49 protein-coding genes and 5 pseudogenes (1 of these 54 running past the window's edge) are annotated in these 57,671 nt (G+C 58.1%); 35 read left to right on the forward strand and 19 right to left on the reverse strand.

What is annotated here, in order from left to right:
• Positions 1–387 precede the first annotated feature (387 nt).
• A complete protein-coding gene (locus tag NO876_RS11050; protein ID WP_256421740.1) occupies positions 388–2,193 on the forward strand; it encodes a PAS domain-containing protein in 1,806 nt (601 codons plus the stop codon).
• 85 nt (positions 2,194–2,278) lie between these two features.
• A complete protein-coding gene (locus NO876_RS11055; protein WP_256421741.1) occupies positions 2,279–3,826 on the forward strand; it encodes a sensor histidine kinase in 1,548 nt (515 codons plus the stop codon).
• 744 nt (positions 3,827–4,570) lie between these two features.
• On the opposite strand, the gene NO876_RS11065 is transcribed toward NO876_RS11055, so the two are convergent.
• Positions 4,571–6,028, reverse strand: a complete 1,458-nt coding sequence (locus NO876_RS11065; RefSeq protein WP_256421742.1) for an aldehyde dehydrogenase family protein — start codon at positions 6,026–6,028, stop codon at positions 4,571–4,573.
• 146 nt (positions 6,029–6,174) lie between these two features.
• Positions 6,175–6,582 carry a universal stress protein gene (locus NO876_RS11070; protein ID WP_256421743.1) on the reverse strand — a complete coding sequence of 136 codons (408 nt, stop codon included), beginning with the start codon at positions 6,580–6,582 and terminating at the stop codon, positions 6,175–6,177.
• Between the two features lie 328 nt (positions 6,583–6,910).
• Between NO876_RS11070 and NO876_RS18120 the strand changes: the two are divergent.
• From NO876_RS18120 to NO876_RS11150, 17 genes and pseudogenes are all read left to right on the forward strand, one after another.
• A pseudogene (locus NO876_RS18120) lies at positions 6,911–7,134 on the forward strand (hypothetical protein).
• Positions 7,131–7,502 carry a hypothetical protein gene (locus NO876_RS18125; RefSeq protein WP_390277915.1) on the forward strand — a complete coding sequence of 124 codons (372 nt, stop codon included), beginning with the start codon at positions 7,131–7,133 and terminating at the stop codon, positions 7,500–7,502. The pseudogene NO876_RS18120 and the gene NO876_RS18125 overlap by 4 nt, the downstream one beginning before the upstream one ends.
• Positions 7,503–7,575: 73 nt before the next feature.
• Positions 7,576–7,992 (forward strand): VOC family protein, encoded by a 417-nt coding sequence (locus NO876_RS11080; protein ID WP_256421744.1) that lies wholly within the window; start codon positions 7,576–7,578, stop codon positions 7,990–7,992.
• Between the two features lie 136 nt (positions 7,993–8,128).
• Positions 8,129–9,046 carry a branched-chain amino acid ABC transporter permease gene (locus NO876_RS11085; protein ID WP_256421745.1) on the forward strand — a complete coding sequence of 306 codons (918 nt, stop codon included), beginning with the start codon at positions 8,129–8,131 and terminating at the stop codon, positions 9,044–9,046.
• Position 9,047: 1 nt separating this feature from the next.
• On the forward strand, positions 9,048–10,073 hold the full coding sequence (locus NO876_RS11090) for a branched-chain amino acid ABC transporter permease (protein ID WP_256421746.1): 1,026 nt from the start codon (positions 9,048–9,050) through the stop codon (positions 10,071–10,073).
• A 1-nt stretch (position 10,074) separates the two neighbouring features.
• Complete coding sequence (locus NO876_RS11095; protein WP_256421747.1) at positions 10,075–10,779, forward strand: ABC transporter ATP-binding protein; 705 nt, start codon at positions 10,075–10,077, stop codon at positions 10,777–10,779.
• 4 nt (positions 10,780–10,783) lie between these two features.
• Positions 10,784–11,506 (forward strand): ABC transporter ATP-binding protein, encoded by a 723-nt coding sequence (locus tag NO876_RS11100; protein WP_256421748.1) that lies wholly within the window; start codon positions 10,784–10,786, stop codon positions 11,504–11,506.
• A gap of 104 nt (positions 11,507–11,610) precedes the next feature.
• Positions 11,611–12,609, forward strand: a complete 999-nt coding sequence (locus tag NO876_RS11105; protein ID WP_256421749.1) for an ornithine cyclodeaminase family protein — start codon at positions 11,611–11,613, stop codon at positions 12,607–12,609.
• 54 nt (positions 12,610–12,663) lie between these two features.
• A complete protein-coding gene (locus NO876_RS11110) occupies positions 12,664–13,626 on the forward strand; it encodes an NAD-dependent epimerase/dehydratase family protein (protein WP_256421750.1) in 963 nt (320 codons plus the stop codon).
• 5 nt (positions 13,627–13,631) lie between these two features.
• The gene (locus NO876_RS11115; protein ID WP_256421751.1) at positions 13,632–14,669 is read left to right on the forward strand and encodes a zinc-dependent alcohol dehydrogenase; all 1,038 of its coding nucleotides are present in this window, start codon (positions 13,632–13,634) and stop codon (positions 14,667–14,669) included.
• 183 nt (positions 14,670–14,852) lie between these two features.
• Entirely contained in the window at positions 14,853–16,298 is a 1,446-nt protein-coding gene (locus tag NO876_RS11120) for an ABC transporter substrate-binding protein (RefSeq protein WP_256421752.1), read from the forward strand.
• A gap of 292 nt (positions 16,299–16,590) precedes the next feature.
• Positions 16,591–17,727: a zinc-dependent alcohol dehydrogenase gene (locus NO876_RS11125; protein ID WP_256421753.1), complete on the forward strand. Its 1,137-nt coding sequence runs from the start codon at positions 16,591–16,593 to the stop codon at positions 17,725–17,727.
• Positions 17,724–18,800, forward strand: coding sequence for a glycerol dehydrogenase (locus NO876_RS11130; RefSeq protein WP_256421754.1), 1,077 nt, complete (start codon positions 17,724–17,726; stop codon positions 18,798–18,800). Before NO876_RS11125 ends, NO876_RS11130 begins: the two co-directional genes overlap by 4 nt.
• A gap of 143 nt (positions 18,801–18,943) precedes the next feature.
• The gene (locus NO876_RS11135) at positions 18,944–19,924 is read left to right on the forward strand and encodes a thiamine pyrophosphate-dependent dehydrogenase E1 component subunit alpha (protein WP_256421755.1); all 981 of its coding nucleotides are present in this window, start codon (positions 18,944–18,946) and stop codon (positions 19,922–19,924) included.
• Positions 19,924–20,898 (forward strand): alpha-ketoacid dehydrogenase subunit beta, encoded by a 975-nt coding sequence (locus NO876_RS11140; RefSeq protein WP_256421756.1) that lies wholly within the window; start codon positions 19,924–19,926, stop codon positions 20,896–20,898. The genes NO876_RS11135 and NO876_RS11140 overlap by 1 nt, the downstream gene beginning before the upstream one ends.
• Positions 20,899–20,904: 6 nt before the next feature.
• Positions 20,905–22,278: a dihydrolipoamide acetyltransferase family protein gene (locus NO876_RS11145; RefSeq protein WP_256421757.1), complete on the forward strand. Its 1,374-nt coding sequence runs from the start codon at positions 20,905–20,907 to the stop codon at positions 22,276–22,278.
• A gap of 588 nt (positions 22,279–22,866) precedes the next feature.
• A complete protein-coding gene (locus tag NO876_RS11150) occupies positions 22,867–23,658 on the forward strand; it encodes an IclR family transcriptional regulator (protein ID WP_256421758.1) in 792 nt (263 codons plus the stop codon).
• Between the two features lie 820 nt (positions 23,659–24,478).
• On the opposite strand, the gene lhgO is transcribed toward NO876_RS11150, so the two are convergent.
• Complete coding sequence (gene lhgO / locus NO876_RS11155) at positions 24,479–25,687, reverse strand: L-2-hydroxyglutarate oxidase (protein ID WP_256421759.1); 1,209 nt, start codon at positions 25,685–25,687, stop codon at positions 24,479–24,481.
• 466 nt (positions 25,688–26,153) lie between these two features.
• Between lhgO and NO876_RS11160 the strand changes: the two genes are divergently transcribed.
• Complete coding sequence (locus NO876_RS11160; RefSeq protein WP_256421760.1) at positions 26,154–26,426, forward strand: hypothetical protein; 273 nt, start codon at positions 26,154–26,156, stop codon at positions 26,424–26,426.
• Positions 26,427–26,461: 35 nt separating this feature from the next.
• On the opposite strand, the gene NO876_RS11165 is transcribed toward NO876_RS11160, so the two are convergent.
• Entirely contained in the window at positions 26,462–27,052 is a 591-nt protein-coding gene (locus NO876_RS11165) for a DUF8121 family protein (RefSeq protein ID WP_256421761.1), read from the reverse strand.
• 380 nt (positions 27,053–27,432) lie between these two features.
• A complete protein-coding gene (locus NO876_RS11170; protein WP_256421762.1) occupies positions 27,433–27,765 on the reverse strand; it encodes a cation transporter in 333 nt (110 codons plus the stop codon).
• A 296-nt stretch (positions 27,766–28,061) separates the two neighbouring features.
• On the opposite strand from NO876_RS11170, the gene NO876_RS11175 reads away from it, so the two are divergent.
• From NO876_RS11175 to NO876_RS11190, 4 genes are read left to right on the forward strand one after another with little or no spacing between them, the layout of a single operon-like run.
• The gene (locus NO876_RS11175) at positions 28,062–28,703 is read left to right on the forward strand and encodes a nitrous oxide reductase accessory protein NosL (protein ID WP_256421763.1); all 642 of its coding nucleotides are present in this window, start codon (positions 28,062–28,064) and stop codon (positions 28,701–28,703) included.
• 4 nt (positions 28,704–28,707) lie between these two features.
• The gene (locus NO876_RS11180; protein WP_256421764.1) at positions 28,708–30,639 is read left to right on the forward strand and encodes a NosD domain-containing protein; all 1,932 of its coding nucleotides are present in this window, start codon (positions 28,708–28,710) and stop codon (positions 30,637–30,639) included.
• Entirely contained in the window at positions 30,636–31,382 is a 747-nt protein-coding gene (locus tag NO876_RS11185; RefSeq protein ID WP_256421765.1) for an ABC transporter ATP-binding protein, read from the forward strand. Before NO876_RS11180 ends, NO876_RS11185 begins: the two co-directional genes overlap by 4 nt.
• Positions 31,379–32,218 carry an ABC transporter permease gene (locus tag NO876_RS11190; protein WP_256421766.1) on the forward strand — a complete coding sequence of 280 codons (840 nt, stop codon included), beginning with the start codon at positions 31,379–31,381 and terminating at the stop codon, positions 32,216–32,218. The genes NO876_RS11185 and NO876_RS11190 overlap by 4 nt, the downstream gene beginning before the upstream one ends.
• An 87-nt stretch (positions 32,219–32,305) precedes the next feature.
• On the opposite strand, the gene NO876_RS11195 is transcribed toward NO876_RS11190, so the two are convergent.
• The 6 genes from NO876_RS11195 to tnpA all read right to left on the reverse strand — a co-directional run bounded on the left by NO876_RS11195 (position 32,306) and on the right by tnpA (position 37,271).
• Complete coding sequence (locus NO876_RS11195; protein WP_256421767.1) at positions 32,306–32,515, reverse strand: hypothetical protein; 210 nt, start codon at positions 32,513–32,515, stop codon at positions 32,306–32,308.
• Between the two features lie 253 nt (positions 32,516–32,768).
• On the reverse strand, positions 32,769–33,908 hold the full coding sequence (locus NO876_RS11200; RefSeq protein ID WP_256421768.1) for a PAS domain-containing response regulator: 1,140 nt from the start codon (positions 33,906–33,908) through the stop codon (positions 32,769–32,771).
• 59 nt (positions 33,909–33,967) lie between these two features.
• The gene (locus NO876_RS11205; RefSeq protein WP_256421769.1) at positions 33,968–34,420 is read right to left on the reverse strand and encodes a chemotaxis protein CheW; all 453 of its coding nucleotides are present in this window, start codon (positions 34,418–34,420) and stop codon (positions 33,968–33,970) included.
• Positions 34,417–35,373 carry a methyl-accepting chemotaxis protein gene (locus tag NO876_RS11210; RefSeq protein WP_256421770.1) on the reverse strand — a complete coding sequence of 319 codons (957 nt, stop codon included), beginning with the start codon at positions 35,371–35,373 and terminating at the stop codon, positions 34,417–34,419. Before NO876_RS11210 ends, NO876_RS11205 begins: the two co-directional genes overlap by 4 nt.
• A 249-nt stretch (positions 35,374–35,622) precedes the next feature.
• Positions 35,623–36,864, reverse strand: coding sequence for an RNA-guided endonuclease InsQ/TnpB family protein (locus NO876_RS11215; protein WP_256421771.1), 1,242 nt, complete (start codon positions 36,862–36,864; stop codon positions 35,623–35,625).
• On the reverse strand, positions 36,864–37,271 hold the full coding sequence (tnpA, locus tag NO876_RS11220; protein ID WP_256421938.1) for an IS200/IS605 family transposase: 408 nt from the start codon (positions 37,269–37,271) through the stop codon (positions 36,864–36,866). The genes NO876_RS11215 and tnpA overlap by 1 nt, the downstream gene beginning before the upstream one ends.
• Before the next feature lie 458 nt (positions 37,272–37,729).
• On the opposite strand from tnpA, the gene NO876_RS11225 reads away from it, so the two are divergent.
• Positions 37,730–38,410 (forward strand): SCO family protein, encoded by a 681-nt coding sequence (locus tag NO876_RS11225; RefSeq protein WP_256421773.1) that lies wholly within the window; start codon positions 37,730–37,732, stop codon positions 38,408–38,410.
• Positions 38,377–39,267, forward strand: a complete 891-nt coding sequence (locus tag NO876_RS11230) for a sulfite exporter TauE/SafE family protein (RefSeq protein WP_256421774.1) — start codon at positions 38,377–38,379, stop codon at positions 39,265–39,267. Before NO876_RS11225 ends, NO876_RS11230 begins: the two co-directional genes overlap by 34 nt.
• Positions 39,268–39,309: 42 nt before the next feature.
• On the opposite strand, the gene NO876_RS11235 is transcribed toward NO876_RS11230, so the two are convergent.
• Positions 39,310–39,822, reverse strand: coding sequence for a winged helix-turn-helix transcriptional regulator (locus NO876_RS11235; RefSeq protein WP_256421775.1), 513 nt, complete (start codon positions 39,820–39,822; stop codon positions 39,310–39,312).
• A 117-nt stretch (positions 39,823–39,939) separates the two neighbouring features.
• Positions 39,940–40,278, reverse strand: a complete 339-nt coding sequence (locus NO876_RS11240; RefSeq protein WP_256421776.1) for a DUF7471 family protein — start codon at positions 40,276–40,278, stop codon at positions 39,940–39,942.
• Between the two features lie 575 nt (positions 40,279–40,853).
• Between NO876_RS11240 and NO876_RS18040 the strand changes: the two are divergent.
• Together NO876_RS18040 and NO876_RS11245 are read left to right on the forward strand one after the other, a co-directional pair.
• Positions 40,854–40,925 (forward strand): annotated as a pseudogene (locus NO876_RS18040) (cell division control protein 6); the annotation flags it as partial.
• A gap of 125 nt (positions 40,926–41,050) precedes the next feature.
• Positions 41,051–41,428: a YccF domain-containing protein gene (locus NO876_RS11245; RefSeq protein ID WP_256421777.1), complete on the forward strand. Its 378-nt coding sequence runs from the start codon at positions 41,051–41,053 to the stop codon at positions 41,426–41,428.
• A gap of 31 nt (positions 41,429–41,459) precedes the next feature.
• On the opposite strand, the pseudogene NO876_RS11250 reads toward NO876_RS11245, so the two are convergent.
• Both NO876_RS11250 and NO876_RS11255 read right to left on the reverse strand, forming a co-directional pair.
• A pseudogene (locus NO876_RS11250) lies at positions 41,460–41,612 on the reverse strand (transcription initiation factor IIB family protein); the annotation flags it as partial.
• 128 nt (positions 41,613–41,740) lie between these two features.
• Positions 41,741–43,636 carry a bacterio-opsin activator domain-containing protein gene (locus NO876_RS11255; protein WP_256421778.1) on the reverse strand — a complete coding sequence of 632 codons (1,896 nt, stop codon included), beginning with the start codon at positions 43,634–43,636 and terminating at the stop codon, positions 41,741–41,743.
• A gap of 288 nt (positions 43,637–43,924) precedes the next feature.
• Here NO876_RS11255 and NO876_RS11260 point away from each other — a divergent pair, with 288 nt between their 5' ends.
• Genes NO876_RS11260 through NO876_RS11280 form a run of 5 tightly spaced genes read left to right on the forward strand, consistent with a single transcriptional unit; the run spans position 43,925 to position 51,305 of the window.
• Positions 43,925–44,956 carry a 4Fe-4S dicluster domain-containing protein gene (locus NO876_RS11260; RefSeq protein WP_256421779.1) on the forward strand — a complete coding sequence of 344 codons (1,032 nt, stop codon included), beginning with the start codon at positions 43,925–43,927 and terminating at the stop codon, positions 44,954–44,956.
• Positions 44,957–44,960: 4 nt separating this feature from the next.
• Positions 44,961–46,229 carry an NrfD/PsrC family molybdoenzyme membrane anchor subunit gene (gene nrfD / locus NO876_RS11265; protein WP_256421780.1) on the forward strand — a complete coding sequence of 423 codons (1,269 nt, stop codon included), beginning with the start codon at positions 44,961–44,963 and terminating at the stop codon, positions 46,227–46,229.
• The gene (locus NO876_RS11270; RefSeq protein WP_256421781.1) at positions 46,229–49,486 is read left to right on the forward strand and encodes a molybdopterin-dependent oxidoreductase; all 3,258 of its coding nucleotides are present in this window, start codon (positions 46,229–46,231) and stop codon (positions 49,484–49,486) included. The genes nrfD and NO876_RS11270 overlap by 1 nt, the downstream gene beginning before the upstream one ends.
• A 5-nt stretch (positions 49,487–49,491) precedes the next feature.
• Positions 49,492–50,229, forward strand: coding sequence for a TorD/DmsD family molecular chaperone (locus NO876_RS11275; RefSeq protein ID WP_256421782.1), 738 nt, complete (start codon positions 49,492–49,494; stop codon positions 50,227–50,229).
• A complete protein-coding gene (locus tag NO876_RS11280; protein WP_256421783.1) occupies positions 50,226–51,305 on the forward strand; it encodes a P-loop NTPase in 1,080 nt (359 codons plus the stop codon). Before NO876_RS11275 ends, NO876_RS11280 begins: the two co-directional genes overlap by 4 nt.
• Positions 51,306–51,516: 211 nt before the next feature.
• Here the strand turns inward: NO876_RS11280 and NO876_RS18130 are convergent.
• From NO876_RS18130 to NO876_RS11295, 4 genes and pseudogenes are all read right to left on the reverse strand, one after another.
• Positions 51,517–51,694 (reverse strand): annotated as a pseudogene (locus NO876_RS18130) (DUF7567 family protein); the annotation flags it as partial.
• A 72-nt stretch (positions 51,695–51,766) separates the two neighbouring features.
• Positions 51,767–51,998 (reverse strand): annotated as a pseudogene (locus NO876_RS11285) (DUF7568 family protein); the annotation flags it as partial.
• Positions 51,999–52,298: 300 nt separating this feature from the next.
• Positions 52,299–53,852, reverse strand: a complete 1,554-nt coding sequence (locus tag NO876_RS11290; protein ID WP_256421784.1) for an amidase — start codon at positions 53,850–53,852, stop codon at positions 52,299–52,301.
• The gene (locus NO876_RS11295) at positions 53,852–55,018 is read right to left on the reverse strand and encodes an amino acid ABC transporter substrate-binding protein (protein ID WP_256421785.1); all 1,167 of its coding nucleotides are present in this window, start codon (positions 55,016–55,018) and stop codon (positions 53,852–53,854) included. Before NO876_RS11295 ends, NO876_RS11290 begins: the two co-directional genes overlap by 1 nt.
• 448 nt (positions 55,019–55,466) lie before the next feature.
• Between NO876_RS11295 and NO876_RS11300 the strand changes: the two genes are divergently transcribed.
• Complete coding sequence (locus tag NO876_RS11300; RefSeq protein WP_256421786.1) at positions 55,467–56,327, forward strand: hypothetical protein; 861 nt, start codon at positions 55,467–55,469, stop codon at positions 56,325–56,327.
• A 400-nt stretch (positions 56,328–56,727) separates the two neighbouring features.
• On the forward strand, positions 56,728–57,671 hold the 5' portion of the coding sequence (locus NO876_RS11305) for a PKD domain-containing protein (protein ID WP_256421787.1). Its footprint extends 3,124 nt past the window's final position; 944 of the gene's 4,068 nt are visible here — the first part of the coding sequence; its start codon is at positions 56,728–56,730; its stop codon lies off the right edge, out of view.

The following is a 57,671-nucleotide window of genomic DNA, read 5'->3' on the forward strand; positions in this document are numbered from 1 at the left end:
TTGGGAGTCGATCGGTTGGAGTGTGTCGGTTGTGTCGTACCATGTCGGTTTCCTCTCCGGCCTACTCGCTCTCTTCGGTCGCTCCTTGAGGCCGGAGGCTCCACCTTGAATTACGCTGAATACGACTGCAGGAACCGCACCGACTGGAACGGAAGCATCCGGACTGGCCGGTCGCGAGCGAACCGAGGCACGACCGCAGGGAGCGGCTCGACAGCGAACGGTGACTAACGGGAGCCGTGAGCGAGCGGAGGGCGAAGTGCGGTGAGCGGGACGAAGCCGTTACGTACATACGGAATGCGCTGTGTCTCAGTATGCCGATGTACTCGACCCGCTAATACGATGATCAGAAAGATTGATTAACTCTTAGTAGACGTACTTCTTGAAAAGATGGGGCTGTCAGAAGCATCGGATTCAATTTCCTACGAAATCCTCCCAACGCCGTACCATGCAACTGATCTGACTAAGTCTATCGTCGCTGTAAATGATTTATGGTTACAGACGTTGGGCTACGACCGCTCCGACGTCATCGGCGAACAGTTTGATGATTTTGTACTCGATGATGGGTCTCGCCTCGAATCAATTGTCGCTGAAGTGCGTGAAGACTGTCGAATCTCCAACATTGAACTGCCGATACAGCACGCGGATGGAGACTGCCTTTTTGCATCGTTTGCCGTACAGATCGGATCGGCAGAGCAACCGCAGCTCCACTGGCAGTTTCACGACACTACTCGTCGAAAAAGTGATGGATTAGGTGCACGCGAGTTCCGAGAAGCGGTTGAGCACGCCGGTCACGCGATTTATATTACCGACCGTGACGGAACGATACGATATGTGAATCCGAGATTCGAAGAACTGACTGGATACTCTTCTGAGGAAGCACTCGGGACGACGCCGAACATTTTGCGTTCGGAGGAATATTGTGACGAGTTTTACCAAGAATTGTGGGATACGATTTTAGCCGGTGAAACGTGGCATTACGAAATGGTAGACCAGACCAAAACTGGAGAGCGGATCGTACTTGATCAAACGATTCGTCCGATTAACACAGCGACGGGTGAGATCGAAGGGTTTGTCGCTGTCAATAGAGACATCACGGAGACAAAAGAGCGTGAGAAGGAATTAGCGTGGACGAACACGGTACTCTCATCGCTATTAGAGTACCTTCCGATGGGCGTACTCGTAGAAGATTCCAACCGTGATATTCTAACGGTTAACGAAGCGTTTTGCGATATTTTCAACATCGATGTCGAACCGTCGGGGCTCGTCGGCTCTGACTGTGTAGACGCGGCAGAAAACGCAAAAGAGATGTTCGCCGAACCCGACCGCTTCACCCAGCGGAATTGTGAATTAATCGATCGCAGAGAAGTCGTCCTTGATGAGGAATTTCAGACGGTTGATGGTCGAACCTTATCTCGCTCGTACGTTCCGTATCCGCTTCCGGACGGGGAGGGGAATATGTGGATTTACTCTGATACTACTAAGAAGAGAGCATATCAAAGACGTATTAAACGGCAGCGTGATGATCTTGAAATGTTGAATCAGGTACTCCGTCACGACATTCGGAACGATTTACAGTTGGTGACGGGGTATCTTGATTTACTAATCGAGAAAGTTGAGACGGATAATGAGTCCCAAGAATATCTGGATAGAATTGTGCGGTCATCATCACATGCAGTTGAATTGACTGAAATGGCACGGAACGTGGCAGAGGTGATGCTTCGTCAAGCGGGCGATGAGAGGCTAATCTCCGTAGCCGATGTGATCTCCGACGAAGTATCAGCCGTTCAATCAGCATATCCTGAGGCAAACATATCATATAAAGAGACACAAACGGAGACCGCTGTGCTCGCTGATGATATGTTAAATTCCGTCTTCAGAAATCTACTGAAAAACGCTGTCGAGCATAACGATAAGGATGTGCCGACGGTTACTGTTTCCGTTCAAAATAGTTCAGAGGATGTATTTGTCCGTGTTTCTGATAACGGACCGGGAATACCTGACGATCGGAAGACCCTGATCTTTGGTAAGGGCGAAAAAGGCTTAGAAAGTCCGGGGACAGGATACGGTCTCTACATCGTACAACGATTGGTTGATTCCTATGGAGGAGATGTGTGGATAGAAGATAACACCCCGTCCGGTTCGGTTTTCGTTGTCGAACTTCCGAAGACGAGCAGTTTGAACAACTTATGTTGATTTCACTGCGTGGATCTATTACCGGATGGAACTGCGAGATAGACTCTCACGAAAAGTATATTCTCTACCCCTTAGGCAATTGACTATGGATCCTGCCACGTATCGAGCCCAGATCTATGATATTTTCACACCTCCCACCGAGGATATCGAGGCTCAAATCGACCGGGCACTTGATCTCGGTGCTGAGTATCTTGATCTCTCGATCGGCTTTCTCACACGAATTACTGCTGGCAGGCAGGAGATTCTCCAGGCAGTTGGGGACCATCCGTTGATCCAATCAGGAGAAAGCTGCCCACTTGATGAGGCCTACTGCCGGCGCACCGTCGAACTCGAGAGTCCACTCGCCATTCAAGACGCAAATATATCATCCGCAATCTCCGAAAGCGCTGTTCAGACGTTCGATCTAGGTTCGTATATTGGGGCGAGGGTCATCGTAGATGGTGAAACCTACGGGACGGCCTGTTTTGCTGATGACGAACCGCGGAGTGAATCCTTTACTGAGGCCGAACAATTCTTCGTCGAACTGGTTGCTAGACTCACCGGTCAGGCGCTCGAACGACAAAACTACGCGCAACGACTCGCCCAGCGTGAGGAACGAGTAAACGAACAGGAAGAGGTCTATCGTGCGGTCATCGATTCGAGCTTTGATTCCGTGTTTCGATTCGATACTGACGGCACGTTTATATATTCCTCAGAGAGCGTACGAGATCTCTTGGGCTACGCACCTGAAGAGCTTGAGGGGAAATCGATTACAACCGCTCATCCCGATGGACAGGTGACCGATTGGGCGTGGGAGAAAATCACCCAAATATTGGACGGCGAGACGGCTGAAGCACGAGATTTCCCGTTAGAAACTAAATCAGGGAACATCGTGTATACCGACATTCGGGGTGCTCCTATCTACGACGGGAGTGTTTCGGACCCAGATCGAACTTCCGAAGATATTGTCGGGATACAGGTAATGGTTCGTGACGCGAGTGACCGCCGCCAACGGGAAGGGCTGATCAGCGTCATCAACCGCGTCCTTCGGCACAACGTCCGAAACGAGATGACTGTTATTAACGGGTATGCGGAGATGATTGCTGATGAACCTGACGTGGACGGAGCTGAACGGGCGAAACTGATCAGTGCTGCTGCGACTCGGTTGCTCACTCTGACGGAATCAGCCCAACAGATAGAAGAGAATCGTGATCTCTCGGGTGAATTAGAGCCATTGGATATCGTTCCACTCGTCGAACGGGTTACATCGGAGTGCGAGATGCGGTATTCGGACGGATCAATAAGCGTTAAGCTGCCGGAGACAGCCATTGCAGAGACGCTTCCACGCGTTGAAACCGCGATATTTGAGCTTATAGACAACGCTGCAAAACATAGCGGCGACCCTACGTCTATTGAGGTTGATGTGAGAGTTACTGATATTCGGGTTGTCGTTCGTGTGAGTGATAACGGACCTGGCCTTCCCGATCCGGAACGGACTGTGCTGGAGACAGGCGAAGAGACACCTCTAATCCACGGGAGAGGGCTCGGACTGTGGTTGAGCTACTGGATCGTTACAACGTTAGATGGTGAGATCGAAGTCTCGGAATTTGAGCAGGGGACCACGATCGAGATTCGGTTGCCGAGACCATCCTGAATAACACTCGGCGTAGCTGTCCGAAAAGTGAGCGATCAGCGGATCAACATTTACTCTGGATACCCAAAGCGTCCACTCACTGGTGACACGATGACACCACAACAGTCTCTTGCGAGCCTGTGCGCTATGCGTCGGGGCGGCCGATTCACCCTCAACAGGGTCCCGCTGGTGGTCGCTCCACTGAAACCGCACGGTCCGTGCCATCCGTATGACGTCGGTTTTCGTTGTCTGTTCGACAGCGTCCGTGACGCGACGGAGCGGCGTCCCTAGCCGCACGGACAGGTCAGCGTCTCGCGATGGCGGCGAACCCGTTCACGCTCGCCACACAAGGGGCACATCTGGGGGGATCCACGCCCCGGCGATATCGACTCAACATATCTGAACGGAGTCACGCTATCGCTTGCTCAAATAAACGGTAGCTACGGCAACGACGTGAGACACGACGGTTCGGTTCCTGTACGTCCTGACGAGTCTACCCTTGCAGATCGTCTGGCGGTATCTGTACTACGAGCTTCGGCAGGGCAGAAGAGTGCACTCAGGGCAACCTAGTTGGTCACTTTGTAGGTACTGATACTAAACATCCCAGTGACGGAATAGATATTGATACCATCTGATGAGTCAAGGGTTCTTTATTCAAGAACGTGAAAATCCGACAGGTCTCAAGTGCGGATTGTCACGGTGTCAACCCCCCCGGCAGACCTCTACTGTTTCTACCTGTCTGGGAGCGTATCCAGCCGCGACAAGTCAGCCCTCACGATGCGTAACGTAGACCGCTTTTTCGTGGGAATAAAAGTCCAATGCCTGGCGCCCTTGTTCCTTGAATGTCTCACTACTCGACTTTTTCCGGCCACCAAAGGGCATCTGCATCCCGACGCCGGTCGACGTTTGGTTCACCTTCACGACACCCGTCTCGATATCTCGGGTGAATCGTTGGGTACGGCTAAGGTCGTTTGTACAGAGCGATGCGGTGAGGCCATAATCAACTCCGTTAGCCACCGAGACCGCTTCGTCAAACCCAGAAACCGACAGCACAGCGAGAACTGGCCCGAAGATTTCCTCTTGTGCGATTCGCATATCCGGTTCGACATCTGTAAACACTGTCGGCTCAACAAAGAACCCGTTCTCATATTCCCCGTCAGTGAGTTGATCCCCTCCAACAGCCAGATTAGCGCCCTCGTTCTCACCAATCTCGATATATTCGATGTCACTGTCGAGTTCCGATTGACTCACTTTCGGTCCTAGATCGGCCTCTGACTTCGTAGGATCGGCAACAGTGAGGTTCTCTACACTCTCGAGCAGCTGTTCCAGATACTCTTCGTAGATCTCATCGAACACGATAGCGCGGCTCGTCGCCGTACACGCCTGCCCTGCAATTCCATTGAAGGCGCCATCAATAGTGAGCTGTACGGCGTGGTCGATGTCCGCCGTTTCGTCGACGATGATGGGGTTTTTGCCACCCATCTCCGTCTGGATACGCTTTCCATCGGAGGTCGCAGATTGGTAGACGTGCTCTCCGACTTCGGAGCTACCAGTGAAGGAAACAACATCCACCGAATCCGAGGTGACGATTTCGTCACCAACCTCACTGCCACTTCCCGGAACGAAATTGAGAACGCCCGCTGGAAGGTCAGCTTGGTCGAACGCCCGAACGAGCGCGGCCCCAGTACCAGGAGTCAGAGAGGCAGGCTTGAAGACGACAGTATTTCCAGCAACCAGAGCAGGAGCGATTTTCCACGTCGGGATTGCAATCGGGAAGTTCCACGGAGTAATTACCGCTGCCGTCCCCCAGGGCTCCCGCTTTGTGTACGTAAGCGTTTGCTCACTCGCGCTGGGAGGTGCAATGCCACCTTTGTCCCGAGCCACCTCGGCGTAATAATTTAACAGATCAACAGTCCGCTGTACCTCTCCACGAGCGGACCCTTCTGTTTTACCGAGTTCGCGGACCACGAGATCCGTGATCTCGTCAAACCGGTCCTCGACCACTTCGGCTGCGTCCCGAAGGTAGGAACCACGTTCTGGCTGTGTCAGACTTTCCCACTCGTCTTGTGCCTCGACGCTAGCGTCGATCGCCTGCTGAGCAGTTTCCCGGTTCGCTTTGGAGACCCGAGCAACAACTTCCTGGGTATTCGCAGGATTCTGGCTGGCGATTTCGTCACTCGTCTCGATCCACTCACCGTTGATGTATATGTTCTCAGTTAACATTTTACCAGCCGCTGTATTCGGATGCTATAACGGATCCCTAATACAATTTTCGAAAGTTGTTTTACTGGTCTTCTGAGGAAGTCAAATTCCTCGTAACCACGGTTCAACGTTTTTGATTCGCGTAGTTGTAGAATGTCTCGACTTTATTAGGTGGAAATAACGGTTACTGGGATCTCCGCTTCCAAAACGACGGACTGAGTAACACTTCCCAGTATGGCTTTTTGTGTCGGACTGCGCTTTTTCCCCGATATAACGATCTCGTCAAAATCACCCTCCTTAGCTAGTAACACGATTCCTTCAGCGGGTGGAGAACTTACGCCTTGGGTGTTCACGTCAATGCCAGCATCTTCTAGCACCCGTTTCGCTGCTCTGACTGCTTCTGACCGATCTGGCTGCTGCATGTGTGCAGAGACATCCTTCTCAGACCCGGTTAAAGCGTGAACGAGAGTCACGCTGATTTCCTCTGCAGAACTGGGAAGTCGAGTGACGTACTCGGCTTGCTTTTCAGCCCGTTCGTTCTCCCCTCCAACGGGAACCAAGATTCGATATGCCATCACACACCCGTTCTATTTGCCATTATATAAACTACCGGGGGAAACCCCCCATTTGTAGACTCAGTACCTCACAAAGCAGGGTAGTTGAGACATCTGATTGCTGAGGATGTGCACTCCAACCAAGAAGCGGACATCGAAATCCACGAAGAAAAGCTGCGTAACGTCCTCGTCGATCGGCCTGACGAGAAAGTTCCTCTCTCCTTTGCTAACAACGCTCAAAGGTGATGCTGGGGATACATACGAAGACCCCCTATCGGCGCTACGGCCGACGGGCTCTCGCACCGAAGCCGGTGGCGACGTTATTGCGCCTTCAAGTATGGCCGATGGAATGGTCGGGGCTATCCGAGCGCGCTTAGACCACGCTGGATTCGGGGACGTCCCGATTCTGAGCTACGTGGTGAAGTACGAGAGCTCTTTCTCGGCCCCTTTCGAGACGCCGTCGGGGGCACCCCGGCCTTTGGGGACCGCCGACACTACCAGATGGATCCCGGAAATCGTCGCGTGCCCATCCGAGAGGTTGATCAAAACGTGAACCGCCTCGGAGTCAAGTGATTCGAGAATCTTCGATTCTCGTCATCACGGAAATCGAAGGTTTCCGTACGACCCCGAGGCACTCGCCGTGCTTATCTGTAAAACAGGGCGCCGATTTCCTCACCGCCAAGCCGGCTCTCCCATACCTCGACATCGTGCGGGACGTCCGGGAGTACTCGTCTTCGCCCGTCGTCGCTTACACGTTGGCGGAGAGGACGCTGTACTCCAAGCCGCCGCTGGGAAGGCTGGCTCGAATTAGAAGCCGCGGCAATGGAGTCACTTCTTCTATCGAACGCGCCGGCGCGGACGGCATTGTGACACTACGTTGCCGAGCAGGTCGCCGAGCCACTGGACTTCCACCCGCGTCACAAGCTTTTCGCGGCCGATGACCAAGCTGTTTGGACAGTTGGAGCCATTCGCAGAACACAATACACTCATAGGAGGTTCGTCATACGTTCCGTCATGGAATCACCAACTGCTCACCACATTGGGATAGCTGTCGAAGACTTAGAGACAATGGTTACGTTCTACAGAGAGACACTCGACTTCGAGGTGACTCAGGAGTTCACTCTCACCGGTGAAGCGTTTTCGAAGGGTCTCGGCGTCGAAGACACCAAAGGCGAGTTCGCCCGCCTCTCAATGGGGGGCGTCCTCCTCGAACTGGTCGAATACACGCCCGCACACGAGCCGACACCGGTGAGCGGTGTCGCTGACCCTGGGTCAGTTCACATTGCCGTCTCATATGATGATGTGAGTGCGTTTTACGAAGGGCTCAGTAACGTCGATACCGTCAGTGAACCCGTCACGACTCCTAGCGGCACTACAATCGTGTTTCTTCGTGACCCAGAAAATAACCTCGTCGAGATCGTATCCAATTAGAGAATTTTCCGCGTACGCACTTTCTAGATCGGCTAGCATCGGAACGGTTCTTGACTGAAGAGACCGCCTCGCTACCCCCACTCCTATTGGGAATCATATAGAATGATATTTAAGGTAGTTCTAGATATTCCATCTCATGGTACAGGCAGACATCCTGTCACAGATAATACTGTATGGAGTCCTCACGGGTGGGGTCTACGCGCTCGTCGCGATGGGGCTCTCACTGATATTCGGCGTGATGGACGTAGTGAACTTCGCTCATGGGGCGTACCTCATGCTTGCAATGTACAGTTCGTACTTCGCCTGGCAGATACTTGGGCTAGACCCGTTCTTGTCCATTCTGTTGGTCGCACCAGCGTTCTTCGTCTTCGGCGTGATCAGTGAGCGGCTCATCATTCACCCGATCATTGACGAACCTGACTTCGCACAGATTTTCGCGACGGTCGGGCTCATTTGGGTGTTCGAGAACTTCGCCCACTACTTCATCGGTACCGATCCCAAAGGCATCGAAGCAGGCTATGGCGGTATGTCGCTGCTAGGCGTTCCCGTCCAGGAGGTGCGCGTCTATGGGTTCGTCATCGCGCTGCTGACTGCGCTTGGAATGTACCTGTTATTGGAAAAGACAAAAATTGGCCTCGCCATTCGGGCGACGGCACAGGATAAGGAGGCTGCGGAGCTCATGGGTATGAGCAGTGAGGTCGTCTATATGGTGACCTTCGGACTCGGGATCGCGTTGGTCGGTGTCGCTGGCCCGGTTATGGCATCGATCTACTCGACCACGCCGACGGTCGGGGCTAATTACGTATTGATCGCGTTCGTTGTCGTCGTTCTCGGCGGGTTAGGCGACGTCTTCGGTGTCCTCTGGGCCGGTATGCTCATTGGGATTGTCGACGCTGCCGTGGCCTTCTTTTACGAGCCGACATTGAGTGCGCCGGTTTACTACACGATATTCATCGCCGTCCTCGTGCTTCGCGCTACCGGTCACCTTGGCGGCTCTGATGAAGGCCTCCTGAGCCGGATCGCTAATATCGCGTCCTCAAACGAAAGCTCCTGAGATGAGTCAAAAACAACAAACATCGACAGATAGCATCGCCGGGAAGATCACCAAGGCCGTAGGGAAACCCTCCGGGTACCTTTCCCTACTTGTGTTCTTAGTCGCGCTTGCACTCCCATTGTTCGCAACGAACTATATCCTCCACATCCTAATCCTGGTGTTTATCACCGGGATCGGTGCAATTGCCTGGAACATCATCGGAGGATACGGCGGCCAGTTCGCACTGGGGAACGCGGTATTCTACGGATTCGGTGCCTACTCTGTGGCACTGCTGGTTAATAACTATGGACAGAGCTTCTTCGTCGCACTCGCCGTGGGAATCATCCTTTCAGTGCTCTTAGCAGTTCTGGTGGGGTATCCAACTTTCACCCTGTCGGGCCACTATTTCGCGCTGGCAACCATTGCAGTCGTCGAAGGAATGCTATATCTAGTCTTATTCTTCGGCGACTTCACCGGTGGTGCGATCGGGCAGTCCGTCACCCCTGCCAGCTGGCTCGCGGATCTCGTCGGGAACCGAGTGATCGCCTTCTACATTTTCTTCGCCATCTTCGGCCTCTGCATATTGATCTCCACGTGGGTCCGATACTCGAAGCTGGGGTACTACCTCCTCGCAATTCGAGAGGACCAGGATGCGGCGGCGGCACTCGGAGTTAACACGACGCGTTACAAGATCTACGGGTTCGCTCTTAGTGCAGCTATGACAGCACTCGCCGGAGGGATGTACGCTGTCTACGGAACGTACGTGTCTCCGTCGGGTGCCTTCTCACTCGACCTTTCGATTCAGTACGCCCTGATCACACTAATCGGTGGAATGGGGACCATCATCGGTCCGATAGTCGGTACGCTGTTTATGGTACCCATTCAGCAATACGTAACGACGGTTCTCGGCGGAAATCTCGGTTCGCTCGCGTACATCGGCTACGGCGTGATATTGATCGTCGTCATTATCTACGCGCCAGAGGGTCTCGTGACTCGGCTCTCGTTCGTTCGCGAATGGATTGACAATACTCTCCCGGAGGTGAAGTAAGATGCTGAAGACTGAAAATCTCACAAAGCGGTTCGGAAGTGTCGTGGCAGTGGACGATGTCTCGATCGAGATCCCAGAAGGTGAAATCACCGGATTGATTGGTCCGAACGGAGCGGGCAAGACGACCCTGTTCAACCTAATCACTGGCTTCTACACGCCAAGCAATGGGACGGTTACCTACAAAGGCGAAGATATCACCAACCTCGCGCCCCACGAGATCTCGAAGAAGGGTGTATCCAGGACCTTCCAGGTTCCAAAACCCCTGAATCAGCTCTCTGTGACGGAGAACGTAGTTGTCGGGGCACTCGGCGAAGGTAAAGGTCGGCAGGCCGCTATGGAAAAGGCCAACGACACTCTCGACAGAGTGAACTTTCAGGGCGACTACTCGATGACCGCCAACAGCCTCAACGTCGGCCAACTGAAACGGCTCGAGATCGCGAAAGCTGTTGCCACAGATCCCGACCTTCTTATGCTCGACGAGGCCGTTGCCGGTCTCAACCCAGACGAACGGGGTAAGTTGGTCAACGTCATTGAAAAGCTCAATGACCAGGGCATCACCATCCTGATGGTCGAACACGTGATGGAGGTTGTGATGGGTCTCTCGAACAGAGTAATCGTCTTGGACGAAGGAAAAGTACTCACTGAAGGGACACCGAAGGAAGTGCAGAACGACGATGAGGTTATCGAAGTCTATCTAGGAACGTGAAAACATGAGTAATAAAGAAACGCTACTATCGGTCGACGACATCGAAGTGTTCTATGGCGAGACGCAGGCCCTCTTCGGGGTATCCCTCGAGGTATACGAGGGTGAACTCGTCACGATGATTGGCGGAAACGGTGCAGGGAAAACGACGACGCTGAGAACGATCTCGGGACTCCTCTCACCAAGGGTCGGATCGATCACGTTCAAAGGGGACGAAATCGCAGGCAAGGGGCCCGACGAAATCGTTAAATTGGGGATATCGCAGGCCCCAGAAGGTCGTATGCTCTTCTCTGGGCTAACTGTCGAGGAGAATCTCTACGCTGGCGCGTACCACCGGAGTGACGACGCAGCTGTCGAGGAGGACCTCGAGATGGTGTACGATTACTTCCCACAGCTACCGGATCTCTTGGAGCATAACGCTGAGGACCTCTCTGGAGGCCAACAGCAGATGCTGACCATCGGACGTGCGCTAATGTCTGATCCCGATCTTCTCCTTATGGACGAGCCATCGCTTGGGTTAGCACCCCAGCTTGTCCAGACGATTGGTGGTATCGTAGAGGATCTCCGGGACGATGGTCAAACGATCCTGCTCGTAGAACAGAATGCCGAGTTAGCACTTGACATCTCTGACCGCGGCTACGTGGTGCAGACGGGAGAAGTAGTTGCCTCGGGCCCGACCGAGGAACTGCGTGATACGGACGCGGTTCGGTCCGCGTACTTCGGTCAGTAACTCTCTCAGCTAACGAGCAGGTTTTCTCGTTCGTCGAAATCGTTTCCACCCAGATTCCTTCCGGAAGCACAATATCTTTTAGTGGCGTTTGTGTGTCTCCCTCTATGTCGGATATTACCTATCTCGACGGGATGGACGTCGCCGATCTCGCAGAGCCCGCAGAATACGTCGATGCAGTTCGTGAAGCCTACGCAGAGCGTGGGGCAGGGGCCGATGCCCGACCGCGCACAAAACTGACTCGCGACGACACTCCCGGTATGATGACGGGATATCTGGCAATTCTGCCCGAGAAGGGGTATATGGGTGGATATATGTACGCGGCTGGCTTCGGTGCGAGCGATGCGTGGTTCGTGACGCCGCTGTTCGATGCCGATGAGGGTGAACTGCAGGCAATCGTCGACGGCGCGAGTATGAACCCGTTCAAAACGGGGGCAACCGGAGCTGTCGCAGTTGATGAACTCGCCAGGAACGACGCGAGAGAATTGGCCATCATCGGGACTGGATCGCAAGCCCGAGGCCAACTCATTACGACGGCAACCGTGCGTGATCTCGAAACTGTCCGCGTTTTTTCACCGACGCGAGAGAACAGGGAGTCGTTTGCAGCCGATTTCGACGAGGAACTTGATGCCACCGTCGAGGCTGTTCCAGATAGCACCACTGCTGTCGGAGATGCTGACATCATCATCACGGCGACAACCGCCTCTGAACCGGTCATCGCCAACGAGGACATCGAGGACGGCACCCATATCACGGCGATGGGACAGTACGATCCAGAAAAGCGCGAATTAGATGCTGATACGATTTCCCGGGCGACGTACGTCCCAGACCTACGTGAACGGATACAGCAGGATGCGGGATCCTTTATTCAGGCACGTCAGGAAGGGGCCATCGACGACGATCACGTCCACGGTGAACTTGGCGAGGTCGTCGTCGGTGACGTCCCGGGCCGAACGTCTGCAGATGAGGTGACTGTCTTCGACAGCGGTGGCACCGGCATCGAGACGATCGGCGCTGCGAGTATGCTCTACGAGAAAGCACTCGCGGAGGGACTCGGAACTACCCTGCGGTCCTACCCGGCCAGCGAAGCGATGATCGGAAACTAACACCGCCCGGCGGCTACCATCTAAATTTATAACGGTGGTGGCTGAGGTCTAATTATGAGTGACCGCACGATACTCATTACCGGAGGTACTGGGTTTATCGGTGCATATACTGCTGCAGAGGCCGTCTCGAACGGTGATTCGGTCGTTGCATTCGATATTAACGCCGATAGCCGAATTCTGGAGAAACTCGGTATTGCGGACCAAGTAGAGGTTATTGAGGGTGACATTACCGAGACGACGAGTGTCTTCGAGGCTGTTACGGAAACGGGTGCTACCCACATCATCCACTTGGCAGCGTTCCTGACGAACCTCTCGAATCAGTACCCCCGGAAATCAATCGACATTAACATCAAGGGGACGAACACGGTTTTCGAGGCCGCACGCGTCTTCGATGATCAAATTGAACGAGTTGTATGGGCCTCGAGCTCTGCTGTGTACGCGCCGCAGCACAAGTACGATGATCCAGATGTCGATGAGGACGACTTGGTTTATCCCGCGACACTGTACGGAGCCGCGAAGGAGTATAACGAACACCAAGCCGATCTTTATCGAGAAAATTATGATCTCTCACTAATCGGACTGCGGCCGACGCTCGTTTACGGGCCGTACCGGGAATCGGGTAGTGCCTCGGCATATGCGCAGGTCATTGAGGGGCCAGCACGTGAACACGCCGTGACGGTGGGACCGAGCGACTTCGTTTTCGATTGGCAATATGCTACCGATGCGGGGGCTGCCTTCTATGGGGCGACGTTAGCCCCCGAATCTGAGCTATCTTATAGCGTGTACAACGTCTGTGGTGAGCGGGCGACTCTCACCGAAGTTGCGGACATCGTCCGTGAGTATCTGCCAGACGCGGACATTACGCTCACAGACGAGGGGACCGCAGTATGGAACCACCACATGGAGATGAATGCAGCAAAGGAAGAAATCGGATATGACCCAGAGTATGATCTCGAACGCGGCGTGAAATCCTACATCGACGTAGTCAGAGAGAATGCGGGGCTTGACCCGGTGTAACGTCGATGGAGACAATCATCTTCGCCGACGACGGAGAACGGTCACTCGAACGTAGCACGGCCCCAATACCAGACCCTGGACCTCGAGAGGTCCAGCTGGAAATCAAGGCTACGGGTATCTGTGGTAGCGATGTCGGCGCTTGGCACCGTAAGTCGGCATACGACTTCGTCGAAACCCCTCGCGTGCCGGGCCACGAGTACGTCGGCGTCATCAGTGATCTCGGTGAAGACATCGAATACTTTGACGTGGGTGACAGAGTCGTTGAGCGGCCACTCCGCTCGTGTGGAGTCTGCAACGCGTGCCGAAATGGCGCTTCTCACGTATGCGAGAACCTCGAGATTACCGGCTTCCATTTTGATGGTGGGTTCGCACCCTACAGTGTCGTCTCAGTTCATTCACTCCACCGCGTCCCCGACAGCCTTACTCATCGGCAAGCAGCTATGGCTGAACCGATGGCAGTTGCTGCGCGTGCAACGTTACATCGAACTAATCTAACGACTGGTGACGACGTACTGGTACTGGGCGCAGGTCCGATGGGTGCATTTAGTGCCCTAATCGGGGACACTCTGGCTGCGAACGTCACCGTTGGTGGACTGTCGAGGGACAAACCTCGGTTTGCGGTGCTAGAAGATCTCGGGATCAGGACCGTTAACCTCGAGACTACGTCGACATCCGAGTGTGCAAATGAATATGCGGATGGTGGCTTCGATGTTGTTGTAGATGCGACCGGGTCCACGAGTGCATTGACGGACGGAATTGCTGCCGCACGTCCGAATGGCGAGGCAGTGGTTATCGGGATCCCCTCGGGAAGTCTCGATATACCAACCCCCGACTTCGTGCGTCAGGAACAGCGTGTGAGTGGATCCTATGGTGCAACACCCGCTGACTTCGAACGCGCCTTAGAAATTATGGAGGGCGTTCCCGACGAACTCGATGCTATGTCGCAGTCTTACGAACCGGACGATGTCGAGAGGGCCTTCCGATCATTCGCGGATGGAGAGGTCATTAAACCGATTCTCGAGACTTCGCTCCTCGATTACTAGTTTCGTTCGACTCCGTGGAAACCCTTCAAAAAGGGAAATAGAAAGAGCCATCGTCTCGACTGTTTTTCGTGGGTCCAGCCGATAACTGGCCTCGAAGAAAATCGTAACCTCGAATCTCCTTGACCAGTATGTTCGTCTCCCTTCGGTATTTGATAACAACATTTATGTAGGTACTCTAATGAAGTGATATTGAACAACATGGTAGATAGCAACCAATCAGGTAGTCCGGAGACCAATCGCCGTCGATTCCTCAAAGGAGCTACGGCTTCCGGCCTCGCCTTGACGACGGGGCTCGCAGGCTGCAGTAGTGGTGGCAACAACGGCAGCAGTGGGGATAGCAACGGCGACGGTAGTGGCGGACAGACGACCAATCAGGCCAACGGAGACACAAACAGCGGCGGTGATCCGATTAAGGTTGGAGCACTCTTCCCGCTCAGCGGCAACCTCGCACAGTTAGGAGAAGAGAGTCTCCGTGGCGTGGAAATCGCTGTTGAAGAGCGGAATTCGAATGGTGGTGTGCAGGGTCGAGAGATAGACCTCGTCTCGAAAGACGCTCCGGACGCCGACTCCGGTGTGAGCACCATTGAGAACCTCGCGACCGTCGAGGATGTGCCGGTCGTCGTCGGCTCGTACTCGAGCACGATCTCGCGGGCGGCCAGCCAGCGAGCAGCAGGTTACGATCTCCCATACTGGGAGCTTGGAGCCGTCGCGGACGTTATTACCGAGGAGAACCCGGGCAACGTCTTCAGGACGAACCCGCAGGCTTCTTTCTTCGGGACGTCCGGCGTCCAAACCGCGAGGGACGTCGTCGCCCCCGCCCTGGACAAAGACCCCAGTGAACTCAACGTCGCCGTGATGTACGAAAGCGGCGCCTACGGTAACTCAGTCGGCGGGACAGTCAAAGAACTCTCCGAACAGGAGGGGATGAACGTCGTCGAAGACATTGAATACGACGCGTCGACCGGCGACCTCTCCTCGACGATTCAGACCCTCAAGAGTGCGGACGTTGACCTCCTCAACCACACTGGGTACTCCTCTGATATCTACCTCCTGTGGAATCAGAGTAAGTCACTCGGGAACTACATCCCGGCAGCCATCGGCAACGGTGGAGGTTACTCACTACAGGCGTTCGTCGAGAACATCGGAACGACGGCCGCTATGGGGGTCTTGAACCAGGACTTCACGCAGTACAACACGAATCCTGAATACGCGCCTGGGATCGCAGAGTTCGTTGCGAAGTACCGTGAGAAATACGACGAGCCCCCACTGTCGGGACACTCGCTGGGTAACTACTTCGGGATGAACGTCCTGTTGGACACGCTGGAGAATCTGGACGACCCGTCCGGCTTCTCACTCAGTGCGATGCAAGATGCTGCACTCGGGATTGAACGAGAAATCGGTACGAGTGCGACGTCTTGGGGTGTGAAATTCGACAGCGAAAACTTCCAGAACACCCGAACAAAGGTGACCGGCCATCAGTGGCAGGAAGACACGTACACGGACGACATCTGGCACCCAGACCGGGATGACGGTACGGCTGACCTGTACACGCTCTATCCCGAGGAGGGACGGCTCTCGTTCGCGGACGTCAAGAACATCCCGCGACCGGATTACACGCAGGAATCGTAAATATCGGGTTGCGCTGACCTCTCTTCGGCCGCTATGTTCTCGTAGTATTTTGGCGGTAGCTGATCTCTCTCCTTGATTTTAGCACTCTTAGATTCATTTACTGAGTCCATAGGTTCCTATGCATCACCCCGATGGAACTCCTGGCTGCGTGAGTAGTTTCTTCATCGCCTTAGCCGGTCTCGGGGAGCCAAAGTCGCAGTGATTCGGTTGGATTAGTATCACAGCAGACCTACGGCAACGAGAACCAAAAAGGGGAAAAGTCAAGTCGCGGTGATGCAACTTACCTGATTGTATGCCACAGAAATCGCGTGCGCTCGTAATGGAAGAGCCTGGCGAATTGGAAGTCAAAAACCTCGAAGTGCCAGAGACTGGCGCCAAAGATATTCTCGTCAAGGTAGAACTCAGCGGAATCTGCGGCTCAGACGTCCATATGTACGATGGGGGGATGGATCTTGATTTCCCCGTACTCCCGGGGCATGAATTTTCCGGCGTCATCGAGGACTTAGGAGACGACGTGGACACGGACGCGAAGGGGGAGCCCGTCTCCGAAGGTGACAAAGTGACGGTTGTCCCGGGTATCGTTTGTGGTGAGTGTTGGTACTGCAACAACGTACCGACCCGCCCCACCACGTGTAAGAACCGCGATGTCTATGGGTTCTTGGGTACTGACTACCGGCAGGGCGTCCACGGTGGCTTCAGTGAGTATATGATCGCCGACGGCCGTTCCAGCTTTTACAAACTCCCGGACGAGATGGATATCGAACTCGGGGCGCTCGCCGAACCACTCTCAGTCGCGACGCGAGCATTCGAACGGGCCTACAGCCCTGGAATCCCAGACGCGCGTGAGGGGATCGGTATCGGGAAGTCTATCGCTGTCCAAGGTGCCGGCCCAGTAGGCCTCCTCGCGATGAGCGCCGCCGAAGCCGCCGGCGCTGGTCAGATCATCGCGGTTGACGCCATCGAAGAACGACTTTCGTTAGCGCAAGAGTTCGGTGCGACCCACACGGTGGACCTGACCCAGTATGATGGCGATGACGATCTCATACAGGCAGTAAAAGAACTCACGCCAGGAAACGTCGGACCTGATGCAGCTATCGAGGCCGCAGGCATTCCTGTTGCGTTCAGCCAGGGGATTGAACTTCCCCGCGATGGGGGCACTCTCGTGGAAGTGGGTCACTACGCGTACAGCGGTGAAGCCGAAGTCAATCCGACCCGGGTGGTCCAGAAGGACATCGATATCAGAGGCAGCCTCGCGTATCCCCCGAACCAGTTCGAAACGTCGCTGTCGCTGCTTGACCAGCTCAAAGACGATGTCCCCTTCGACACGCTGTTTAACCACAAGGCCGGATTCGATGATGCCGAGTCGGCCTACGAGGCTCAAAAGAGCGGCGAAGCCTACCGCGCCACGATTCATCCGTTCGGCGTATGAGAAAGCACCTCCTCGCCCCTGGAGCCTACGTGCAAGGTGACGGCGTTATCGCCACAGAGGAATCGTTCAGGACGCTACAGGGGACGACTGCGTTCGTCCTCGGAGGCGAGACGGCTCTCTCGACGACGGAATCAGATCTCCAAGTCGGACTCGAATCGGCAGGACTGGACGTCGCCGCTATCGAACCGGGAGTGGATAGCTGTACATTCGACCGGATCAATTCTCTGGTTGATGAAGCAGCGGCCGCAGCAGCGGATACAATCGTCGGTGTTGGTGGCGGAGTTGCGCTCGACACGAGTAAGGCGGTTGCCGACGCCCTTGATGCAGAGCTAGTCACTGTGCCAACGATCGCGAGTACCGACGCACCCTGCAGCTCGGTTTCGGTCGTCTACGACGACGACGGTAACTTCGACGACTACGTTCACAGAGACCGTGATCCAGACCTCGTGTTAGTCGACACGGGCGTAATTGTCCAAGCACCGACGCGGTTCCTTCGATACGGTATGGGGGATGCCTTCGCCACCCGCTTCGAGGCCGAAGCAGTCGCACGATCGAGTGAAGTGACGCACACTGGAGCCCACGCAACCGGTGCTGCACTGACTCTCGCTCGTTCGACATTTGACAACCTCCGGTCCTATGGGGAGTCCGCAATCGCTGCGAACCAGCGGGACGCTGTAACTCCCGCGTTCGAACACATCGTGGAGACAAACACGTTGCTCTCTGGTCTTGGTTTCGAGTCCGGGGGACTCGCTGCTGCCCACGCGTTCGGGAAAGGCTTCTCGAAGACAGATGCCGACGCCCCACACGGGCTCTTGATCGCGTTCAGCACCATCGCCCAACTAGTGCTCGAAGACCGTGAGCCAGACATTCTCGACTCAGCACTGGATGTCTATCACACATTAGGCTTGGACCGGCGTCTCACTGATTTCGGAATCGACGATGCGGCTGTCGAGATAGTTGCCAAGAACGCTTGTAGTGAGGATACGACGATGGGCAACGAGCCGATGAACGTCACCCCTGGACGAGCGGCTGCGGCTCTTCGAACAGCTGACGAGCTCATCGCTCGGTACTGACCCCCGTGACTCTCTAACCGGTCAAGGAAGTGTGTCTGGATTGACCATCCGACACATCTTGACTCGATCGACCTGATTGCGGTCACGAGACGAAAACGGATTTTAGTGGAAAACTATTTGGAGGGGGCGCGGAAGTAGATGATATGGTAGCGCCTGAGGAGCGAAAAGACCTCCATGAGAATCTATTGTTGAATAGGCTTTTTGAGGAAAAAGTCCTCGAGGTATACGAGGACAGTGGCATTCCCGAACTACCACACTTGAGTTTGGGTCAAGAGGCTGTTGGGGTAGGCACGGTGTTCGCTCTGGAAGAAGATGACTGGCTCGCCCCGTCTTTGCGAACACGCGCGGTCACGCTGATGCGCCTCTCATTACGTGATGTCGTTACAGGGATGTTCGGGACGGAATCGGGGCCCACTGAGGGGCGTACGACTCAACACCATCTCGGATCTTCAGAGGCCAACATTATGGGTACCACCGGTATGATCGGAAGCCACCTCAACGTGGCTGCTGGCGCGGGGCTCACCGCACAACAACTCGGTGAGGACCGCGTGACAGCCGTTTTCTTCGGTGACGGTGCAGCCACGCGCGGAGAGTTCCATACCGCACTCAACTTTGCGGCTGTCGAGGATCTCCCGGTTATCTTCGTTTTGGAGAACAACCAGTGGATCGAAGAGACCCGGGCCCTCGACGTGATCGCAGCTGAGGAGAACATCAGTGAAATGTCGGGTCATAATCTCCCGAAAGAGGTCATTGACGGCCAAGACGTTGACGAGGTCCTCAACACGGTATCGGAGGCAGCCGAGCGAGCACGTTCTGGGGACGGTCCAACGCTGATCGAGGCCAAAACCTATCGATACCGGCCCCACGCCGAAGTCATCCCAGAACGCCGTGACGAGGACGAAATTGCAGAGTGGAAGGAGCGCGATCCCGTCGAACTCCATCGTGACTACCTTCTTGACAATGCCATCGTAGACGAAGATTGGCTCGAATCGACACGGGATTCCCTTATGGAAGATATCGAAGACGCGTTCGAATTTGCCGAAGAAGACTCTTTACCGGATGAAGAGGCGATGTACAAGGTGTACAAAGATACTGACGTCGACATGTACGGAGGTGTCCGCTGATGACTGAATTAACTGTTCGAGATAGCATCAACCGAGCACTGGCTGAAGAGATGAAGCGCGATGAGCGTGTCTTTCTCTATGGCGAGGACGTCGCCGACTATGGCGGACTTTATCAGGTGACAGAGGGACTGCGAGACGAAATCGGCGAAGATCGCGTCTTCGACACGCCTCTCTCTGAGACAACACTCGGAGGCACCGCAGTCGGTGCTGCTCTCACAGGAACGCGTCCCGTCGTCGAAATTATGTTCGGTGACTTCCTGTCTATCATTGCGGACCATCTGATAAATTATGCTGCGAAGATGCATTTCAACTACAGCGATGATACCAGCGTTCCGCTCGTAGTTCGGACCACATACGGAGCCGGGGACCAGTTCGGCCTCCACCATAGTCAAGACCCAATCTCTTGGTTCCAGAACGTTCCCGGACTCAAGATGATCGCACCTTCGACGCCCGCGGACTACAAGGGCCTTCTCAAATCTGCGGTACGCGATGACGACCCAGTCATCTTTTTCGAGAACAAGCAGCGCTATGACCTCTCAGGCGAGGTTCCGGATGGCGACCATACAGTCCCAATCGGCGAAGCTGACATCAAGCGAAGCGGCAAGGATATGACCATTGTTGCCATCGGGGGGATGGTAGACGTCGCCCTTGACGCGGCTGAGTCACTCGCAAACCAGGGTTATGACTGTGAGGTCATCGACCCCCGGACCGTTATGCCCCTTGATAAAGAAACCATCATCGAGTCGGTGAAGAAAACGCACGCCCTCACTGTCGTCCATGAAGCCGCTCGATTCGGGGGAATCGGGGGCGAGATTGCAAGTGAAGTCGCAGATGAAGCACTGTTCTATCTTGATGCACCAGTAAAACGCGTCGGTGCACCCTTCACGCCGGTTCCGTTCGCAGAGAACCTTGAGCAGATGTATCTGCCGGGGGCACAGGATGTAGAAACAGCCGTCATCGATGCACTTGAGTGATCGCAGATGCAGAAACTTACGCTTCCAAAAAGCGGTCAGGGGATGACAGAGGGCCTCTTACTGGAGTGGCACTTCGATGTTGGTGAGTCTGTCTCAGAAGGCGACCCGGTTCTGGATTTCGAATCGGAAAAAATGGTCGGCGAGGTAGCCGCCAACCAAGATGGAGTGCTACTGCGAACGGAAGTCGAGGAAGGCGAGACAGTCGCCGTTGGAACCGTGTTAGGATGGGTTGGTGAAGAAGGTGAAACGCCCCCAGAAACAGAGGAACCTGCTGAAGGTGCGTCTGAATCCGAGGGAGAAGTCGAACCGGATGCCGAATCCAACGAAGTTGACGGCATTATTCGAGGAACACCGACCGCTCGACGAAAGGCTCGCGAAGTCGGTGTTGATATCGAAACTGTCGGTGCTGAGCTCGGTGTGAACCGAGTGACCCCGAAGGAGGTTGAGCAGTATATATCAGACGACCCTGCAGGACCAACTGCTGAGACGCTTCAGCAGACTGGAGACGAGATTCTTGGATCACCGTGGGCGCGCACGGTCGCTGCAGAGGAGGGTGTCGACATCCAGGAGGTCGGCGAGACATTAGGAGAATCCCGAATCCAAGAACGCCACATCAAGAAGTACCTCGAGGAACGACCGACAGAGTCTGAACCCACACAAAAGTCCGACCAGACTGGTCTACCGGTCGCCGAGGAGATCTCGATTACTGGTGGAGAGAAGGTAATGTTCGATCAAATGAGTCGTGTCGCGAAGAATTACGCGAGTACGACGACTGCCGCACGGGTCGATGTTACGTCCCTACTCGACCTATATGACGATCTGAAAACCACCTGGGTAAACGAACAGGGAGATTCACTCTCACTCACAGCATTTACCGCGCGAGCGGTATCACAGACCTTGCCGGAACACCCCCGCTTGAACGCCGAATACGTGGAAGAAGAGAACGTCCTACGCGTATACGATCAAGTGAATCTCGGGATTGCCGTGAACAGCGACGACGGATTGATCGTTCCGACGATATACGACACAGAGGATTCCTCGGTCAAGGAGCTCTCTCGGTCGATCGAAGAGATCGCAGCGAAGGTCAATAACCGGGAGCTCGAGCCAGAAGACCTCGAGAACGGTACGTTCTCGATCTCGAATGCTGGTAGCTTAGGAGCATATATCAACACACCCCAGATCAACCACCCTCAGACCGCGATACTTGGTGTTTGCAAGATCTTCGAAGACGCCGGGGTCGTTGATGGGGAAGTGGTCCCGCGGAAATATATGCATCTGTGTCTGACCTACGACCACCGAGTTATTGAAGGCGCCGAAGCGGTCGGGTTTCTTCAATCAGTCAAATCCAAGCTGGAATCGCCTAAATCAGTGCTCCAGTAATCGATTCGTCTATTCCGGGGAGCACGCGCTCCCTGTAACAGCGGGTCACCGCAAACGGTAGGCGGTTCTGCTCGTCAATCGGGGGGAGGGTATTCTGGAATTGATGTCTGGATCGCTGTCGACCAGATCCAAGAAATCTCCAACCGGCCATACAGGACGACATTCCGAAGCAGCGTGCGGCCTACTGGGTGACTCATCAGCTTATGCAGAACGGAGGTTACGTTCACCGTGCCCCTTCGGTCTCGTGGTTTTACTCTTCTTAGTAGATTCAGCCACTGCAAACCGGATTATTATCGAACTTCCAGAGGCGGTTTAGGAATATAGATTATGAATTTCACCTCCAGTGGAACAATTGAATCGACACAGGCCACAATGTGGGCGTTTGATTATCCAGAATAGATCGCAGGGTTTTGCCATCGCCAAAACGTCACGGAAATTCATACAGTATTGGGCGACCTCCTCCGTGGTTTATATGTGAAATATGACGAGCTCCGGTCCTCGAACTCAATAGAATACGGCAGGCTCTGAAAGCAGCTATCTTTTTGGCGATACCAAAAATATAAGATTGGGCCCCCCAAACAAGGGGATATGGCGTCAAACGAAGATGGGGGACGAACGATAAAATCGGTGGACAATAGCCTCTCGATCCTCGAATTCCTCTATTCTACGGGTCCGAATTCGCTTTCCGCGATCGCCGCTGCAGTTGATCTATCTCCAGGATCGACGCATACTCACTTAGCGACGCTCCGAAAGCATAATTATGTTGAGAAGAGTGGGGATAAATATCAATTGAATCGGCGCCTCATTAGTCTCGGGGAACGAGCACGAAACCAACTCAACATCTATCAAGCGGCACGGAAACCGCTACACTCTCTTGCGGAGGAGACAGGTGAAGCCGCTCATCTGATGCAGGAGTACGAGGGGTTCGTCCTTCTCTTATACGAGGTATACGGGACGAACGCTATTGGCGTGGAATATCACGCCCGGAAGCGAGACCGGTTAATACGGCACCTTCACTGTACTGCGTCGGGGAAGGCCCTCCTCTCTAAACTCCCTCGAGATCGAGTGGAATCTATTATCGAATCATCCGGTCTGATGAAGAACACCCCCAACACGATCACTGACCCAGAGAGACTATTTACGGAACTCGAGAAAATCGACGAGCAAGGCTTCGCGATATCCGACGAAGAGCAAATGCTCGGTATGAGGGCTGTTGGGGCGCCTGTGATGAGAGTTGATGGAACGGTCGCCGGAGCAATTAGTGTCTCAGGCCCCCCTTCACGGCTCAACGGGGACCGATTGGAAGAGACACTCAAGAACGAAGTCCTGCAGGCAGTTGAAGTGACCGAGATCAACCTAAATTCAGATGCTCATCGGTGAGCGATGGTGGTAGTCTCATAGTACGCTTTCGACTCGGCTTTGAATGCGTTGTCGGAACATTCGTCAAAACGGGTTGCACTACTGGTTAGCACCGATCGGCCATTACAGACATATAGTTGTAACACCCTACTGTTTGAGGGAGATCCTTCTGCTTCGGAGCCGACTTCAATTCTGCTCAGAGATTCGCCCGAGGTCGATTTTGTCGAATTTTGCAAGTATTATTACAAATGTAGGTTTGTAATTTTATTGTTGTCTAGAGACGTGTGTCCGGGAGTGCTACCGACTTCATTCACAGTTCTGTGTAGTTTGGTACTCTCAAAGGGCTCTACCAGGATAAGATCCAATCTGTGGACAATAGTGGTAGTACGATTATGTGGCTGGCTAGCAGCCGTCATCTAACTGGTTCCAGATCATAGTAGAGTGAGTATAATGTACAAAAACTGTATAGAATATCCATATGAAATTCACATCTTAGATAGGAAAAATCAGATCGTCCGTTTTTGTGAGAGCAAAAAACATCCGTGGACAGGGTGCAACAGTCGCCCTCGCATTGGTCACATAAGAGTACCTTATGAGAAAATCTCTTTCCACTGGAATCACATAGTAGTTAGCCAACAAAATACCTCGAGAACGCTGCCGTCTTCGGACACAGTTCGAGGTTGCAGGCCTCTATGACAACTCCGACATCCCACAGACGATTTTTCGGCATAATGGGGTATTTCCGAAGCCAGCGTCGTCTCGTGTCAAGCCTGCTTTCTCGAATCGATCGTGCCGCTACGCGTTGGCGTTGTGTTACTGGTCCGGTCGCCCTGACCACAATTCAGCTGTCGAAGTTCTCAAGCACACTCTCGGCGACGTGGTCGCCAAAGGGAAGCGAGCAGGTCAGCCCGGGAGAGACGGCATTGAGGACGTGGGTCGAATTCGTGCCGTGTTTGAACAGCGGGTCCTTCACGAGTTCGCCGTCGGACGAAACGACTTGGGCGCGGATACCCGCGAAGCTTGGCCGCAGGTCGCACGCCTCAACGCCGGGCACAAGGCGCTGTGCCGCATCCACGAATTTACGCTTGCGGTAAGACTTGTTCACCTCGTCCCAAGCGACCTGAATCATCTTCCGATTCGAGATCAACCGCTGGAACCCCCGGAAACCGAGTGTTTCCACCAGCTCCGAAATATTGATCGTGGTATTGTCGTACGCCTCGCGCCCGAAGGCCAACACAGCGTTGGGGCCGACGATCACCTTGTCGTCGGTACGTCTCGTGTAGTGAACGCCTAGGAAGGGGAGTTCGGGGTCTGGGGTCGGGTATATCATCGACTGACAGGTGGCTCGCTTGTCCGGGACGACCTCGTAGTACTCCCCTCGGAAGGGAACCACTTGGTAGTCTTCGCCAACGCCGAACTTCGCGGCGAGTTTATCAGCGTACAGGCCAGCGGCGTTAACCACGTAACGCGCGGTCAGGCTTCCTGTGGACGTCGCAAGGCGGAACCCGCCCGCGGTCTGGACGACATCGTCGACGCGGGTGTCGGTGTAAATGTCGACTCCAGCGGCCTCTGCATCCCGGGCGAGCGAGTAGACGTACTGTTGGGAGTCGATGGAGGCAGCCCCCGGCGCCCGCAGCGCCGCCTGTCCGGCGACGTGTGGCTCGTACTCCGCAATGGCGTCCGGTCCTCGGAGGAATTCCGTCTCGACACCGTTCTCTGTTGCCTGCTCCTGCAACTGTTCGAGCCGGCGCTCCTCGGCGTCGGACTGGGCGACGACGAGTACGCCGCACTCATCGATTGGCACATCGTTCTTCGCAGCGTACTCCTTCATCCGTCTGGTTCCCTCGGTTGCAAATCTGGCCTTCAGCGATCCAGGTTCGTAATTGAATCCAGGATGAAGGACGCCCGAGTTCCGACCAGATTGGTGTTGAGCTAGGTGATGTTCCTTCTCGACCACAGCGACGCCTAAGTCGGATGCTGCCGCGAGCGAACGGGCGATAGAACAGCCGACACAACCGGCACCGACAACAATAATATCATACTTGCTCATCCGTATATAGCAGTGTTTGGCACCACGAGTAATCATAATTTGGATTCTGTAACCGCTATCGTTGGTGATGGTTCGGAGGACCGCTCCGCCCGGCGTTCAGAATCTCAAGTAGAACACAGGTGAGATTCCCACTAGAAATTGATAATACAACCAACTTATAATATTATGTATGTTAGTATCTCTGGTGAGCCACCGCCGCTGTGGGAATCGATTCACGGAACTAGCCCCACGTCTCGTGATTCCGATATTTCCACCCGGCTTGTTCCGTGGTTTCTCGCTTTTTTCCGAGACACTCTCAATGAGTTTTATGCTGGACCAGGCGTGTGTGGGTTCCGTCCAATTATGTATATTATGATCTAATAATATACTAATCGAGATTCTTACTATTTTTATCGCTGCGGACGGACAGACGTTCTTCGCAGTCGCTGAATCGCTCCAGGACCAAGGATACGAGGAGCGTGGTGACTTGGAAGCGACATACAACCAGCTCGATCCCAGTCTCGTGCTCGAGAAGGAAGGGTTTCCACGCTGGGACAGCTTCGTGGAGACGGTCGCTGGCCAGTTTCAGTTGACGCCGGCGATGATCGAACGGTGCGACCAGTCATCTGAGTACGGCAATCTCCACGTGCATCTGCTCTCGCTGACCGACATCGTCGTCATCAAATCGATCACGGAGCGCGAAGGCCGTGCGGACGTAGTCCGAATCAATCTAACGGCGTTCACCGCCGCCCTTCCTTAATGACCTTCCCCCGACAAATCTGACGTACCAACGACTCACCCGCTACCTTCAGCCTCAACAGAGAGTTCGAATTCGAGTTGTCCGTCAAGGATATGTGTTCGGTCGGCTAGCCCCGGTTCGACGAGTTCGATGGTAATCTCAACGACGAGTTGACGGGCTGACTCCGGCCAATGGGTGACTGGAAGATCCATAAATACGGTCTCGTCGGCGATTTCACCGAACTGGTGGACTTCGACGACTGCAGCAGTCCCCTCTCGGAACAGTGACACGGACGGATGGGGTTTGTGGTCTCCCATAAATGGGCCTTGCAGCGAGATCCGTGGTGGGGTGCCGTCACCGCCCAGTGCTACGAACCGCTGTGTGAGCGATTGCAGTTCGGTATCTTCAGGGTGCGAAATCGACGTGAAGAAGTGGGTCGGTAAGGGAGAAAACTTGGGGTCGACACCCACGGTAGCGAGAGCAGTGCCGTCCTCGCGGAATTCGAGATACTTCCCATCATCTCGGGGATTATCATCGGTCTTTACCACCGGGTCCGTGTGTTCGGTTCGTGATTCAACAGCACTACAACCCGCAGCGGTGGTGGAGGCGGCAGTCAAGGCGGACGCGAGGAATGCGCGACGGCGCATAGATGGCGATTTCGCTGGCGGCATCAAAAACGTTGACAAACTTGTACCGCACCCCAAGCTTGCGCACTCCGCTATGAGCAACAGCCCTCGCTAATCGCTACATCTCCTGCATTGAGCGATCCGTGACAACTCTGTACTGAGCGACTGAGGGCGGGAAACTAGCAACTACTGAGGATTACAGCAGAGCCGCGAACTCAGGTCTGGATCTGATAGAGAAGAACTAGGATGGCAACTCCGATGAAGAAGTCTGGGAGAAGCACGAACGTACCGATATTTGGGCGAGGTCGGAAGCCTAAGACGTTGTGTACTACTGGATTTGACGTACCCGCGTATAGAAGCAGCGCGGCGCTCGTCGTAGCCGGCGCTTACACTCCCGGTCGTCAGTCGGGTTTCGTGTGCCTCGACTCCTGGACGCGGTCGAGCGCGGTTTCGGCCTTTCCGGTGCAGGGGCCGCAGTCCATTCCCGGACCCGAGAGACTGACTGTCGCCTCGTTTCGCCCCTCGACGCTGTAGCCCCCTTTCTCGATTCGGTCTTCGATAGCGTCTGCGGTCGTCGCGTCCGAGTTGTTAACGGTGAGCTGACCGCTCGCGACGCGCGAGTTCACGTTCCCGTCGAGTTTCGAGGCGCTTTGCTCGACCTTTCCCGCACAGGCGGGACAGTCCATCTCCGGGACGTCGAACGCCGCGGCCGCACCCTCGCTGCCCGCGGACACCGCGCCCTTTCGTCCGCCGCCTTCGCCCTGCGAATCCCGACGACCGACGTTCCGGCCGCCGCGCGCCGAATCTGGTATTACTAGATCGGTGGGGTCCACGCCCTATTAAGTCATCTGCTATTTAACCCGATTAAATCCACACAGATCATTAAAAATCCGATACAGATTAATACATCAGTACAGCGGCTTCGCATTTTATTTCGGTACCGCATCGATATCGGTGTCTCGGGTTCCGTCCGGCGGTCTTCGACGATCCTACCACATCGGCTTTCAGGGCAGCGACGCTACGCTCGTCTATGTCTGATTCACACGACCACGACGGACTGACTCGCCGCCGCGCGCTTGGTGCGGGCGGGGCGGTACTCACACTCGCTCTTGCAGGTTGTAGCGGCACCGGCGACGGCGGGACGACGGAGACCGAGACGGCCACCCCGACGCAGACGGAAACGGAGACACCGACCGCAGAACCGACGACGACCGAGGCCGGCAAAGCCTCGCGCAGACCGCTCGAAGTCCCCGAGGACGCAAACTGCGCGGTCTGCAATATGAAGCCCGCGAAGTTCCCGGACTACAACGCCCAACTCCAGTACGAGTCGTCCGACCCGAAATTCTTCTGCTCGAACGGCTGTATGGCGTCGTTTGCGGCCGATCAGGGGCACTTCGAGGAGGCGTACGCCGATGCGTCGATCACGGCGGCGTTCGTCCACGACCACGCCACGACCGACTGGATCGACGGTCTCGGGGCGTCTTACGTCCTGGAGATGGACTCCGAGCGGGTCGACGACCCGATGCGGATCAACCCGCTGGCGTTCGACACCGAAGCCAACGCGACGGCGTACGTCGAGCAGTACGACGACCTGACGGCCGATGACGTCGTCGGCTTCGACGCCTTCGATCGCGACCTCGCCGAGCAGTACCGCGCGAGCTTCTTCGAGTGAACTGATGCGTCGGGACGCCGCCCTCGCCGCCGTCGTGGTGCTCCTCGCGCTCGCGTACAGCGGCGCGTTCGTGGTGAACGCGACCCACGATCCCGAGCCCGTCTCGTTCGGCACCACAGCTAGCTCCGGTCTGACCGCGGAGACGGTCCGTGAGACACAGGCTGCGGGGGCTGTCGTCCCGAAAGCGCAGGTTTCCTACGCCCAGTTCGAGACGGTCGTCGGCTACTACGGCATCGGATCGCTGGTCGCCGCGCTCGGTCGCGAGGGTCACACACAGCGGTTCGGTCCACCGCTCGGCGTCTTCGTCAGCGACTTCGCCGGGACGTCGCCGACAGCGAGTGACGCAGGGTATCCGGTCCCCACCGCGGGCCGTCCGGGGTGGACCGCGGCCGCCAACGCACACTACGTGGTCGTCCCTGGGCGCCCCACTGCAGCCGGTAAGGCGCGTGGGCGCGTCTTCGTTCCGTTCAGCGTCGCGGCTGACGCCCGGCAATTCGCCGACCGCGTCGGCTCCGACGCGACAGTCTGGTCGTGGGCGACTGTCCGCGAACGGATCGACGGTCCGCCTCGAACCCGGTCGTGGCCTGAGACCGTTGAATCACGGAATCAGGCGGCGAACCGAACGGCTACAGACGCCCGGTCGCTCGCAGACCGCCCTGTTTCGCAGGTCGTCGGGGACGACGCACCCAGCATTCAGCGCGCCGTCGACACCGCGCCACCGAATACGACCGTCTACGTCCCGCCCGGAACGTACCACGAACGCGTTCGGATCGACCGTCCGATAACGCTCCGCGGGGCGGGCACAGAGACCGTTGTCTCGGCCAGGTCGAACGGGACCGGCGTTACGGTGACGAGCGACCGCGTCGCCGTCGTCGACCTCGCGGTGACGGATGTCGGGACGGAGACTATCGAGGTCGGTAACGGGAGCGAGGCGTGGGACACACACGTCAAGCAGACGTACGGCCGCGGCGACGCGGGCGTCGCGCTCGTGAACACCTCCCGAACCCTGGTCGCCGACGTCACGGTGCGGACACCGTCCAACGGCGTCCTGCTCCGGCAGACGAACGAGACGCTCGTCGAGAACGTGACCGTTCACGGGACTGCGACCGGTGGCGAAGGCTATATGGGCGTGATGGCGATGGAAGCGACGTCGGCGGTCGTGCAGTACTCGACGTTCAGCGGGACGCTCGACGGCGTCTATTCCCACCGGTCGAACGGCCTCGTCGTCCGCGACAGCCGAATGCGGGACGTCCGCTTTGGGACGCACCTGATGTTCACCTCAGAGACGTTGCTCGCGGACAACGTCGCCCGCGACACCGATACCGGTCTCGTCGTGATGACCCGACCCTCGGGGAACGCGCTCGTCGGCAACGACGTTCGCGACTCGGGCCGGGGGATCGTCACGGCCGGCAGCGACTCCTACGTCGCGCGAAACCGACTCGTCGGTAACGAGGTCGGCCTGGAGATCGGAACGCGGCGCTCGCTGTACGGACACAACGTTCTCCTGCGGAACGGCGTCGGGGCCGACGCGACCGCGATCGTCGCCTCCAACCGTGTCCTCGCCAACGACTTCGTGCACAACGACCGGCCCGCGGAAGCAACCGGTGGCGCGACGCGCGTCTGGTCGAGCGCCACGGGCGGGAACTACTGGGCGCGGGCGGCGGGCGGCCCAGTCGACGCCGTCGATCGCTCGTATCGCCCGACGAGCGCCGTCGACGCGCGATACGGAGCACCCGGAACCCGTCTCCTCTCGGAGTCGCCCGGTCTCGTTGCACTCCGCGAACTTCGCGGCACCGTTCCGGGGATGCGCAGCGGCGGTATCGTCGACCAGCGGCCGGCCGCCGCGCCCGTGAATCCCGACCTGCTGGCGGCCGCGCGAAATGACTCTCAACGTATGACGAACGACTCACTCGTGAACACGAACTTCGATAGATGACGGACAATCCAGTCGTGACGGCCTCGAACGTCGCCTGCGAGTACGGTCCCGTCTCGGCACTCGCTGGCGTCTCCGCGTCGATCCACCCGGGATCGGTGACGGCAGTCGTCGGCCCGAACGGCGGCGGCAAGTCGACCTTCTTACGAACGCTTGCGGGCGTCGCGACCCCGACGAGCGGCACAGTCGCGTATCCGGTGACGGAGGGAACACACGCGGTCGGCTACCTCCCGCAGTCGTTTCGCCCCCGAGACGACCTGACGGTCGGCGAGACGGTCCGGTACTACGATGCGCTCGTCGGCGACGGGCCAACGCCCGAAGAGTTGCTCGATCGGGTCGGCTTGGCGCACGTCGCAGACCGGCGCGTCGGCGCGCTCTCCGGCGGTATGCTGCGCTTACTCGGTGTCGCGGTCGCGGGCGTCGGCGATCCCGACCTCGTCGTCCTCGACGAACCCACGAGCGGCCTCGATCGAACGATGACCAAACGGGTCTTCGAGAGTTGTGCGACGCTCGCCGGCGAGGACTGCGGCGTCGTCGTCGCCACGCACGACCTGCCGACGATAGAGCGCGTCGCCGACCGCGCGTTGCTCCTCGACCGCGGGCGGTTGCAGGCCGACCGACCACTCCCGATCGAGGGGACGGCGTTCGCGACGGCCTACGACGACGCCGTCGACGGTGAGACGACCGTCCGGAGCGGTCGAGAGACCCGTGATCCCGGTCACACCTCCGATGGTGAGGCCGTATGAGCGTAGTCGGCTCGCTGCGCGAAATCGACCTCGATCGGGACCACGTCGCCGCCATCGCCCGTCGTGAAGTCAAGACGGTCACGCGAAACCGGGGCACGCTCGTCCTCTTCGTCGGCTTCTCGCTCCTCCTGCTCGGATTCACGTGGGCCGGCGGCGGCCACGCGTCCGGCTACGTCCCGACCGTCGTCGACCTCCTCACGCCGGTCGAACTGCTGGTCCCCGTCCTCGCCTTCGCGATCGGCTATCGCGTGTTCGTTTCGGATCGGGAACGTGGCGAACTGGCGGTTCACGCCACGCTCCCACCGTCGCGGTCGTCGATCGTCCTGGGGACGTTCCTCGGCCGCGGCGTGATCCTCGCGCTCGGTGTCGCGGCCGCAGCGCTCCCCGCGCTCGCCTTCGTCGTTCTCTCGGGCGACGGCACGTCGCCGATCTACGCCGCACAGCGCGGTGCGGACTCGCCGCTGTTGTTCGCTCGGTTCGTTGCCGTCGCGACGCTGCTTGGCCTCGCCGCGCTGGCCGGTGCGCTCGCCGTCTCTGCAGTCGCTCGCAGCGCCAAGAGCGCCGTCGGCCTGGCGCTCGGTCTCTGGGCGGTCCAAACAGTCGGGGCCGACGTCGGATCACTCGCAGCCCTACAGCGGGGGTTTCTCGGCGTTGGCAGCCTGCCGACTGCCGTCGCGCTCGGTCCTGGCGGCGCGTATCGAGGACTCGTCTTCGCGACCGTCCTCGACGCGGCGACGGTCGAGGCGACCGCCGCGGTCGCACCGGCCGTCGGAGTGCTCTCACTCGTCGGCTGGACCGTCTTTGCTCTCGCTGTCGCCGCCTACGCACTCCGGTGACTTTCCGACGCGGCCGTCACGGAACGCCTGTTACGGTGTTTTTCACGGCCTGATTATGAGGAACAACCACTAGAGCGAGTGTGCGTATCAATCGCGGTTGCTCCTCAGTAGAAGTGCGACTCCTGTAACTGATACCGACATTCCAAGGAGGATTAGACCGAGATACGCGATAGCTATCGACCCGATATCCTGAATGGCTGAATGGTACTGGTTGGTCGTATGCAAGAACAGCAACAGGGTTCCTACGATACTGATGAGGAGTCCTACCGCGTTTGCCCACAGTCCCACCTTTGCCATACTATCTCCTCGTATTCTCCAGCCTACAGTGAGGATATATGATAAATTTACGCTTTTGTCTCGTGTCTGTGATCCGCTGTACGGTCTCATTCGACCTGTTGGCCAAACTCCCTGAGCTGAGCAGTTCTTGTACTGTGTACAATCTTTCTAGAATACTTTCTTACGAGGGGAAAATCAAGAGAGGAATCCCAAATTGGAGTACGGTTTTCCGCCTGCTGACAATCGACTCGTGAGACCTGAGATCCTTCCGCGTTCACATCAGGGAGGATGTCAATTCACGGCTGATCACAGCGAAGTGATCACTCATCGGCTGGTCGAGACGTCGGATGTGGACTTCCACAGGGAAGGTCGACCCATCACAGGAACGGTAGGTACTCTCCAGTTTCAGATCCTCATCGGGTTGCATCCCTCTCCAGATCTCCCTCGCTTCTTCGGGATCAAGTTCCTGATCGAGTTCCCAGACTTTCATATCGGCCAGTTCCGTGTCACTGTAGCCAGTCCGTTCACAAAACCGTGGGTTGGGACTGATAATATCCCCTTCTGAATTGTGTATATTTATCATATCAGGTGTCCCCTTGAAGAGCGCTTTCAGCCGAGCCGATGCCTGCTGTAGTTGTTTTTCACGCTCTTTTTCGGTCGTAATATCTTGGACAATCCCTAAAGCTGTCTCCGGTGTTCCGTTTTCGTCAAAGCCGACATCGGCTCGTTCCCGGACCCACCGAATCTCACCGTCGTCGGTTACGATGCGGTGCTCGATGTCGTACTCCTCTCCGTCGAGTGCGGCACTCCAGGCCGCATCGACAGTCTCCCGATCGTCTGGATGGACATACTCCAGAAACTGCTCGTAGCTGAGCGAGCCCTCAGTGTCATCGATACCGAAGATCTCGTACACGGGGTCTGACCAGTATATCTCGTCAGCCGAGATATCCGTCTGCCAACTCCCGAGCTCGGCCACCACCTGTGCCTGGCGAAGGTGCGACTCTCGTTCTTCGAGTTCCCGTTGTGCACGGGTCCGCTCGACGTGAGTGATGATTCGTCTGCCCAGCAATTCGTACTGTTCAGTCCCCGTCTGTTTCTGGAGGTAGTCCGAGACCCCTGCGGAGATCGCCTGACTGGCGACTTCTTCCGATCCCTTCCCAGTAAAGAGAATAAACGGAAGAGTCGGATATTCCTCTCGGACCGCTTCGAGAAACTCGATGCCGTTCTTCCCCGGCATATCGTGATCAGACACGATGCAGTCTACAGAATCACTGTCGAGCCGTTCCATCCCTTCCGCTGGATTTCCGGCCGTTTCAACGCGAATGCGATCGTTGTTCTTCTCTAAAAAAGTCGCCGTCAATTCTGCAATCCCTTCGTTGTCTTCGATATGCAACACGTGAATCGGTGTACCCATTATCGAATCAACTACCAATTACCAACATAATATTTATTATTATTATGTAACCCGGAGCGTTACCCTGGCAGTTCGTGCGGATCCAGCCACAGTGTGAAGCTATCGCCCTCTCTGATCAACCCTTGAAGTATCTCTGTCTCGCTAATAGCACCAGCTTCGAAGGTGTCTTCAGAGACTGCCATCACCTCTTGGACGTCGGACACGAGCCATCCGGTTGTCGAATCTGCGTCGTCAGTCTCTGAGTCAAGTACTACAATGCGGTTCTGTTCAACCCCGCCGTCAGTGAGTAACTCCCCAGCATCAACTCCATCGGTGTCGAGCACTTTGCATAGGTTGATAATAGTCGTCGTACGCCCCCGGAGATCCATCACGCCCTCAACGTAGGGAGCGGAGTCGGGCACCGCCGTCATACTCTCCCCCTCGGCGATCTCGGCTACGTAATCGATATCGACACAGTAGTCCTCGTCGCCGAGCGTGAATGTGAGGACCTGAGTGTCAGCAATTCCGCTCATCGTCCGGTACTGACGTCGGTGTTAGTACTCCACTCTTCGCTAAACATATCGACGAGTTTGGCGATCTCGGTGACTTTTGCAGTCTGTTCTTGGTTGGCCGCAGCGAGTTCGTCGATCTCCGCGGCCACCATCTGCATCTGGTCGCTGGTCTCGTCGGTCATTGCTGCGACCTCTTCTGTGCTGGCGGCCTGTTCGTCTGTCGCGTCGGCGACTTCTTCGATACCGTCGTTGATTTCTCCGACAGCATCGCTGATCTCGTTTAGACTGTCGAGGGCGACGTTGACTTTCTGGAGCCCGTCATCGATGCGCTCGTTGGCGTCTTCAATGCTGTCGACAGTTTCGGTGGTGTTCGACTTGATCTGGGTGGCCATCTCTTCGATGTCGACGGCTTGTTCTTGAGTGTCCTCGGCGAGAGATTTGATTTCATCGGCGACAACCGCAAAGCCGTCTCCGGCGTCGCCCGCTCGTGCAGCTTCGATCGATGCGTTGAGCGCCAGCAGGTTCGTCTGATCGGCGATATCCTGAATCACGGCGACGACATCGTCGATATCATCGACTCGGGCCCGCAAGGTCATAATGTCCTCTGCGACCTCGCCGGCAGCTTCGTTGACGGCATCCATCGCATCAATCGCATCATCAGCCGCCGACTTGCTCTCCTCGGAAAGCTCACGAGCTCTTCGGCTTTCAGTCCGGACTTGATCTGCGCTCGATGCAATCTCTTCGACAGTGGCGCTCAGATCGGACACTTCATTGGCGACCTCCGAGAGATTGCCGGCTTGTTCGGTAGCGACGCCGTTTATTTCGTCAGTACTCTCAGCAATCTGGCTGGCGGCGGACGCAAGTTCTTGCGTTGAACTCTGGAGTTCCTCAAGTCGGGAACGCTCGATAACGACTTTCTCAGACTCTGTCTGTGCCTGCTCAGCCTCGCTCGGTTGTTGCGCTTCGGACGACATATCTATCCGGGACAACGGAGTATTGTTAAACTCTGTCCAGCGATTTCAGAATATAATAACCGATTGATCTTTTCTAGATATACTTTATGGCCAAATCCATATTATCGATAGTTTACGTCGAAACAATCTACTGGACGAACTCAATCCAAATCACAGCATATGCATTGAGACTGCCAGTCTCAACTTCTGTAGATCCTGCTGTTACGAAGATACTGTGATGTACAGGTTTCACGAGTGAACTACCCTCCCCTACTCGCTCACGGCTGACGCCGTTCGCTCCTTGAGGGTAGGGCTTCCTGTTTCCACGACGTGCTTTGCAGATACAGACGTATCCACAGGAAGCGCAGTCTCCACAGGCGTTCCTTCGGAGCGTCCCACTCCTAGTTCTTCAAGACCGCGAGAACGGATATTCCACGCCGCGTTTGCATCCCTGTCCGCCTCGAAACCGCAGGCAGGACAGGAATGTTCACGGACCCACAGCGGCTTCTCCGTCTTAACACTGCAGGACGCGCACTCCTTCGTCGTATCTTTCGGGTCAACCGCGACGAAGTGCGTTCCTTCGCGCTTGCACTTGTATTCGAGCAACGAGAGGAACGTTCGCCACGCCGCCGACGCCGTGTTGCGGCTGTTCGACGGCGATTCGATCATCCCCTTCACGTTCAGGTCTTCGACCGCCACGAGGTCGTACACCCGCGCGTAGTAGTTCGAGAGTTTGTGCAAGAAGTCACGGCGTTTCCGTCGGAGGTCCGCGTGACACTCCGCGACTCGACGCCGTTGTGTCTCGTAGTTGTTCGACCCGTGTTGCTTCCGTGAGAGGGACCGCTGTTCGCGTTCCAGTCGTTCGCGTTCGTCGGAGAGGTCGAGCGACCCGACTGCCGTACCGTCGGTGTCGTGAGCATACGTGAGAATCCCCACGTCGATACCGACGCACTTCTCGGGATTTTCAGGTGGTTCGGGCGGTTCTCGGTCAATTTCGACGCCGAATGTGGCGAACCACTCGCCCGTTGGCTCCTTCTTGACCGTTACCTGCTTGAGTGTCGCGTCGTCGGGGATGGCGCGATGAAGCCGTATCGGTATGGTCGCAAGTTTCGAGAGTGACAGGACAGTCTGACCGCCCTTCTTGTCGAGCTTGAAGCCAGACTGACTGTAGGTGAAACTGCGGAACTCCCGTGGGGGCTTCCACTTGAGTTGCCCGACGCCGTAGCCGTTCTCCTTGAGTTTGGAGAGTCCGTTGAGGTTGTCGAACAGCCGTTCAACGACGGTTTGGAGGACTTTCGAGTACACGTCTGAGAGGCCGTTCCACCACTTCTTGAGGTCAGGAAGTTCCGACCGAAGCGTGGTCATAGACGGGAGTTCGCCGTGGTCGTCTTGGTACTCGTTGAGGCGGTAGAGCGTGTGATTGTACAGTTGCCGACAAATATCGCGGTGGCGGTCCAACTCCTCGCGGTGGGCGTCGGACGGCTTGAGACGGTACTTGTAGGCGTAGTACATCAGCTCTCCCGCTGGTCTTCGACGTACTGTTTCAGCACATCCAGCGATACCTGCCCCGTCGAGATGAGGCAGTACGAGTCGTTCCAGAACGAGTCGCCCCACAGTTCGGTCTTCAGTTCATCCTCGTACTCGTTACGGATACGGCGGGCGGTCGCGCCCTTGACCGTATTGATGAACTTCACGAGGTCCGTGGTGGGTTTCGCTCGGAACAAGATGTGAACGTGGTCGTCCTCTCCATCGAGGTTCGTCAGTTCGACGCCGTACTTGTCCGTGAACCCGCAGATGACCCCACGAATGAATTGGGTTCGCTCTTCGGTTAGCACTCCGCGCCGATACTTCGTGGTGAGTATCAGGTGGTAGTGCAGGGAATACGTCGAATGCGCTCCGGAATCGAGGTCGTATTCCATTGGGTTCATACTATTATATGGTACCCTAATTCAAAAACGTTGTGACTACGTGGGCCTGTGGGTCTGCAACCGTCTCGCTATATGAACAGGCGATGATGGCGCTGTATCCCCACCCCACTCCGCTCCCTTCGTCGCTCCGTTGAGGGTGGGGGCTTAGCGCCTATATCCAGCTAAAACAGACTGGAAGAACTTCCATATAGCTGTCAAGAATGCGCCCCTGCGAAACCTATCGGATAGCGTTTAGAAACTGGCGGAGAAACCGCGCTCAGGACGGCGCAGCCGCTCCCGAGAAGGAAAGCTCCGACGTTCCATCCCTTTTTGTCACAGATCAACATAGGTGTCTTCTGTCAGGTCTGCCCCGTTTCGAAAGATCCGTGATACCGTATCACGGCATCACGCCCCGGCATTCGAGGAACGTACCAGACGGCCTTTCTTCGGACAGTCCGTGGTAGCATCTAATGCGACGACGCACGTTTCTTGCGACGGCGGGCGGGGCCGGCCTCGCTGCGACCGCTGGCTGTCTCGGCGGGGTTTCCAGCGTTCTCGGCGGCGGTGGGAACACCGTCCTCGGGAAGCCGGACGATCAGACCGTCCGCAGTGCGAACCTCCCGTATCCGGCCTACGGCCAGAAACTCCCCGACGTTACCCTCCCGGCGGCCACCACCGATCACAGCGTCTCGGTCGGCGGCCTCGACACCGCCGTCGTGATGACGTTCTTCTACAGCCACTGCAACACGGTCTGTCCGTTCCTCATCTCCTCGATGCGGAAAGTCCAGACGAACGCCATCGAAGCCGGCTACGGCGACGACGTCACGTTCCTCCCCGTCACCTTCGATCCGAAGCGCGATGACGCGGCGCGGCTCGAAGAGTACGCCGAGATGATGAACGTCGACCTCGACGCCGGCAACTGGCACTTCCTCCGCCCCGACGATCACGACCACGCCAAGGAGGTTGTCCAGGAAACCTACGGCGTCACCTTCGAGAAGACGAGCGAGACGGAGAGCAGTAAGTATATGTACAACCACCTCGGCCTCCTGCTCTTGGCGAACGCCAACGGCTACGTCGAACGGGCCTACACCGGCAACGACCCGGTGGGCGACCGCGTGTGGTCGGATCTGGAGACCGTCCTGCAAGCGTGATCGTCGACGCGCTCCTGCAGACCGGGGGCACGTGCGTCGCCCCGGGGGGTCAACCGCCGACGACGCGTACGGTCGAACTCGGTCTGTTCGTTCTCGTCGGCCTGTTCGGCACCGGCCACTGTCTCGGGATGTGCGGACCGCTCGTGTCGATGTACGCCGAACGGATGGACGACGGGGGACGCACTGGCGGCGCTGGGGAACCCACCCGCGGCCGCGACGACGACTTCCTCTCGCTGTACGCGGTCCGTCAGCACCTGCTGTTCAACGCGGGGCGCGTCACGATCTACACGATCCTGGGCGCGGCGTTCGGACTGCTCGGGAGTCTACTGTTCGCGTCGGCCGCGACGACGGTGCCCTTCGGGGACGAAATCCGTGCGGTCGCTGGCGTCGCTGTCGGGCTCACCATCGTCGCCGCGGGGGTCGGCTACCTCACCGGGAGTGGTACGGCGATCGTCGATCACCTCCCGCTCCTCGACCGACTGTTTCGACGGATTCACGCGTTCTTGTCCCCCCGCATCGACCGGTGGGTCGGCTCCGAACGCATCTTCGCGTTGGGATTCGTCCACGGCTTTCTCCCGTGTCCGCTGCTGTACCCGGCGTTCCTCTATTCGTTCAGCCAGGCCGACCCCGCCTTCGGCGCGGTTTCGCTCGCTGCACTCGGTCTCGGAACGTTCCCCGCGCTGTTCCTCTACGGGACGCTGTTCCAGTCCATCGGCTCGCGTCGCCGACGCCTCGTCCACCGACTCTTGGGAGTCGTCTTCCTGCTCCTGGGCGCACACACGTTCTTCGCGGGATTACGTCTGTTCGGCGTCGCAGTCCCGCACCTGTTCAGTTTGCCGCACTATCAACCGTTGTAGCGGGTCGCGATCGCTCGCAGAGAAGTAACCGCCGCGCCGTGTTCACTCCCCGAAGATGTCGTCGAGGAGGACGACGAACCGATCGACCAGCCGATCGGGGAGCGACGGCTCGATCGCGACGAGCAGGTCCGCCGTCGCTTCGGGATCGACGACCGAGAGTGTCACGCGGTTGTTTCGGCCGTACTCCTTCGCGACGATTTCCTGCTCGGTGAGATGGTCGACGTGGTGTTCGAGCGTCGCCCTCGCGACGCCGACGGTTTCAGCTACCGCGTCGGGATGGGACGGCCCGCGTTCCAGCAGCGTGACGAGGATCTCCCGCGCCGTTTCGCGCCGGAGCAGCGCGAGCGCACTCTGTTCCCATTCGTCGTACGTCGGCGGGTAGTAGTGCGTCCGGCCGTACAGTTGCTTCTGCACGAGCGTATCTCGTTTCAGCAATTTCCGGACGTGATACTGGACCTGTCCCGCTGCGAGGTCGAGTTCACGGCTGAGTTCGCTGAAGTGGGTCCCCGGATGATCCGTAACGTAGCGTTCGATTCGCTGGCGTTGGTGTTGCATGGGTAGTGAGTCGAGATGGCTGTCAGCGGATACCGGTTACTGGACATCGAAGCTACCGAATCGACGTACAAAACGCAGTCGCCGAATCTCACTCTCTGGGATTCGTCGGGCTCGCCCTCACCGCGTATTGTAGACGGCGTACAGCACGAGCGCGGAGACGAGAAAGTCGAGCGCGTGGCCGAGTAGGTGATGGATCGTCATCGGTACCAATCCGTACACTGTCGCGAGACCGATTCCCGTTCGTACGACGAGCGCACCGAGCGCCAGCGTGATTAACAGGTAGTGAAACTCTCGGCGGCGCGCGTAGGCGGCGACGCCCAGGGCGAACACCACGGCTGTGCCGATTCCGGCCAGGAGAATGCCCGCGAAGAGGAAGACAGCGTACTGCCGGTCGACCCACTCTGCCGGCACGAGCGCGAGTGTCCGAATCGCCGACTCGGAAACGTCCAGGACCACGTTACAGAGTACAGAAAGCTCGGTCTAAACCGTTCTGGTTGAATCGGCGAGGCTACGGCCCGTGGTACGCTTCGCTTATACGCCCGACTCGATAGCGCCGTGACCGGTTCCATCGGCGACCGGTAGTGCCGTTTTCCGGTATCCTCCTTGGTACGCACTCCGCTCCAGTTAACGATGCCATTCCACGAGGCACGTCCCCTTCTGGGAGGCCCTGTGGGACCGTCTGAAGCCACAGGTACACACATATGGCTCACTCAAACAGCAACTCACTCGCGACTGGAATACACAGAAAACGTCGCTATTACGACTTTTTCGGCGGCCTGCCGGTAGCCGTCGGCGCGACGGTGGGCCTACATCGACCCAGTACCGCCAGATGTACGGCCAGTTCCTGACGACTCGCCGTCCCGTGACCCTGACCTCGTCATCGAAGAAGCATCGGGGGAGATCGACTCCGAGGCCGTCCTCGACGATCCGACGGATCACTACGGGTGGACCGGCGAGGGGTTCCGCGTCTACAACCGCGGTGACACCCGGGTTCGAGCCGTTCTACTCGATCTATCCGGTGGAGTTCGAGATCCGCCGGCGACGCCCGCCTCGCGATCGGTATCCTCCGAACAGCGGCCAGCAAGGCCGACCGCGCCAATAACTAAATCGAGAGTGTTTGTGCATTCCTGTGTGTGTGCCAAACGCCGGCTTGCAGATTAGTCCGAGCGCAACATCGACCGCCAGGATCGGCGATACGGATTAACTCCTCGAGAATCTATTGGTAGTGATGACACAACGATCCGTGCTAGTTCGTGCGCTGTGGTTCGTGTTCGTCGGCTGGTGGGTCACACCGATCGTCGTGAACACTGCGTGGCTACTCAACGTCACAGTTGTCCTGCTCCCGATCGGTATCAAGCTAATCAATCTCGTGCCGACGGTGCTCACTCTCGCGGAGCCGCGGTCCCTTTCGGAGCCTGAGTCGGCGCGAGGGCAGCGCTCACTCGCCGTCCGGGCGATTTACTTCGTCCTCGCCGGGTGGTGGCTCAGCCTGCTGTGGGCGAACGTGGCGTCGTTCCTCGCAATCACGGTCGTGGGACTCCCGGTCGCGATCTGGATGCTCAATCGGCTGCCATACGTCACGTCGCTGTACCGGTTTCACGGCTGATCCGGAAATCCCTGATCGGTCGAATCCTGATTCAGACGGCCTGTTCTTCGAGCGTGTCGCGGTGGTTCCTGACGGTCGCCGTCGACATATTGGTCACCTCGGTGATATCAGTCTGGGTCAGCCAGCGACCCGCCTCCCGCCCGGCCTCGTAGAGGAAGGCCGCGGCGAAACCAGCGGGATGAATACGAACACGCAGGCCGAACTGTATGCCGTGTGAACGCGGATCAGCGACTGACATCGTTTCTCACTTGACAGTGATGATCCACAACAGCAGACCGTCGAGTATGAACCAGCGTAGCGACGCTCGCTCCACTAAGTGGCTACTGTTCCGTCGAACAGTGCCTCGAAGAGTTTCTTTTCCGCCGCCCGAAGGTGCTGGGTAAACGTCGTCTGTGAGATATCCATCATCGACGCGACTTCCTCTCCGCTGTGCTCACGGGGCCAATCGAAGAACCCTGCAAAATGGGCGGTCCGCGCTGCCTCTCGTTGTCGCTCCGTCAACGCAGCTGTAAGCTGTTTTCGGAAGGCGGCTTCAGTCTGTACCTCCCGCTCGTGCTCTCGCTGTGCGATCAGCGTCAACCCATCGTAGGCCGTCCGAAGCGCGTTGACGACACTTCGAATATCGTTCGAACTAGCAACCTGTGCGACCAGCTGTCCAGTGGTTCCAGTAATCGAAAACGACTCGATGCTCACTCCGTACTGCGCTAACGTCGTGACAATCGACGGTTCGTCGACCGATAGCCGGTAAAGCGCCCTGTCATCGTACGTGTGAACGTGCTGTACGGTACCGATAGACTCGGTGTCGGCCGCGTACTCGGTGACGACATCTGGCTCAGGCTCGGTGACGGTAACGTACTGGATTTGATTCTCGTTACCGTCATCGACGACGTCCGCTACCGTGACCGTACAATCGAGCTGTGCTGCCATCTTTGCTAGCGGCTCGTCGACTTCTGTCAACCGGAACTCCAATTCGGTTACGCTGTCGGAGATGAGTGTTTGCTTGCTCTCGACAGCGCTGATGGCGTCTGCGATCGTTTGACCGAGTTCGATGAACACATCCTGTTCGATTAGGTCGAACGCGTGCGGGTCGCTAGTGACTACGCCGAGGACGCCATACTCCGCATCGTGGTAGGTGAGCGGAACTACGACGCACCGTTTTTTCTCGACTGCCTCCAATTGATCGTCCTCAACGTCGGTGAACACTGGGCTCTGTTCCTCTAGTGCCTGTCCGACCGGTGTCGGATCTGCCTTACACATTTCTTCGACGTGGTTCTCGACCGACCCGATATCGCTGCCGGCCCAAGAGTTCGGGCTAACCGTGCCGTCGACAAGTCCTTGACTACCAATCCAGGCCACATCGAAGAGGTCCGACGAAGCGAACTGCTCACAGACGGCGGCCTCGATTTCGTCTCGTGTCGAGGAGGCAACAAGCTCGCGGTTGATATCGCGAAGCACTTGATTAGTATTGTTCAGTACCGTTAATCGCTTGTTCTGGTCCTCGATGCGCATTTCGTGCTCCTTTCGTTCGGTGATATCGCGCTCGATCGCGACGTAGCGATTCACGTCTCCGTCCTCTGTGATCGGCGCGATCGTAGCGTCTATCCAGAGTAGTTCTCCTGATTTCCGGCGATTCGTCAGTTCACCTTCCCAGACTGACCCGGACGTGATTTGTCCCCAGAGGTCTGCATAAAAATCGTCGCCGTGTTTCCCGGATTGCCAGAGCCGAGGATTCTCTCCGATCACCTCGTCCCGCTTGTATCCAGTGACCGACTCGACAGCAGGGTTCGCGTACTCGATAGTCCCGTCGGAGTCGGTGATGAAAATGGCGTGCCCGGCGTGTTCGATTGCCTTCCGAAAGCTCTGGAGGCGCTCGTTTACCGTCCGAAGCTTCGCCTTGAGTTCGTCTTCCTCGGTCACGTATTCCGAGAGATAGTACACTGTCAGCAAGGCGAGCGCGCTCACGACGAGGCCGGGAAGCTCTTCGAGCCCGGTGCTCGCGGTCTGTGCGGTGAGAAGTTGGCGAAGCATCATAAAGGAGAACAGCAGCGTTAAAAAGCCGAACCGGCGGTCTCGGGTACGAGCGAGCAAAAGAATCGAATACCCGACGCCCAGCAGCCTGAGTCCGATCGAGAGAGCAATAACCCAGTTCATACCGTTCGCGGCTGCCCCCGACAGTTGAAGGGCCCTTGGAGAGATAGCGTTCGCCACCTACGACTCGACCAAGTCATAGTCGAACGTAACTGGTCGCTTTGAATAATCCCTGTGGTCGGTGCTTCGCCCGAGACGCGCCCCCGATTTGTCCCCAACCGACCCCGACCCAAACAGTATTGGTACCTGAATATGGGGTATCTCTCCGGTTTCGGGGCGGTTCAGAGTATATTGGTATCACCCTCTCCACGGGGGACCACGTACGAATACGTGTATGAACTCCAGAACTAACCGGCCGACGTGGGAGCAAGTGGTCGTCGACAAGACGATCGATGACGGGTGGTGGCGATGAGCACCACAGACGACAACACGCTTCCCGGTATTCCGAACGTCGGGAAAGCTGATCTCGACGCGATGGTTGAGAACGAGCGACCCGATCCGCGAGAGGAGCTCGCAGACGTCGAGGCGGACACGGATCTCGGCATCGCGATGGCCGAGGACGCACAGCGCGTCGCTCGCGGTGAACTCTCCGGCGACGAGTACTGGGAAAAGTACGACGAAGCCGCCGGTGCCGAGTTCGGCGAGGCGTATCAGGAGACACCGAACCCTGCAGTTGACGCCGGCGACCAGACTGTCTCGACGGAGACGGCCGAGTCGTTGAGCTGTGCCGTCGGGTCGATGGACACCGTTGCGACGGAGTCGGCGCAGGTTGAAGGAGAGGAGCCCGACGGTGGGATCGGCGCGGGCGACGAGAAGTGGGGGATGGTGATCGACCTCCAGAAATGCGTCGGCTGTGACTCGTGTACGGTCGCGTGTAAGTCCGAAAACCGGACGCCACCCGGCGTTTCGTACAACGTCGTGATGGAAGAAGAACACGGCGAGTTCCCGAACGTCACGCGGACGAACGTGCCTCGACCGTGTATGCAGTGCGATAACCCGCCTTGTGTACAGGTGTGTCCGGTCTCGGCGACGTACAAGATGGACGACGGCGTGGTCAACATCGACTACGACCGCTGTATCGGCTGTCGATACTGTATCATTGCTTGCCCGTACGGCGCACGCTACTTCGATTTCGGCGAGAATTACGACGACGAAGTCGACGAGGCGGGCGAAGTGACCAGTCCTGAGTACGGCGTCGACCGCGGACCACGCGAGGAGGGGAAATCGCCGATCGGCAACATCCGCAAGTGCAGTTTCTGCACCCACCGGTTAGAACGCGGTGAAGAGCCGGCGTGCGTCGAGACGTGCGTCGGCGACGCCCGGAATATGGGCGACCTCGAGAACCCGGACAGCGATGTCGCGCAGATGGCCAACTCGTCACGCGCGTTCCAACTGAAAGAAGACGAGGGGACTGACCCCAACGTCTACTACCTCAAATAGACCGATGTCGACACAGAGTTCACGCTTCGAGTTCGATCCGGGGTTCGAAGACGACCGGCTACGCGTCGCCTGGTACGCGGTCGTCGGCGTATTCGTCGCCGTCGGCGCCTACGCGACGTACCTCAGGATCACAGGGGGGATGGCGACCACCAACCTCACGAGTATCGTTCCGTGGGGCGCGTGGGTCGCCTTCTACATCTACTTCGTCGGCCTCTCCGCCGGCGCGTTCCTCGTAAGCACGATGGCCAACGTCTTCGAGGTCGAGGGAATGCACCGGATCGACCGCGACGCGCTGTTCGCGGCCATCATCAGTATGGCGGTGGCGCTGCTGTTCGTCTGGATCGACCTCGGACGGATGGACCGGATGTACTTCCCGTTCATCTGGCGCCAACTGACCTCCGCACTCTCGTGGGAAGTGCACGCCTACGTGGCCTATATCGGGATTCTGGTCACGGAGCTGTACTTCTCGATGCGGATCGACCTCGCACGGATCGCCCAGCGAACCTCGGGGCTTCGACAGACGTTCTACGCGGCGCTGGCGCTCGGCCGACTGGACACGAGCGAGGGGTCCCAGTCGTTCGACCAGCGGTGGCTCAAGCGGGCCGGCATCGTCGGGATCCCACTGGCGATCTTCATGGTCCACGGCGGGACCGGCGTGCTGTTCGCCGTCTCGAAGGCCCGTCCGTACTGGAACAGCGGGCTGTTCCCGGTGATCTTCGTCATCTCGGCGCTGCTCAGCGGGACCGCGCTCGTGATGGTGGTCTACGTGCTTCGGACCCGGCTGTTCGACGGCGATTCGGTCGATCCGGATCTACTCGACCGACTTGCACAGCTTTTGATCGGCTTCATTATCGTCGACGCCGCCCTGACCGCCATCGAGACGTTCATCGCGATCGCCAGCGTCCACCCCCACGAGATCGAGACCTGGCAGGTCATTATGTACGGGCCGATGTCGTGGTCGTTCTGGTGGTTTATGATCGGATTCAGCTGGGTGTTCCCGATGGTCCTGCTGAGCAAGCGATCCTGGCGACGCACGCCGGCGGTGATGGTGCTGACGGGACTGAGCGTCGTCATCGGGATTATCGCGGTTCGATTCAACATCGTCGTTCCGGCACAGGTTATGCCGGTGATGGAGGGGCTCCCCCACGGGTCGTACTTCCCGACACTGGTCGAGTGGGGGACGAGCGTCGGTATGATCGGCGTCGGCCTGCTGTTGTACACGCTCGGAGCGGAGACACTGCCGTTGACGCCGCTTACTGGAGGTGACCACTAATGAGTGCTGACGATTCGGGCGAGGACGGCGCAGGCGTATCGCGTCGTGACTTCGTCAAGGCGGCCGGGAGCATCGGAGTCATCGCGGCGGCGAGCAACGCCGCGGTCGACGTGGACATCGACGACCTGTGGACGGACGATGAGCACCACTACGTCGGGGACGACTACGGCGAGTACGGTGCGAGCGACGTGATTCACACCACCTGCGGACAGTGTAACACGTTCTGTCCGATCAAGGTGCGGCTCGCGGACGGGAGCGGCACCGGCGAGTACAGCTCGCTCGTCCGGAAGCTCGCCGGGAACCCGTACTCGTTCCTCAACACACAGCCGTTCTCACAGGTCCCCTACGAGAGCGATCCGGATGACGTGGCGATGGGCGACGTCGAGGGGAGCGGCGACGTCGAAACCGATCGCTGGTCGGTCTCGGGCGGCCGGATCTGCCTGAAAGGGCAGGCGGGGATCCAGACGGCCTTCGACAGCTACCGTGTCCGTCAACCGATGAAACGAGTCGGTCCGCGCGGCTCGGGCGAGTGGAAGACCGTCTCGTGGGACCAGGTGATTCGAGACATCGTCGAGGGCGACGACGACCTCGGCCACCCCGGACTCAAAGACATCTGGGGATACGCGCCACAGGAGACGGTGATGAGCGACTGGGAGGCCGTCCAGAACGGCGAGCTGTCCAAGTCGGCGTTCGACGAGAAGTACGCCGACGACCTCATCGACACCGACCACCCCGACCTCGGCCCGAAGTCCAACCAGATCGTCGACGTCGGCGGGTTCCGCCGGAACTTCATCCGGAACCGGCTCTGGCACCAAGGGCTGGGGTCGATAAACAGCATCCACCACGCCGGAACCTGCGGCGTTTCGAGCGTGATGGGCAACGTGCGCTCGCACGCTGCCCAGAAGAAGCGGCAGTACCCCGACATCGAGAACTGCGAGTACCTCATCGTCTGGGGGACCAACCCGATGGTCGCCAACAAGGGCCCGACGTGGCTCGCCCCGAAGCTGACGAACGCCATCGAGGACGGGATGCGGATGGACGTCGTCGACCCGCGACTGTCGAAGACCGCCGAAAAAGCCGACACGTGGGTGCCCGTCGAACCCGGCGCCGACGGTGCGCTCGCGCTCGGGATGGCGCGGTGGATCATCGAGAACGACCGCCACGACCTGACGTACCTCCAGAACCCCTCGCAGTCGGCCGCGAGCGACGACGACGAGCCCACGTGGAGCGACGCTTCGCACCTCGTCCTCGTCGACGAGCAGGCGGGGCCGAAGGCGCGAGCCAGTGATCTCGGGCTCGTTCCGGAGGACGCCGACACCGCGGACGACTTCGTCGCCGTCGACGCGGCGACGGGCGAGCCGCGCCCCGCGAGCGAGGTCGACACGGCGGTTCTCGACGTCGACGTGACCATCGACGGAACGGCGGTTCGAAGCGTCTGGAGCCAGTACCGCGAGCGCGTCTTCGAACACACAATCGAGGAGTACGCCGAGATGGCCGGCGTGCCGGCCAAACAGATCTCCGAGATCGCCGACGAGTTCACGAGCCACGGCAAGCGGGCGGCGATCATGGCCTACCGCGGCCCGGCGAAGCACACTAACGGCTTCTACAACACGCGAGCGATCGCCACCCTCCAACACCTCATCGGGAACTACGACTGGAAGGGCGGCCAGATCACGCCCTACGCGGGCTACAGCACGATGTCGGGCCGGTACGAGCTCGGTTCGGTGCCCGACGGCCACTCGCCGTGGGGGATCCCCCTGCTCCGCGGCGGCGTCAACTACGAGGACACCTCGCTGTTCGATCGCGACGACGGCTACCCGGCGAAGCGGCCGTGGTTCCCCGTCGCGCCGCCGCAGGCGACCCAGGAGCTCTACGGTAGCGCCGCCGATGAGTACCCGTACGGTGTCGAGGCGCTGTTCATCCGGCCGTACTCGAACAATCACGTGATGGCGATTGCCGGCGGCGACGAGATCCCGGCGGTTCTCAAAGACACCGACGCGATCCCGCTGATCGTCGCTTCGGACACGGTCATCGGCGAGACGAGCCAGTACGCCGACTACATCCTTCCCGAGCCGACCTACCTCGAACGGTGGGAGAACTTCGGGACGTACCCGAACAAGCGGCTGGCCGACGAGAAGATCAGCCAGCCAGCCGTCTCTGTCGTCCCCGATGCGCGTCCGTTCGAGGACGTCCTCATCGAGCTGTGGTCGGAACTCGATCTCCCCGGTGTCGGTGAGGACGCTATCCCCGACGCGGACGGCGACCTGTGGCCCCTCGAACAGGCCGAGGACTTCTACCTGAAGCTCGCGGCCAACATCGCGTACGGTCGCAATCCCGTCGCGGACGCGAGCGAGGACGAACTGCGGGTTTTCCGTGAGAGCCACGAGAACGGCCTCGGCGAGCAGTTCGATCTCGACCGCTGGAAGGCAGCGGTCACCGACGAAGAGTGGGAAAAGGTCGTCACGGTGTTGAACCGTGGCGGCCGCTTCGAGGAGCCGACCGAGGGCTACGACGAAGCGTTCGCAGAGCACGGTCACGGATACGACTACGCCGAGCGCGCGGACGGTTCGAACGCCTACGACGGCGAGCACATGCGGTACAAACTCGAGTCCCGCGTCGACTTCTACAGCGAGGTCGTCCCGAAGGGGAAACACTCCTTCACCGGCGAGCGCTTCGACCCGCTCCCGAGGGTCGACGACGTCGAGCACTACGACGGAACCGTGCAGGCCGCGGTAAGCGGCGACGGCGACCGGGAGCGCCCGCTCCGGCTGATCAACTGGAAGCCCCGGACCCAGGGGATGCATCGCACCCAGAACAGCCCGTGGCTCCGCGAGACCCGCCCGGAGAATCCCGTGTGGATCAATCCACAGGACGCCGAGGAGCGCGGCATCGAGAACGGCGACGACATCGTCCTCGATGCAGGCCGCAAGACCGTCGACGCGGTCGCGATGGTCACGAGCGGAATCCGCCCCGGCGTCGTCGGTGCGATGTGGGGATGGGGTCGAAGGGGCGACGGTGCGACGACCGAGACGATCGACGGCGAAACGCGGCCGGCGGTCGAGGCCGACGGGCACAGCGACTACCAGTTCGACGAGCCGATGACCGAGGAGGCCGGATACGCGAAGGGGCGCGACGCCGGCTTCGCGATCAACCACGTCCAACCGTTAGACGAGGAGCTCGGGGACACCGGTCTCTCGGATCTGGTCGGCGGGAGTAACGCGCAGTACGACGCCTTCGTCGACGTGGAGCGGCGGTGATACGCATGTCCGAACACACAGACACAGACGCCGCCCACGACGAGGCGGCGATGGCGACGGCCCGTGCCCGCCTGTACGGGCTGTTAGCCGCGACCTTCGACGGCGAGGCCGAGACGACCGCTGCCGCGCTCGATCGGGGGGCCTTCGCGGCCGTCGCCGAGGTATTCCCGATCGACATCGAGACGGCGGACCTACGCGGCGACGGCTACGACGCCGACTCGCTGGCGATCGGGTACGACAACCTGTTCGCCGTCCCCGGGACCCACTACGTCCCGCCGTTCGCGTCCGCTCACGCGGTCGATCCGAGCGAGGCGTTCGAGTCCGACTCGCGGTATCACACCGCCGGGGAGGCCGGAGAACTCCTCGGCGATCCGGCAGCCGAGATGGCGCAGCTGTACGCCGCCGCCGGGTTTTCGCCCGAGCGCGGGGACGAGATCCCCGATCACGTGGCCGCGTGCTTCGAGTTTATGCGCGCGCTGTGTGAGCGAGAGGCGGCGCTCCTCGACGAGGGCGGAAGCGAGGCAAACCTCGACGCCGTCCGCGACCTCCAAGCCCGGACGCTCTCGCGATTGGGTTGGATCGATCGATTCGAAGCGGCCGTTGCGAGCAGCGACACGGTCGAAGGCGTCTTCGCTGCAATCGCTCGTCTCGCGCGGACGTTCACCGCGTGGGACGCACAGGAAGTCGTCCAGACCGATCTGCAGCCGTCCGAAACCACATCCTCAGAACTACCCGACCAATGACAACCACAGACATCTCAGACGCCGACCTCCGTGATCGCCTCCGCGCCGTCGACGACCCGGCGCTCGATACAGACATCGTCACTGCCGGACTCGTCAACGAGATTACCGTCGACGACGGAACCGCCGCCATCGAGCTCGCACTCGGCGCGCCGCACGCACCGGACGAGTCCGCCATCGCGGAGCGCGTCCGTGAGGTCGCCGACGAAACGGGGATCGACGTCGAGCTCTCGGCGAACGTGCCGCTGTTCGATTCCGCCGAGTCGTCGGTTCTGCCCGGCGTCAAAAACGTGATTGCCGTCGCCTCCGGAAAGGGCGGTGTCGGAAAAAGCACCGTCGCCGTCAACCTCGCCGCCGGCCTCGCCGATCGCGGGGCGAACGTCGGGCTGTTCGACGCTGACGTGTACGGGCCAAACGTCCCGCAGATGCTCGGCACCGACACCGATCCCGACGTGCGGACCGTCGACGGCGAAGACCGAATCGAACCGCCGATCGCCCACGGGCTCAAGGTGATGAGCGTCGGACTGATGATCGAGGACGACGATCCGGTCGTCTGGCGCGGTCCGGTCGCACAGGACACACTCACCGACCTGTTTGGCGACGTTTCGTGGGGAACGCTTGACTACCTCGTCGTGGATCTCCCGCCTGGGACTGGGGATGTCCAGCTGACGGTGCTACAGCACTTACCCGTCACGGGGGCTGTCGTCGTCACGACACCGCAGTCCGTCGCCGTGGGCGATACCCGTAGAGGTATCGAGATGTTTGGTGAGTACCGGACCAACGTGTTGGGTGTGGTTGAGAACATGAGCGGCTTTGTCTGCCCTAGTTGCGGAGACGCTCACGAGATCTTCGGCGAAGACGGTGGCCGATCTCTGGCCGACGCAGTCGATGTCCCGTACCTCGGATCGCTTCCGCTGGATCCGGCGGTTCGTGTAGGCGCCGACGACGGCGAGCCGGTCGTTCGTCAGAGCGACGCGAAGACCGCGGAAGCATTTGAAGACCTAGCGGCGAGGGTTGCGAACAAAGTTGGCGTGCTGCGACGCCACCACCGCCAGACTACTACCGTCGGTGGCGAATAAAAATCAGGTCGGTTCGGAGCGACCGCTGTGAGCGAGAACCGCGACAGCGAACGGCGAACGCGGTGAGCAAGCGGAGGGCAACAGCGGCGAGCGGGCCGGTACGGACACACCTGTCCAGCCGGCCACGTCGCTCGATGAGCCATCCAGCTCCTTGGCGGACCCAGAAAGGGCGAGGCCGCCTCGTGAGCGGAGTTTCCGCGGGTACAACGCTGAAGCAGGCGAGAACAGCCTCCTCGTAGCCTCGGTTTTCTCGGGGGGCTCTTGTAGGACGACCTGCGTGTTGCAACTCTTGCAGAACACTCCTCAAAGGGAGTGTGACTGAACACTTCGTGTCCGCAAACAGGACACCAGAGGAACTCACTGTATCGGTCGAGTACTTCGAGACTCATTGTTGGACCGACCCGGTTCGACTGGGTCACTCTCTCCGGCCCGGCCGAAAAACACCCTCCGTGCGTACGTTCTCAGCGTTCAGGGCCGTAGACGATGCACGAGGGGCTTCACACCCACAAGTATGGGCAGTCAAACTAGTGCTGTACCTTCGCTCCATAAGCTGCCTTCTCGACAAGGACGTCGTCGTTCGGACACTCCGGTCAGTTCGGGCGCTGGCCACTCCCAAAGAGAATCCCGGTACGTGGTTGCCTCCTTCGTCTTGAAGCCTCGCGACCAGATCGGGTAGCCGTCGACGAGGAGTGCCTCGGCTTCGCGGTGTTACTCCCACACATTGAGAATCGGTGGCTCGGTTGTGATCTCGACATCGCCTGACTTATCGAGTACGACGACAACCCAACACCACTCCCCCAATCAATTCCACTGCAGTACTCATACGTGCGCGCTCTAAGGCCTGAAGCTTCCTTCTACCGCTGACAGATCTCTCCTATGTCTGTCTACGAGGTCGAATTCGGCGAGGTCCGTGAGCCCGGCGACTGCATCGCAGCGGAGATCAGCGAACGACGGGTGTGAGCCGCCTCGTAGTTTGACCTCGACGACAAGCGACTACACGTAATCGAGCGTGTCCTCGATGGCAGCAGCAAGCGTGAACAACGTTGTCTCGTCGAAGTGATTCCCAACGAGCATCAGTCCCACCGGCAGCCCCTCTGGCTTACCGCACGGGACGGTAATCGCGGGGTGCCCGGTCACGTTAAACAGGCACGTATTGGCTATGGTCACCACTTCGCGCTCGAGTGCTTCCACACGGCTCATCTCCGGTGCTTTCTCGAAGGCTCGCACGACTGTCGTCGGCAACGCAATCGCGTCGTACGTTTCGAGCACCTCGTTGTACTCCTGTTCAGCTGCCATCGCAAGGTTCCGGGCTTTCGCATACGGTTCGATACCATACTCGGACTTGAGGAAGGCCGCAGCCAGTAGCGAGCGGATTACCGTCGGCGGCAGATCTCGGGGGCGAGCCTCTTGGAACGAATCCATCACGCGCGCCAGTTGTGGCCACGACCACCCTTTCTGATTCGTGCCGACGCTTCCTTCCTGGAGGAGCCGCGCTCCGCCCTGCGTTGCGATCGCCCCCCAGATCGCCATCGACTGTCGGTGTCGCGGGATCGAGACGTGATCGACGCTGACGCCGCACGCCTCGAAGCCAGCCTTCGTCTCACGAACCGTTTCGTCGACGACGGGATCCGAGAACTCCCACCCGAATCCTTCGTCCAAAAACGCAATCGAGAGCTCATCTGGATCATCGTCAGCCGCGGCGGCGTACGAATCTGCTTCGACACCGTCGGGCTGTCGCGTATCGAGTTTGATCCCGTCGGTGGTATCCGTCCCAGCAATCACTTCGAGCGTTTGGGCGACCGTCTCGACGGTCGAGGCCATCGGTCCCAGGTGATCGATCGTCCGTTCCAGCGGGACGACACCAGTGTATGGAACGAGTCCGTGCGTCGGTTTGATCCCAACGAGCCCGCACCACGAACTGGGGATGCGAATCGATCCGGCTTGGTCGGTCCCGAGTGCGACATCACAATCGCCGGCAACAGGTGCAGCGCCCGAGCCACTCGATGATCCACCCGCCAGATGCGCTTCCGAGTGGGGGTTCGTCACTGGGCCGTGATCACTCATTCCGCCGGTTCCGGACCACGCGAAGCTCTCCATATTGAGCTTCCCACCAATCTCCGCCCCCGCATCCAACAACCGATTCACTGCTGTGGCGTCGATCGTCGGAACGAAACCCTCCATCAGCGACGATCCCAACGTCAGTTCGACGCCTGCCAGGGCAATCGAATCTTTGAGCCCGACAGTCTGTCCGGCCAGTGGACCATCACTTTGAGTGCGGATCTGTGTTTTCCGAACCCACGCGTTGAGTGGGTCTTCTGACGCAGCGGGTCGATAGCTACTACTTCGACCCGTGTACTCATCTGGTTCGAGTCCGGGATCGAATGAGGGTGCGTGTCGGATTGGGTCCGAACCCTCGATAGCTGCACTGGCAAGCGTTTGATAATCCTCACAGTCGGACTCACTCAGCGGGATTCCGAGCTCCGCAGCGAGGTCGCTGATTTCAGTGGTGGTCGGCGTCGCAAACGGTGTGGTGTCGCTACGGGGCATTATCGTTCATCCCACGAATCGATCGGATACTTGAGATCCATCGATGCCGGATGCTCAGTCTGGGGCGAGACGAGCCGTTGCTGGCCCTCTGACCATTGCCCAGTTGGTACGCTCAGTTCGCCCTCTTTGGGTCGCCCAACGTCATCGAACCCGAATTCACCGGTGACCGTCTCGAACGTGCGAGTCTGGAGTTGTTCCTGAATCGCGTCTGGGGAGATCGAATCGGCGTTGACGAGCGCCTGCTCGGCGACCTGGGTGAGATTATACGAGGCACCAACCATCACGGGCGGGTACTCACTCTCTTCTCCGTACTCAGATTGATACGTCTCGTAGAGTGCTTCGTTGCCATTGCCAGTCATTCCGGGGACCCACCCGGGACACATACAGACTGAGCGTCCCGACTCACCGAGGGCAGACCACCACGCGAACGGATCAGCTGCTCGAACGAATTGAATGAAATCGGGGATATACGAGGCAGCTTCCATCTGCTGCATCGCCGTAATCCCGCCGTTCGGTGTCGGGTTCGATAGGAGGATGTCAGGATCGCTCTCGGCTGTCTGAGAAATGATCGAGGAGAAGTCACTCGAGCCGATACTGTATCGCTCTCGCAGCACGATTTCGTAGCCAGCGTTGGAGAGTTGTTCTTCCCACGTCGCCGCCATCTCTTCGCCCCACCCGGAATTCGGCTCCCAGATTGCGACATCCGTGGCACTTTCAGGAGCCTGCTCGAGCGTGTTGAGTGTCCCACGCACTACGTCACGGCTATGCGGGAAGGGAATGAACGTCCAGTCAGCATCTGCTTCGATGCGGTTCTGTTCGTACGAGGCAGCGATTGCAACGAATGGGATCTCTTCCTGTTCGGCGAACGCAGAGCCAGCAGGAACCAGTAAACTGGAGAAACTTCCCCACAGCATATCGACGTCGTTGTTGCTGGTGATCTGCTGGAGTTGTTGTCTGAGTACCTCGGGATCCGATTCATCGTCTTGGAGAATTAACTCGACTTCGAGATCGTCGTTGTTCTCCTCGATCCGCTGGACCCCGAGTTCATACCCGCGCCGCAGGTCCTGTCCCAGCGATGAAAACTGCCCGGTTTCTGGAATTGTCGATCCAATCGTGATCGTATCTGAGCTACTGGAACTGCTCCCTGGGAGCGAACAACCACTCAATCCAGCCAGTGCGACCGTCGACCCTGCCAGATACCCACGACGTGTGATAGTTTTTCGTGACACAAACTAACAGACAGCATAGAGCGTATATAAGTATGCCCAACGGAAAAATGAAGGACAGCGTGAATTTGAACTCCCAGCTGTTTTCCTCTCGTCGAGGTGTTTTGCCAGGAGTTTCACATTTCATACCGGCTCTTTCTTTGGACGATTATCGCGATATACAACCTAACCTGACGGCCTCGTAGGGCGTTAGAACCGGGTCGGGATCTTTTGTAGCTGTAACAACCACCTCGACGAGTTTCGATTCTGGACGTCGAGTCGAGACATTGCTCGACGGCGGGGTGAACTTCCGGAACTCAGTAATGACAATACGCTGGTTAGCATATGTTTCGGACAGCAAGTGGAGACGAATTCCGTTTTGGTCTGACCGCAGAAAGCATTTACACGAATGGGCGAACGTCTGCATATGCCCTCCAGACGCGCGTATCTAGCGACTCTCACAACTCTCGGGCTCGCTGGCTGTCTCGGTCACTCACCTGGCTCGACGACCGAGTCTACGACTAACACAGCGTCCGACACGGCCTCGCGTCCTGCGTTGACCATCGAGGCTACTGCCGTCCAGTACGCGTATCGCCACATCCAGAACGTGGATTGGAACGCGATCCGGACCGCAGATGGGCAGTTCGTGTTTGTCACTGTGGACGCCCGCGATGCAGACCCGACCCCCGGTCGGGACGCATTCACGCTCGTCGCCGCCGCCGAAACCTTCAACCCGATCGTGATCGAGCACACCTACCCGGTTGATCTCGATGTGCCGAAGGGATCGTATCGACCCGACCAGGAGGATGCCGACCCTCGAGGCTGGCTGCTGTTCGATGTGCCGACACACCTCGACACTGAACCATCACTGCGGTTGGAACGCGATACCGACTCCTGGGAGTGGGCCCTCGACACCGAGAAAGCAACGACACCGCCGCCGGCGTGGGAGTGGACTGTGAGCGCCCCCGAGACGGTCGCACCCAACGAGACCTTCGAGATTACGGTCTCAGCTGAGAACGTTGGCGATGGTCTCGGGACGTTCCGTGGGGCAGTGAACTTCTCGTACCCGCTGTACCGCCCGAAAGGCTTCGATATCGTGCTTACTCCTGGCGAGTCCGGTGAGGCCACGGTCTCGGCGAGTAGTGAGGACGCCGATCCAGGGCGGGAACTGGATTATGGCGTCCGAACGCCAACAGAAGAATCGGGAGTGAGCGTTACTGTCGTGGAGGCGTCGCGCTCGGGTTCGACATCGAGTGAGCGGACGGCCTGACTGCTGTCACATACTTGCTGTGTGGGGCACTCCTCTCGGGTCTTGAAGACGAGCTGTTCGTGTTCGGCTTCGTTGGTGTTCATCCAAAATGCTGCTTTTCTGGGGTCACGAGCCAATCGCTGGGTTATCTGTCCGCTTTTTCGTAGTCCCGTACCTGCCTGTGCCCAAATGTTCATATAGTCTGTTTTCAGATACTCCGCATGTATTCAATAGCCACCCGAGATCACTCCGGTGACTGGGACGACACACCCTTCATTCGTCCTGGAGGCCGGTGATGGGTGGCCGGACCAATGACCGATTGCGAGTAGTTCTTTTGAGCACGTGCCTACTTCTTGCGGCTATCGGGTGGGTTCCTAGTACAAGCGTGGCGGCCGGTAACGTGTCGTATTCGGACGCGTCAGTGGCACCGATCGATCTGTATACAGGAAGTGCCGTCGAAGGAACTGTCACTGTCGAGAATACCGGGAGTAACAGTGGTACTTACAATGTCTCGCTCACGGTCGATGGGACGGTCGAAGCGTGGGAAAACGGAACAATCGGGGCCAGTACAACCAGAGACATTTCGATCAATGAGACGCTCTGGGAGCTCGGCGACCGCACGGTAACGGTGGCAGCCGGGGCTACGAGTGCCACCGAGACCGTCACGGTGGCGAACGCCAATCCGAAGTACCACGGCAGCCCAGCGAATCTCGGGCACTACCCGAACCAGCAGGGGCCAACCGAGACACCCGAGGAGGTCTGGACCATTTCAGATGGGACCCCGAACGTGATGCAACCCACAATCGCGAATGACACGCTCTACACCGCGTTCCACGATGGCGGTAAACTGTACGCACTTGACCCCAAGACGGGCGCAGAGAAGTGGAATTCGACTCCTGGCGGTACGAGCGGTTCGACATGGACTACGCCAGCCTACGCGAACGGTGTCCTCTACATTGGCAGTAACGATTACAAACTTCACGCAATCGATGCAGAAACAGGGGCGGAACGCTGGCACTACGACACACAGACCAACGTTCGGTCAGCACCGGCGGTCGAAGACGGCGTGGTCTACTTCGGCAGTAACGACGGTAATATGACCGCGGTAAACGCGACCACGGGCGAGAAAATTTGGAACTACAGACTCTACCAGCCCGTTCTCGTCGAATCGAACCCGGCAGTTGTGGAGGGTGTGGTCTACTTCGGCAGCAACGACGACAATGTAACCGCGGTGGACGCCACCACCGGGGAGAAAATCTGGAACTTCACGCTTCCCGACGAGAGCCAGTCGGACCCGACTGTCGCCGACGGAACTGTCTTCATTGGGAGTGACAGTACGATGGGAGAGACATCCGGCAACGGCCA

The organism is Halobellus rarus, from assembly GCF_024494595.1.
Classification (GTDB): Archaea; Halobacteriota; Halobacteria; order Halobacteriales; family Haloferacaceae; genus Haloquadratum; species Haloquadratum rarum.

Coding starts and splice junctions, on each gene's coding strand:
- NO876_RS11165 (WP_256421761.1), bottom strand. CDS start 27,052: ATGCGCCGTCGCGCATTCCTCGCGTCCGCCTTGACTGCCGCCTCCACC.
- NO876_RS11300 (WP_256421786.1), top strand. CDS start 55,467: ATGGGCGAACGTCTGCATATGCCCTCCAGACGCGCGTATCTAGCGACT.
- NO876_RS11200 (WP_256421768.1), bottom strand. CDS start 33,908: ATGGGTACACCGATTCACGTGTTGCATATCGAAGACAACGAAGGGATT.
- NO876_RS11290 (WP_256421784.1), bottom strand. CDS start 53,852: ATGCCCCGTAGCGACACCACACCGTTTGCGACGCCGACCACCACTGAA.
- NO876_RS11270 (WP_256421781.1), top strand. CDS start 46,229: ATGAGTGCTGACGATTCGGGCGAGGACGGCGCAGGCGTATCGCGTCGT.
- NO876_RS11140 (WP_256421756.1), top strand. CDS start 19,924: ATGACTGAATTAACTGTTCGAGATAGCATCAACCGAGCACTGGCTGAA.
- NO876_RS11070 (WP_256421743.1), bottom strand. CDS start 6,582: ATGGCATATCGAATCTTGGTTCCCGTTGGAGGGGAGAACGAACGGGCT.
- NO876_RS11180 (WP_256421764.1), top strand. CDS start 28,708: ATGCGTCGGGACGCCGCCCTCGCCGCCGTCGTGGTGCTCCTCGCGCTC.
- NO876_RS11085 (WP_256421745.1), top strand. CDS start 8,129: ATGGTACAGGCAGACATCCTGTCACAGATAATACTGTATGGAGTCCTC.
- NO876_RS11195 (WP_256421767.1), bottom strand. CDS start 32,515: ATGGCAAAGGTGGGACTGTGGGCAAACGCGGTAGGACTCCTCATCAGT.
- NO876_RS11260 (WP_256421779.1), top strand. CDS start 43,925: ATGAGCACCACAGACGACAACACGCTTCCCGGTATTCCGAACGTCGGG.
- NO876_RS11145 (WP_256421757.1), top strand. CDS start 20,905: ATGCAGAAACTTACGCTTCCAAAAAGCGGTCAGGGGATGACAGAGGGC.
- NO876_RS11110 (WP_256421750.1), top strand. CDS start 12,664: ATGAGTGACCGCACGATACTCATTACCGGAGGTACTGGGTTTATCGGT.
- NO876_RS11090 (WP_256421746.1), top strand. CDS start 9,048: ATGAGTCAAAAACAACAAACATCGACAGATAGCATCGCCGGGAAGATC.
- NO876_RS11130 (WP_256421754.1), top strand. CDS start 17,724: ATGAGAAAGCACCTCCTCGCCCCTGGAGCCTACGTGCAAGGTGACGGC.
- NO876_RS11150 (WP_256421758.1), top strand. CDS start 22,867: ATGGCGTCAAACGAAGATGGGGGACGAACGATAAAATCGGTGGACAAT.
- NO876_RS11185 (WP_256421765.1), top strand. CDS start 30,636: ATGACGGACAATCCAGTCGTGACGGCCTCGAACGTCGCCTGCGAGTAC.
- NO876_RS11245 (WP_256421777.1), top strand. CDS start 41,051: ATGACACAACGATCCGTGCTAGTTCGTGCGCTGTGGTTCGTGTTCGTC.
- NO876_RS11095 (WP_256421747.1), top strand. CDS start 10,075: ATGCTGAAGACTGAAAATCTCACAAAGCGGTTCGGAAGTGTCGTGGCA.
- NO876_RS11065 (WP_256421742.1), bottom strand. CDS start 6,028: ATGTTAACTGAGAACATATACATCAACGGTGAGTGGATCGAGACGAGT.
- NO876_RS11125 (WP_256421753.1), top strand. CDS start 16,591: ATGCCACAGAAATCGCGTGCGCTCGTAATGGAAGAGCCTGGCGAATTG.
- NO876_RS11275 (WP_256421782.1), top strand. CDS start 49,492: ATGTCCGAACACACAGACACAGACGCCGCCCACGACGAGGCGGCGATG.
- NO876_RS11205 (WP_256421769.1), bottom strand. CDS start 34,420: ATGAGCGGAATTGCTGACACTCAGGTCCTCACATTCACGCTCGGCGAC.
- nrfD (WP_256421780.1), top strand. CDS start 44,961: ATGTCGACACAGAGTTCACGCTTCGAGTTCGATCCGGGGTTCGAAGAC.
- lhgO (WP_256421759.1), bottom strand. CDS start 25,687: ATGAGCAAGTATGATATTATTGTTGTCGGTGCCGGTTGTGTCGGCTGT.
- NO876_RS11100 (WP_256421748.1), top strand. CDS start 10,784: ATGAGTAATAAAGAAACGCTACTATCGGTCGACGACATCGAAGTGTTC.
- NO876_RS11225 (WP_256421773.1), top strand. CDS start 37,730: ATGCGACGACGCACGTTTCTTGCGACGGCGGGCGGGGCCGGCCTCGCT.
- NO876_RS11235 (WP_256421775.1), bottom strand. CDS start 39,822: ATGCAACACCAACGCCAGCGAATCGAACGCTACGTTACGGATCATCCG.
- NO876_RS11080 (WP_256421744.1), top strand. CDS start 7,576: ATGGAATCACCAACTGCTCACCACATTGGGATAGCTGTCGAAGACTTA.
- tnpA (WP_256421938.1), bottom strand. CDS start 37,271: ATGGAATACGACCTCGATTCCGGAGCGCATTCGACGTATTCCCTGCAC.
- NO876_RS11055 (WP_256421741.1), top strand. CDS start 2,279: ATGGATCCTGCCACGTATCGAGCCCAGATCTATGATATTTTCACACCT.
- NO876_RS11215 (WP_256421771.1), bottom strand. CDS start 36,864: ATGTACTACGCCTACAAGTACCGTCTCAAGCCGTCCGACGCCCACCGC.
- NO876_RS11135 (WP_256421755.1), top strand. CDS start 18,944: ATGGTAGCGCCTGAGGAGCGAAAAGACCTCCATGAGAATCTATTGTTG.
- NO876_RS11280 (WP_256421783.1), top strand. CDS start 50,226: ATGACAACCACAGACATCTCAGACGCCGACCTCCGTGATCGCCTCCGC.
- NO876_RS11175 (WP_256421763.1), top strand. CDS start 28,062: ATGTCTGATTCACACGACCACGACGGACTGACTCGCCGCCGCGCGCTT.
- NO876_RS11050 (WP_256421740.1), top strand. CDS start 388: ATGGGGCTGTCAGAAGCATCGGATTCAATTTCCTACGAAATCCTCCCA.
- NO876_RS11190 (WP_256421766.1), top strand. CDS start 31,379: ATGAGCGTAGTCGGCTCGCTGCGCGAAATCGACCTCGATCGGGACCAC.
- NO876_RS11115 (WP_256421751.1), top strand. CDS start 13,632: ATGGAGACAATCATCTTCGCCGACGACGGAGAACGGTCACTCGAACGT.
- NO876_RS11210 (WP_256421770.1), bottom strand. CDS start 35,373: ATGTCGTCCGAAGCGCAACAACCGAGCGAGGCTGAGCAGGCACAGACA.
- NO876_RS11105 (WP_256421749.1), top strand. CDS start 11,611: ATGTCGGATATTACCTATCTCGACGGGATGGACGTCGCCGATCTCGCA.